The organism is Bacillus sp. IT-79MI2, assembly GCF_949768135.1.
GTDB classification, from domain to species: Bacteria; Bacillota; Bacilli; order Bacillales; family Bacillaceae_G; genus Bacillus_A; species Bacillus_A pseudomycoides.
This window is the reverse complement of sequence record NZ_CATKPV010000084.1, coordinates 115,344-173,014: the sequence shown is the minus strand read 5'-3', so window position 1 is coordinate 173,014 and position 57,671 is coordinate 115,344. Positions and strand designations below refer to the sequence as shown.

Genomic DNA, 57,671 nt, shown 5'->3' with positions numbered 1-57,671 from the left:
AATGTTTTAGAAACGAACGGTAAAGCCATTAAATTGTATGAAAGACTTGGTTTTGAAATAGAAGGAATATTAAAAAATGATAAAAGACTTGCGGATGATAAATACTATAACACTATTATTATGGGAAGATTTAATGGATAATGCTTTATAAAATTATATATAAAGATTTCTATGCGTTCAAAAACTTAATAATAAAGTAGGAGGGAGAGAAGCTTGCAATTAAGAACGAAATTATTTATTAGTATGCTATCATCTGTATTTTTGATTATTGGAAGTATCATATTCTTTTTGAATCATCATCCGATGAAATGGTTATGGGTTTTTATTGCAGTGAGTTCTATTGCGCAAAATTTAGTGATATATAGAAAATATAAAAGTGTTCATTAAAATATTCGAATTGTTAACATGTTTGTATCATCTTCCTGATTTTATTGGAAACGCTTTTATGGAGTTTTATAATAAAATTATATTTCCTCGCACGAGCTCTTAAAAATGAATCTCCAACAATGAAGAAACGGGAGATGATTTATTGCAGTACGGATTTAGAGGTCAGATGGAGGTACCTGCATATAATAATGATAGGATGATAGGGAAATGTATCACTTGTGGCAAAGTTATTTAATGTCCCAAGCAGTACGTTTTATAAACGAATGCAACGGTTCCAGTTGTAAAGAAGTAGATTTCGGAAAATCTACTTCTTTTGTATGTAGATACATGTTCTGTCGGAATATGCGCTTACCGGGGAAATAGTAGAATGAAATAATTTCTATAGAGAAGGGAAATTAGTTTAAAATGATTAACATGATAAAGTGAAACTTTAATCAGTGTGGTTTTTTTCATCCCCCCACTGATTATTAGCCCGACCATTCGGGCTTTTACGGGCAGTAATACTCCTCCTATACAATTTAAAGGTAATTTTGTTTAAGGAATTGGGAAATCATATGATATTCATTCAACACCCTTTTTTTACCGGTATCCGTTAAGTACCATGTATCTTTCGTAAGATTTCTATGATCTTGTAATGGAAGAACATCGATAGTCATGTCATTCGTAGCAAACGCAGTCGCTATAAGCAAGAATCTTTTCATAAAAAAGGTCTTACCTGCTAATAAAATATTTTTGTTTTCTGTTGTTTTTGATAGAAGAAGCATTGCGTTTTTTATAACATCATTAGCGGTATTAGCTTCTCCTGTTATTGGAATAACGAGTTCTTCAGGAATTCCTGATTGAACTAGGAGTTCTTTATGAAAGGTAAACTCATTTGCATTTAAAAATGTATTATGTACACTGGGAATCATAATGGTTTTAAAGCTTTCCTCGTGAAATAATGTGATAATTTGTTCATTTAATTCAGTGTAATGTCCAGGATGATAGAGAACAGCATCTGGATTCCGAAATTTAAATTGTCTTTCTAAAAAAGTCATTTCACTCAATAAAGTAGTAAATTGATTATTCATAACATATATACCTCTCTAAAGAAAATATTTACTTATTTTTGAGTTATTCGGCATTATAAAACTTTTTCCCTTCTCTAACTTTAGTAAGGGAGAAATAAAGGGGAATCTGTCAAATCATGCGCTTACCAGGGAAATAGTAGAATGCTTAGAACAACATTTCCTAAGGGAGATGCAAGTATTTCATATAAGGGGAGTTGTAAGTGAAGTACATAGAAGCCGGAATCGGAAATAAATGGTTGGTTCGAACAGAAATAGAACGAGAAGATGGAACAGAGTTTGAGCAAAAAGGAGTTGTGAAACCTATTTATTTTGAATCATGCTATTTACGAGTTTGGTTTAGAAAAACTTGTTTGATTTTTGATTCTAAAGAAGGATTTAAGAGAGTAAAAAAGAGGCGAAATGAGTATAAGTTTATTTTGGGGATTGTGAGTAGATTGCAATAATATAACCACACAGGAAATATAATATATAAGGAGAATGAACATGTCTATTTCTACATACTACAAAAAAATCCGTGAAAAAGTAGGTTCTGGTCTCATTTTCATGCCAAGTGTCGCCGCAATCATTAAAAATGAGTTAGGAGAGATCTTGTTCCAATATCCTGGTGGGGAGTATTGGAGTCTTCCTGCCGGGGCAATTGAACCTGGTGAAACGCCAGAAGATGCTATTGTTCGCGAAGTGTGGGAAGAAACAGGTTTACGAGTACAAGTGAAAGAAATAAAAGGGATTTTTGGAGGGAAAGACTTCCGTCATACATATTCAAATGGAGATCAAGTGGAATATATCGTTGTTGTGTTTGAATGTGAGGGAGTTGGAGGAGAGTTGAGAGCGATAGATGGAGAATCGTTAAAACTTCAATACTTTTCATCACAGGAAAGACCAAAGCTAGCATTACCATATCCAGAAGAAATATTTCTATAAACGATTAAATAGCACACTTTCTTCATAGAGACGAGAGTGTGCTATTCATTTTTATATAAGCCTGCCGTATACAGCTCTGTTAATGTACAAACAACCTCCTCTAGATTTACATCGATCTCATTTCGGACAATCTCCCACAGAAACATCTCATTCATATAAAACCAACCACGTGCCACAATTGCTTTGTTTAACTCATTTCGTGCTAATCCATTTTCTTGAGAATAGGTGATATCTTGCATAATTCGATTCATAAAACGTTCTCGAATGTCATTCCACTTTTGTCGAACTTCTTTTGACGCACCGATAGCCTCTTCAACGACTTGTAATATATTTCTTTCTTCTTCAGTTAGTTGTAAAAAAGCTCGCACTTGATTCTCAATCATACTGTGGGCTTCTTTTTTTGTTTTAGGAAAAAAGGAACGTTCAGCGATTTTGTAAAAACGATTCATAACATCTTCCATAAGGACAATGAGGAGATCGTCTTTATTTTTAAAATAAACATATGCCGTACCATAACCAGTTTCAGCGTGTTTAATAATTTGAGAGATTGTTGTTTTGTGAAATCCGTTTTCTAAAAAAACATTGTGGGCGGATTTTAATAATTTATTTCTCGTTTCTACTGATCGTTGTTGTCTTGATGAAAGAAAATCTTTTTCCAAAAATAACACCTCTTTATACTGAAATATCTGAAAATATAACTTTATTCTAGTAGAAGCGAATGCAAAAAGTCAACTGACATAATATCATTGACGTCATGTCAGTTATAGTGTTATATTTCAACTAGTTAGAATAAAAAGAAAATTAAGAGAAGGTGAAAGAATGTATCAAGATCCATTTGAACCATCTTATGAGTATGCGATTAAGTGTGATAAGCGTGATGAACTTGCCGAATTTCAAAAAGAATTTTATAAGAAAGCAGATACAATATATTTAGATGGTAATTCACTGGGATTACTTTCGAAAAGAGCAGAAAAGTCTTTACTTACTATGCTAAATTCATGGAAAGAGTATGGTATTGATGGATGGACAGAAGGGGAACATCCTTGGTTTTTTCTTTCAGAACGATTAGGTGAGTTAACAGCTCCACTTGTTGGTGCTTTATCTGAAGAAGTAATTGTAACCGGTTCTACGACAACCAACATTCATCAAGTTATTGCAACATTTTATGAACCGAAAGGAATTCGTACAAAGATTCTTGCGGATGAATTAACGTTTCCATCGGATATTTATGCCCTGCAAAGTCAAATTCGTTTAAAAGGACTAGATCCAGATGAACATCTTGTACGAGTGAAGAGTCGGGATGGTAGAACGCTGCAAGAGGAAGATATTATTGATGCGATGACTGATGATATTGCGTTAATTTTATTGCCGGCAGTGCTATATCGAAGTGGACAAATTCTTGATATGAAGCGATTAACAGCTGAAGCGCACAAGCGTGGTATCTATATTGGTTTTGATTTATGCCATTCTATCGGTTCAATTCCGCATGATTTTAAAGGGTGGGGTGTTGATTTCGCAGTATGGTGTAATTATAAATATTTAAATGCAGGACCTGGTGGTGTTGCTGGATTATATGTAAACAAAAAACATTTCAATCGTCTTCCAGGGCTTTCTGGTTGGTTTAGTTCAAGAAAAGATAAGCAATTTGATATGGAACATACATTAACAGCAGCTGAGCATGCCGGGGCATATCAAATTGGGACACCTCACGTGTTAAGTACAGCGCCATTAATTGGCTCCCTTGAGATTTTCAAAGAGGCTGGCATTGAAAGATTGCGAGAAAAATCATTACATATTACTCGCTATATGCTAAATTTAATCAACCATGAATTGAAGGGGATGGGATTTACAATTGGGAATCCATTAGAAGATGAAAAACGCGGAGGGCATATATATTTAGAGCATCCAGAAGCTGCACGTATCTGTAAAGCTTTAAAAGCAAATGAAGTTATTCCTGATTTCCGTGCACCAAATGGAGTTCGTCTTGCGCCAGTTGCTTTATATAACACGTACGCAGAAGTGTGGAAATCTGTGCAAATCTTGAAGAAAATCATGAAAGATGAAGAATATAAAAAGTTTGAAAATAAGCGAGAGGTTGTGGCATAAGCGATGAAGGAATCTGATTGGATTGATATTTCACAACCATTAAATAATGATATTGCGACATGGCCAGGAGATACGCCATTTTCATACGAAGTATCATGGGCAAAAGAACAAAGCGGATCTGTTAATGTTGGAAAATTAACGATGAGTATTCATACGGGTACGCATATTGATGCGCCATTTCATTTTGATAATAACGGAAAAAAGGTACTAGATTTAGATGTTAACGTCTATGTTGGTAAAGCTCGAATTATAGATGTATCAGGTATCGAAAGTATTGGCGCAAAAGAATTAGAAAAATTCCCTTTAGATGGGGTAGGGAGGTTATTACTTCGGACTTCTTCGCATGGGAATGCACAGGAATTCCCGCAAGTAATTCCGTATTTACGTGCTGATATTGCACCATTTCTTTCGGAAAAAGGCATTCGATTAATTGGGGTAGATGTACCTTCTGTAGATCCGCTAGATGATAAAGAATTAGCGGCGCATCACCAATTATTTAAATATGGTATTCATATTTTAGAAAATGTTGTATTAGACCATGTACAAGACGGAGATTATGAACTGATTGCCCTGCCACTTGCATTGACAGATGCGGATGGGAGTCCAGTTCGAGCTGTAATAAGACCACTATAAGAGCAAGCAGATGATGCATAGAAGGGGTGTTCATTTTTATGAAAGAAAATGAAAAAGTAATTATGGAAAAGGGAATTCATACGGATTTTAAAGAAAATATGACATACGGAGAGTACTTACAATTAGATAGTTTGCTAGGAAGTCAAAAAAGGTTATCTGATCATCATGATGAAATGTTGTTTATTATTATTCACCAAGCAAGTGAACTGTGGATGAAACTCATTTTACATGAACTTAACGCAGCGATTGAATCTATTCAAAATGATAGGCTGGCTCCAGCTTTTAAAATGCTTGCGCGCGTTTCAAAAATTCAATCGCAAATTATTCAATCTTGGGATATTCTTGCAACGCTTACACCATCTGAATATATTGAATTTCGTGATTCTCTCGGTCAAGCATCGGGATTTCAGTCCTATCAATACCGTATGATTGAGTATGCGCTTGGTTATAAAACACCCCATGCATTAAAAATTTATGAAAAAGATCCAGAGTTACATGCTCGCTTGCATAAAGCGCTTCATTCGCCAAGTCTTTATGATGTTGCAATTCAGGCACTTGTAAAAGAAGGGTTCCCAATCAATCCAAATGTTTTAAATCGTGATATTACACAGCCTTATGAAGAAGATGCGACAGTTGAAGCAGCATGGTTAGAGGTATATGGTGATGTGAAGAAATATTGGGATTTATATCAACTTGCAGAAAAGTTAATCGATATTGAAGATTGGCTTCAGCAGTGGCGATTCCGCCATATGAAAACAGTAGAACGTATTATTGGACATAAAATGGGAACAGGTGGATCATCTGGTGTTTCTTATTTAAAACGTGTTCTTGATCAACGCTTTTTCCCAGAACTTTGGAATGTGCGGACGAAGTTATAAAGTAAAGATTATATAATTGCTAGTACATCACTTATTGAAGTGTGGTGTACTTTTTTTCTTTGTAATTATGTGTAAAAAAGATATCTAATAACACGGTAATTCACATTATAAATCAACGCCCAGACATATATCATTCTGAGCGTTGATTTATTATTTCGCTTATTCAGTTAAAGCACCCGTTAGTTTAGTAAACTATTTTCATTTCAGGCAATATTGTTTTTAACTCCATTAAGTCATTTATTACCAAATCAGCCTGAGCAAGTTCATCTTCTTGTGCAAAATCAAAATTACATCCAATTGCAAGTAAACCATTATCTTTAGCTGCATTTATATCAGATAGACGGTCTCCAACTACCGCTGCCTTTTTTATGTCATATTTTTTTATAATTGTTTTAACTAAATCTCCTTTATCGAGCGTTTGTATTTGTTGAATACTAAATGTTTCAGTAACCCAATTATCCAAATTATAATAACTCACAATTGCTTGTAAATATTCCGTTAAACCATTACTCGCTATGTAAATTGAACAATTATTTTCTTTTAAATAACGGAAAACTTCCTTTACATTAGGATATAAAGCACCTTTCCCACTTTTTATGTTTTCAACTAATCTTTCCAGAAAATAAGCATCCGTTTGTTCTCTTACTTCATGGGAATGATTAGGTAACAAAGCTTCCCAAACTTTTGGTAAAGGTACCCCCATAATTTCACGGTATTTATCAATGGGGGTTACTGTATCCCATAAATTTAGTGACCGTAAATGGTTAAAAGTATCATCAAGTGATAATTCTAGAATTTTTTCTGTTTGAAATAGAGTTCCATCCATATCAAAAATCAGTGATTGTAACATTACTTTCTCTCCCTTTTTACCGTTGCTGAATAACTTCTAAAGTTTAACATAAAGACAGAATAACTTAACCAATCCCTATTCAACTAATCTGACTCATCAGTTTAAGTACAAATTCTCACAATCTTTATATATATTTTAACATAAATTTACAATAACCTTTCTCTTTTTTTTCAAAAGAGTTTAGAAATAACATAGCATGTAACAATAAAATTAACACCATAATTCAAACAATGACAATGACTATTGTCACGCTGTTATTTGGTATGCTATTTTTTATGTTATTTTTTACTTGTTTTCCTTGAAAATATTGTTACATCAACGAAAAAAGCATACCAATTCGTATGTTAATTGATATGCTAATTCGTATGTTATTAAGTGTTTTTCCACGAAAACGGAACTACTTAGTATGAGTGACCATGTCTTATATCTATAGTATATGTTTGCCACACGTGAAATTGGATATTTTCTTAGAAAGTACATAGAAATAGAAATATTTATTTGATTTGAGTAGAATAGTAAAAACAGACAAGAACAGTATACATTTGGAGGAATACATATTGGATTTTTACAAGTTGGAAAATCAATTTATGAAAAAGAAAGTGAATGCATTTCTCGTATATCAACAAGGTGAGTTAACAACAAAATATTATAAAACAAAAGAATGCGCACACAATTTATATAAAATTAATTCTATCACGAAAAGTATCGTATCAATTTTAATCGGTATAGCAATAGATAAAGGCTACATAAATGATATACATACGCCTATAGCAAAATGGTTTCCCAATGTACCGAAAGAAAAGAAGGAATTAACCATTTATCACTTGTTAACAATGACAACTGGTGAAGAGTGGAAGGAGTTTGGAAATGGAGTTGTATTTCCAAATGATTTCGTGAAATCAGATAATTGGATAAATTATATTTTGCAGAAGCCGTTAATGGAAGAGATAGGGGCAAAAATGAATTATAATTCAGGCTCTTCACATCTGTTAAGTTATATACTACAAGTTGCTACTGGAAAAACAACGGAGCAGTTTGCAAAGGAATATTTATTTAATCCTTTACAAATTACCGAATATGAGTGGCAACAAGATCCACAAGGAATTCATGTCGGTGGGTTTGGTATGAAAATGAAGGCCGATGATTTATTAAAACTAGGACTATTATATTTGCAAAATGGATTCTGGAGTGGAGAAAAGATTGTATCCTCAAGTTGGATTGAACAATCGAGTAAGGCTGTTTTTTTAACATATGAGCATGTTGGAGCATATGGTTATCACTGGTGGGTATTAGACAATGAAAGATTTCACATACCGTATTGTATGTACTTTGCAATGGGATATGGTGGGCAATATATTATCATTGTTCCACAGTTAGAACTTGTGGCAGTAGTGAGTAGTCAAATGCCAAAGCGTGGGTTAGTACCATTAAAATTATTTATAAATCATTTACAAGAGAACGTTAATCATACATAAATAGAAGGAGCGTATAGTTAAGCAAGAAGTGAAAGTTAAATAGTAATAAAAAAGAGGGAATCGAGATGATTTCCTCTTTTTTAATCCCGCTATTCGCTGACAATAAGATTCTAATGTCAAGAATCAAAGAAACAACAGAAGATAGGTGGGGAAATAAAATCCTGTAAAAGCTTGTAAAATCTTGGTTAATTGAACATTATCTACTGCTTTTTTGAAATGTAATTTTCAAAAACTTCTCCGTTCTTGTATCAAACTCTACATCAACAAAAACACCATACTCCTTTCCATCTTCACGCAGCCATAATTTAAATTTTTCAGTTGTTATATTTACTGTCTTCGGTTTTCTTCCAATATGAAGGTAATCAATAATTTGCGCTTTTGGATAGTTTTCTTTCGTTTTTTCTACCGCAAAGTTACCCCATTTTGCATATGGTGGTTGTGCGTGAACAACTGATGAATGAGTATATGTATTGCAATATGTTGTAACAAATACAATTCCTAATACGAAACATGCAAAAATACGCTTCATAATAAACTCCTTTTATTCGTTTTCCTTATTGTGTACATGCAGTCTAAATCATATAAGTTTGGATTTTTTTGTCTTCCTTACATAAAAGCGTTTTATTTACAAAACATAACCATGAAATCATCACTGCAAATAAGGAGGGAACATATGCGTCATACAGTTATTTTTAAAATACTGATTTTGTTTGTCTTAATCGGTATATCTGTATTTGTTAATAGTGGGCAAACGAGAAATGTCCAAGCCTTTTCTAATCAAGTAATTCAAAGAGGTGCCTCTGGAGAGGATGTTATTGAATTACAGTCCCGATTGAAATATAACGGATTTTATACGGGAAAAGTAGATGGTGTATTTGGCTGGGGTACATATTGGGCACTAAGGAATTTTCAACAAAAGTTCGGTTTACCTGTAGATGGCTTAGCGGGGGCTAAGGCGAAGCAGATGCTTGTAAAAGCGACAAAGTATGAGAAATCAACTGCTAATAAAGGGAACACGGGTGGACAAAGTAATAAGCCAGCCCAAAATAAAGGTACAAATGTGCCAAATGGTTATTCACAAAATGATATTCAATTAATGGCGAACGCAGTTTATGGTGAATCCCGTGGTGAACCATATTTAGGGCAAGTTGCAGTTGCGGCAGTTATTTTGAATCGTGTGACAAGTGCATCATTCCCGAATACAGTATCTGGAGTGATTTTTGAACCACGTGCATTTACAGCAGTTGCTGATGGACAAATTTATTTAACGCCAAATGAAACGGCGAAAAAAGCTGTATTAGATGCTATTAATGGTTGGGATCCTACTGGAAATGCACTGTATTATTTCAATCCAGATACTGCAACGAGTAAATGGATTTGGAGTCGACCACAAATTAAAAAAATCGGCAAACATATTTTCTGTAAATAGAGCGGAGGTGAAGAAATGTTAAGAGGTATCGTAATTGTATTGTTAACAATCGGCGTAGTTGGAACAGGGTATTGGGGTTATAAAGAACACCAAGAAAAAAATGCGGTGTTAATTCGAGCAGAAAACAGCTATCAGCGTGCGTTTCATGATTTAGCGTATGAGGTTGATTTATTACACGATAAAATCGGAACAACACTGGCAATGAATTCACGTACATCTTTATCACCGGCATTAGCGGATGTGTGGCGTTTAACATCGGAAGCTCGTTCTGATGTAGGACAACTACCTTTAACATTAATGCCGTTTAATAAAACCGAGGAATTTTTAGCGAATATTGGTGATTTTAGTTATCGCACTGCCATTCGTGATTTAGAGAAAGAACCTTTAAACGATCAAGAATATAAAGCGCTTCAAACTCTATATTCAAATGCTGGCAACATTCAAGATGAGCTTCGAAAAGTACAGCATCTCGTTTTGAAAAATAATTTACGTTGGATGGATGTAGAACTTGCGCTTGCGTCAAATAAAGATCCAGCGGATAACACGATTATTGACGGGCTTAAGACGGTTGAGAAAAATGTAACATCTTATTCTTCAAATAATTTCGGTCCAACTTTCACAAGCATGCAAAAGGCGAAAAAAGGCGGCTTTGAAGCAAAAGGTAAAGCGATTTCAAAAGAGGAAGCGGCAAAAATAGCAAAATCATTTTTAAATTTAAAAGGCAATGAAAAAGTAGAAGTTGAGAAAAGCGGAAAAGGTGCTAAAGAATCATTTTATAGTGTGAAAATTCAAGATCCTGAAACAAAGAATGAATTTTATATGGATATTACCGAAAAAGGTGGATATCCAATATGGGTAATGAATAACCGTGAAATTAAGGAACAAAAAATTAGCTTAAATGACGCAGGAAGTAAAGGATTAACTTTCTTAAAGGACCATAAGTTTACCAATATGGAGCTCTTTGATAGTTCACAGTACGATAATATTGGTGTGTTTACGTACGTTGTGAATGAGAATAATGTGCGTATTTATCCAGAAGCAATTCAAATAAAAATTGCTTTAGATGATGGATCAATTGTTGGTTTTTCAGCAAAAGAATATTTAGCATCACATCAAAAACGCACCATTCCAACTGCAAAATTAACGGCTGCTGATGCAAGAAAGAAAATCAATCCAGATGTAAAAGTAATGGAAGAACGCAAGGCGGTTGTTGTAAATGATGTGCATAAAGAAGTATTGTGCTATGAATTTGTCGGGACATTAGGAAAAGATACGTACCAAATTTTTATTAATGCAAATGACGGAACTGAAGAAAAAGTGAAAAAGATGCAGGCTGTCGAAAAGATTTATGATTAAACATCAATGATAAAGTGGTGAAAATGATGAAAATCCTTATATATATGCTTATGATTTGTTTTGCTATCACAGGGTGTAGTGTAGGAAAAAAAGAGAATGCTCATGAAAAACCAGAACAAAAAAATGTATCTATGCGAAATGTTAGCTATACAAAAGATAAAACAAAACCGAATGAACAAGTGGCAGATCATTTAGCTTCTTTAGCTTCTAGTATACCAGGTGTAAAAGATGCGACCGCAGTCGTTATTGGAAAATATGCTGTTGTTGGCATTGATGTAAAGGCAAAACTGGATCGAACTCGTGTAGAATCAATCAAGTATTCTGTCGCTGAAAGCTTAAAACATGATCCAAATGGTGCAAATGCAGTTGTTGTAGCGGATGTTGATACGTATGAACGATTAAAGCGAATGGGGAATCAAATTAAGCACGGAAAAGCTGGCGAAGGAATTCTTGATGAACTTGCTGCAATTGTTGGACGTGTTATGCCACAAGTACCAAATGATATGATTGAAAATAAAGAAACGAATCCGATTAAAGAAAACGACAAACAGTTACCAAAAGATGAAGAGAATGAATTAAGAAAAGAACAAGAAGATCAATCAAATAATCATCTTAAAAGATAACAAAAACATCTCGTGCTATATGGCGCGAGATGTTTTTGTTAATTATTAATATTCAGTTTATCAAAAAGGGAATATATGGTTTAATAATAATTAGGAAGTTACGACAGATCCACCGTGTATAAAACTATATAAAACTATCTGAAAATGATGAATAAAAAACATAACAAAGAAGGAGGTTTATCCTGGTTTCTCTGCGATATATTACATTTAGATATGCTTGGGTATCGTTTTTAAACCAGAGATAGTTGTAATGATGAAAAATAAATGCGCACTCATAGTTTGTGGTCTTAGTCTGTGTGTGATTTTTGGTATGACAGCGTGTGATAAAAAGAAAGAAATAAAGAAACAAACAACAACTTCTTCAACTGTCACAGAAAAAAAGAAGAGAGAAACAATTGATATGAATATTTTCTCACAAATAAATGAAGGAATGACATATAACGAAGTAAAAGAATTAATAGGATTTGAAGGGGATTTACTTATAAATCAAGGTAATGAAAATTCATCAAACTATAAACAAACTTTTGCCTGGAAAGGAAATCCACCACAATCCTTTGCTGAGATTACCTTTTTAGATGGAAAAGTACGTTCTAAGTCACAGCAAGGTTTAAGTTAGTAATTAGAAGAAAAGGGGAAATAAAAATGAATTTGCAAACAGAAGATATTCAGCTTATTCCATATGATGAAAAATATAAAGAAATTATAGACGCATTTATTTTACCTAGTGAACAAATTCAATTTACAGCAAAACCAAGTGACTTGCTTGAAAAAGCTAAAAAAGACACAACTCGAAATGTTATTGTTATTTTAGCGAATCATACACCAGTAGGAATTTTTGCATTACAATCAGGAACGAGGGTAGCAGAATACACAGATAATCCCAATGCTTTACTTTTAGTTGCCTTTTCTATCAATTACGAGAAACAAGGAAAAGGGTATGCCAAAAAAGGATTAGCCTTATTACATGACTTTGTAGCATCCTATTTTCCGAATAAAAATGAAATTGTACTAGCTGTAAATGAAAAAAATATTCCTGCTCAAAAGCTGTATTTAAAAGTAGGATTTGAAGATAGAGGTCAAAGAAGAATGGGCCCAATTGGAAGGCAGCTTGTTTTATATTTATCATTAGAAAAGTAAATAATTATAGCAAAAAAGCTTACTGTAAAAAATATGAAGAAGAAAGAGAAGGCATTCCTATGTAAGGGAATGCCTTCTCCTATTATGTATACTTTTATTGATATCGCTTCGAAACAACGAATTCTACAAGTGGAATAACAATGAATGAAGAACAAAGTGCTATAAATAAAGGGAGATTATGAATATTATCAAGCGAATATAAGGTAGAAAATCCTTCTGACCAAATCAATAAAATAAACATAATAACGACTAATACAAAATATCCAATTTTAAAACTTTTATATGTAATTTGTTGTCCCATTTCATCTTGACTTTCTTCTGACACGCCGTTTGGATCTCCCCATGTCATATGATTTATTAAATAACTAATTATTAAGGAGCACACAAAAATAGTCCCTCCGAGAATAGTTCCTTCGGTCATATATTTATATGCACTATAGGCCAGTATTCCAAGTAATGATAGTACAATAACTACGAAAATAAACTTATTCTGATTCATCGTATTCACCTCTTTATAAGTGTAAAAAACTCTTTACACGTAATAGTATAAAAATGACAGGGAGTAATGTCAAATACATTTTACACAAATAGATAAATTTATGAAAGTTAATTATTTATTTCTCAGTTTAGAAATAAATATTAAAAAACAGAAAGGAAAAAGATTTCTATTTGGTTTGAATGTTAAAGTTATTATTTGCATATATTTGGAAGGGATGTCAGATTAAATTGGGGGGTAAATATGTCCATACTTTTAAAAGCGGGTGCAGACGCTGGAAATAACGGTTTAAAATTAATGGTGAAAGGCCAAAATCCGATTTATATTCCAAGTATATATTCACTATATATTGGGGAACCGACAGGTTTATTGGATGAAGAAGATGTACCGATATCTGAAGTGGAAAATCATATTGATGTAACTATAAATTCACCATCTCTCATGTTAAATAATGTACGTTACATTGTTGGGCAAAAGGTTATCAATGATCAGCTAAAAGGGACAGAAGTAGAGAAGAAGTCTAATAAATCTACAGATGAATTAATGGTTCTAACGATTTTATCAGGTTTAGCAATTAGTGCTATGCGTCATAGTCCGAAATTAGATCATATGAATATTCGCTACGATTTATCAGTTGCTCTTCCAATGCAAACCATTACGCAAGAAATAGCGGCGGAAAATGCTAAACGTTATATGGGAAATCATAAAGTTATTTTTCATTATCCAAATGGAAGAGATGTAACGATAAATGTATCCATTGAGTTCTGTAAATGTTTACCTGAAGGAGCATCTGGTACTTGGGGGATCGTATACGATGAAGAAGGTAATATCTTAAAACATAAAGTTGAAAGTGAAAAAGACGCCATTACTGAGATTGATTTTGTGGATAAAACATTATTATCTTTTGATATTGGTGCGGGTACAACTGAGGAAGTTGTTTCGTTTGGAGTGAATTTTAGACCGCAATTAAGTAAAGGATTGTCCTATGGAGTTAAAGAAACTTTATTGCAGATTATTACAAGATGGAATCGGAAGCATCCGACAAAAACAATAGATAGTATTACAGAGTTTAATCAAATATATTTAAATGAGAAACACCCAAGGCATGCAATGCTAGTAGAAGAGTCACAACAAGCATTTCTAGGATTAGCTGCACGAGTTGCAACGGATATTATTAATAAAATTGATGATATGAAAGATGATCCGTATGTATTTATATATGGCGGGGGCGCTGTCATCATTAAAAACAGTTTGCAACTTATTTTAAAACAAAAAGGTCGTTTAAAAAATGTAATATTTGTAGATAACCCTCTATTTACAAATGCACGTGGATTATTAGTTTACACATGTTCCCCACGGTATAGAGAACATAAACAAAAAGAATTGGGATTTACAAATTTAACAATTAGTTAGTTGGTGTGAGTATGGGGCGTAAGCGGTATAAGCGTGGTGATCGGGTAAAAATCTATTTAAATAAATCTGTATCTTCTGAAATGATCGCATGGATTAATAAGCAATCTGATGAAACAAAATTTTTTTTATACGGTGCCCAGCAATTGTTTAAACAAGTAGGCGATATTGATGTATCTAAAACTTTACCTAGCAGCCATGTTTTTTCCATGTATATTGAACCTACTTCTATGTTTAAAATTGAAGTAAATCCTCTTAGAAAAGTGTCGATGGAACAGAAAGGACCCGCCGAATGTGTAGAAAATAAACCTTGGGAATTTATTGATCAAATAGATTGTCCCTTCTTTTAAAACATATAAAAGTATATCTAAAGCCTACCACTGTAAATATGATTAAGTGGTAGGCTTTTTTTTGCCCATTAATAATGCGAAATCCAAACCGAAAGTACGGAATATTTTGAAGGTAAATGGATGTTTATTAAAATAAAAAAATAAGGAGGGAGAATTTTGAAAGCGATTCTTCATAACAAAAGTCATGATACTTTTTTTCCTTATCTAATGTACTCTATTCGATTCATTTTTTTGCCTGCGATTTCTTATGAGTGAATGCCCCCTCCTTATCACCTGGGCTATGCCCTACACGTGCTTGAGGAAGGGGACTTCTGTTGAAGTACTGTTAAACTGATAAGTTGGACACCCTTTAACCTGTGTTTTTATTCGGAATACGCCACCAGCATATGGATAAACTTCCAATTGATCTTGGTTCGTTCGTGTTCTGGCAGTAGTAATATATAATTCTGTTAAGTCAGGTCCTCCAAATGTACAGGAAGTTACATTGAGTGCCGGAACAGGAACTGTTAGAATTTTTTCGCCAGTCATTGGATTCCATCTTGTGATTTTAGCACCGCCCCAATGTGCAATCCACAAACAGCCTTCCTCATCAATTGTCATTCCATCAGGTAATCCTTCACTATTAGGAATAATAATGATATCTATTGGGTTACTAATTGTTCCAGTGTGTATATCATAATCAAAACGAGTGACTTTTTTAGTAGGTGTGTCAATGAAATAAAGATACTTCTGGTCGGGTGACCAGGCTAAACCATTGGACGTATTTACATGTTCTAATTGTTTTTTTACACTAAAATCAGTATCCAAGAAATATAAAGAACCAGCTGCACTGACTCCATATAAATCGGTAGTGCCAGCCCAAAAGCGATCAGCGGGATCGCACTTTCCGTCGTTAAAGCGATTTTCTGGCAGGTGAGACTCCGGATTATGAATAAGTTTTAATTCCTCTGTTTCAAGATCAAGAGAATAGAAATCACACTCCATTGCTAATATAACTCTGCCGGATGCATCTGGAACGACAGATCCAATTTGTTGGTCTAATGAAATTTCACGATTTATATTTGTAATAGGATTATATATAAATAGCTTTTTTTCTAGAATATCAACCCAGTATAGTAGGTATTTCTGTTCATCCCAGCAAGGGCCTTCTCCTAAGTTTGCTTTAGCATCGATAACTAATTCTAATTTTCCTAACAATGTATTTTTCTCCTTTCTATAAAGCTAACCTATATATTCGATGGAAGTAGTAGCAAACCTTTTAGTTCGGAAAAATTTGACAACAATAACATTATAAATTATTATATGGAAAATAACTTATAACAAAAATGGCAATGAAGAGAAGAGTAGTTAAGAATGATTGCATACAGAGAACTCCGGTAGCTGAGAAGGAGGGGTAAAAACCTTAATGAAAAAAGACTTGGAGCTGTGCATGGAACTAACTTGTTTAGGGATAATGCGACGGGTTCTCCCGTTATAGAGATAGGGTATAAGCAAATGATTGCCGTACCTGAAGAGATTAATATGGTGACATATTAATAAACTGAGGTGGTACCACGAAGTGAACAACTCTCGTCCTCAAGATGAATAATCTTGAGGACGAGAGTTTTTTTGTTTTGAAAAGGAAGTGGATGAGTAAATAAAAAATTAATAAGAGGTGAATTATATGCACTGGGCATATCAAATCGCGCATGAACTTATTCAAAAACATCCAAATAAAGAGACGTTTGTATGTGCATCCGGAATTAGTCCTTCGGGGTCTGTTCATATAGGTAATTTTCGAGAAATAATAACGACCTATTTTGTTGTAAGAGCACTTCAAGATTTAGGGAAAAAGACACGATTTATATTTTCATGGGATGACTACGACCGATTTAGAAAGGTTCCAAAAAACGTTGATTCATCATTTGAGAAATATATTGGTATGCCATATTGTGATATTCCAGATCCATATGGTTGCCATAAATCGTATGCAGAGCATTTTGAAAAAGAATTTGAAAAATCATTAGAAACTCTTGGTATTGATGTGGAGTTTATTTATCAACATGAAGAATATAAAACTGGGAGATATAATCAACATATACTTCAAGCATTAAAAAGAAGAAAAGAAATCTACGACGTATTAATGAAATTCAAAACGAGTGAACCGTTTGAAGAAGAGCTGGAGGCTTTTTATCCAATTACGCTATATTGTGAGCAATGCGGGAAAGATTCAACAAAAATAACAAATTTTGATGAAACATCGGAAACAATCCGATATGAGTGTGAATGTGGGAGTCACAATGTATTATCAGTAATACAAACGAGTCACATGAAATTAAATTGGAAAATTGATTGGCCGATGAGATGGATGATAGAAGATGTGATTTTTGAACCGGGTGGGAGAGATCATTCAGCCGAAACAGGTAGTTATAATGTTTCAAAGGAGATAGCTAGTAAAATTTTTCATTATGAGGCACCGAATTATGTTGCCTATGATTTCATTGGCATAAAAGGTAATAATCAAAAAATGTCAAGTTCTGCTGGGAATATCATTACTCCAAGTGAATTATTAAATGTGTATTTGCCAGAAGTCATTCTATTTATGTTTTCAAAATATAAACCAAATGCAGCATTTCATATTGGTATGGATGAGGATGTGATTCGGAATTATACTGAGTATGAAAGATATAAAGAAGGTTATCAAAATAATAAGTTAAATAATGAAGAGTTGCGTGATGTAATTAGGCTTTCCGGCGTTAGTGTTAGTGATGAAAATGTCAGCTTACCAAAATTTAATCAAGTAGCAGGCGTCTTGCCATTAGTGAACTTTGATACTCATATTTTACAAGAGATATTAGCGAAAGTGGATGCAGATTATAGCTTGATTGACATTATGAAAATAAGTAATCGTGTGGAATACTGGATTCGAAATTTACAACCGCAAAAAATGATTGAAGTAAATAAAGAAAAGAATTGGGAGTTTTACGAAACATTGGAAGAGGTACAGAAAAAGTGGATTTTAGAAGTTTGTGAAATAGTTCCTACAAATGCGGATAGTCCAAAGATAATGGAACGGATATATGAAATTTGTCATAATGAAAGTAAAAAGATAATGAAAGAGAATCAAAAATTACTTTTTAGAATCATTTATAGACTTGTTATCAATCAGCCAAGTGGTCCGCGGATACCGTTACTTATATCTGTAATAGGTGCCGAGAAAATAGTGTCCTTATTGGATTTTTGTAACTAAGTAGAATAGAATACTACCTCAAACACAAATTATATTATCAAGCTGTGTTTGAGGTGATTAATAGTATAACTAAGAATTCAAGGACTTGTATATGCGCGTCCTTGAATTCTTAAGGATGTAACTAATAGAATGTGGTGAATTTTATAAAGTTATTATCGCGTATACATTTTCGGGCATTCATCCCCGATTGGTTCATAAAAACAATGGCTTTTAAATTGCCCTGCAAATGGTTGATTATACCATTCCGGTGGACAAGCACCAGTCGGCCGGAAATACCAAAGGGACCATCTTGCTGGCCAGCGCCATTCACCTTGTAACACACGTCTTGCAATTTCTTTTTCTGAGTCACGAGCACGTTGATAAAAATATCCGTATTGTACAGCTTCAAATCCACCTGGAGTTTGATATACCGCATCACTTACGGTACGTATTTGTTTAAAGTCTAAGCAGTCACAAAAAACACGGTTTACTACAACGCAGCCGACAAGCTGTTCGCCTTGTCTACCTTCACCTTCAGCCTCAGCACGAATTAAACGTGCTAATAAATCAACATCGCTTTCATTATAAGGAATGAGACCCATATTAGTTCCTCCTTTGTAGAGGTGTTATAGTAAAGGTTATGTCAGAAAATGAGTGTGGTGCTTTTACAAGTATGCTTTGAGGAAGGCGGAGATAAAGTGAAACTTTACGAAAGGGAGTTGTAAATTGTTTTTCATGTGCAACCTCGTTCCAATATTGCTTTTGCTGTTTCATTAGTTAACTCATTTCTTTCATATAATTTTCATTTGATTATAGTACTTGCTCTATGGGAAAAACAGACTTCAAAAATACTGAATTTTTTGATATGGGAAATTCAAGTTTTATATCCATCCTTTTTCATCAGCGATACGAATGGCTTGAAATCTTGATTCAGCTTCAAGTTTTTGAATGGCAGATGATAAATAATTTCTAACAGTTCCGTTTGTTAAATACAATGTTTTACCGATTTCTCTCGTTGTCATCCCGTTTTTAACCATACAGAGTATTTCTGCTTCACGGTCAGTTAGTGGGTTATTTTCTTTTAAAAACAGCGTAGCAGCTAAGTCTGTACTAACCACACGTCCTCCGTTCATTACTTTACGAATGGCCTCAATAAGAAAGTCAATCGGTTCGTCTTTTAGTAAATATGCTTCTACTTTTGCATCCATTGCTTTTTGTAAGTATCCAGGACGAGCAAAAGTTGTAACAATCATTATTTTGCCGGGATGTCCCATAGCTCTTAATTTTTTTGTAATTTCCAGTCCAGTGATGTCGGGGATCTCAATATCGAGAAGACACACATCGGGTTGTTGTTTTGTAATAATGTTCCAGGCATCTAGCCCATTTGAAACTTCTGCAATTACTTCAATGTCATCTTCTAATTTTAATAGAGAAACGGGGGCTCCGCGAAGCATTTTTTGATCCTCAGCAATTACAATACGAATCATTTTACTGCCGCCTTTCTTGTATCGTTTTACAAGGCTAATATTTTCATAGATCGATTAATCCATTTGTCACCACGTTTAATAATAAAAGCGACAATAATTGCGGTTATCCCATAGCTCATTAAAATATCATATTCCATAACAAGGGTGAAATGAATGAAACCTTCCAATAAAAGTATAAAAGAAGTCCATAGGTAGACGCCAGGCCACGTATTTCCTTTTCGTAAAGATTGTTTATATTTCAATTCAAGTCCCACACCAAACATGATTGTTAATAAACCGAGAAGCTTTCCGTTTACTAAAAATAAAACGACCAGCCGGATAAAATCATTAAGTGACGTCCACCAAATTGCATGATCGAATGTAAAAATATAAGAAATATCCCCTAGATATGCAAAAATCCAAATATTTTTTCCAAGTGTTCCTAATACAGCAAAGCCCCTTAATATATCAAGCAAACGAATTCTTTTGTTGTTGTTTCTCATTATTTTCCTCTTTTCTTATAATTTTGTCATTATTGTATCTTTAAAAAGGAATTTTTTGTATGCATAAGTGTCAGTTAAAGGAGATGACAGCTGTCATATAGGCGAAGAAATGAAGTATTTAAATAGTCATGCAATGAATTCTTAAAAATAAGTAAGAAAAAATATGGTAGTATATGCTTACGTAGAGATTATAAGAAAGGAATGAAAACATGGTTAAAATTATGATTGTGGAAGATGATCCTAAAATTGCAGAATTATTATATTCCTATATCGGGAAATACGGATATCAAGCGATTGTTATTGTTGATTTTCAACGTGTATTAGATATTTTTTCACAAGAACCAGACTTAGTGCTACTAGATATTAATTTACCAAGTTTCGATGGATATTATTGGTGCAGGCAAATCCGCGCTATTTCAACGTGTCCAATTTTATTTATTTCAGCGCGTGAAGGAACAATGGATCAAGTGATGGCATTAGAAAATGGTGGGGATGATTATATTCCAAAACCGTTTCATTATGAAGTTGTAATGGCGAAAATTCGTAGTCAACTAAGGCGTGCATATGGAGACTATGCACCCAAAATAGAAGAACGAATGATTGAACAACAAGGGCTTACTTTGTTTCCAGAGCGCTTAGTATTACAATTACGTAATCAAGAAATTGATGTAACAAGAAATGAAGCGATTTTGTTAGAAATGTTAATGAAAAATTATCCGCGCGTTGTAAGTAGAGAAGTGTTGTTGAACAAACTTTGGGATAGTGAATCATATGTTGATGATAATACACTAAGTGTTAATACAACACGTGTTAGGAAAAAGTTGCAAGCATTAGGTATTCAAGGTGCAATTGAAACCATTCGTAGTGTCGGTTATCGATTACATATAACATGGGAAATCGGTGGAGAATAATGATAAAACTATTTATACGTGAGCATATTCCACTTCTATGCTTTACAATTTTTCAATTCATCGCTATTTTTCTTGTTTATTGGTTTGATGGCTATCACCATATGACAACTGCGCTTTACGCAATGTTTTTAGGGTTATGTTTTTTGCTTGCGTATTTACTATATCGCTATTTTACCCATAAGTCTTTTTATGAAAGATTGGCAAATCCGATGCAATCCTTAGATGAATCTGTACAAAAATCAGATTTTGCAGTCCTATCTACCGCGCTACATGAGTTATTAGAAGTCCAATATCGTCACTATCAGAATCAGTTACAAGTGCAGGAACGTAAAAATGAAGAGCATTTAACCTTTATGAATCAATGGATTCATCAAATGAAAACACCTCTATCTGTTATTGAATTGATTACACAAGATGAAGTTGATCCTAGATTAGAGAGTATCGGTGAAGAAGCAGATAAATTAAAAAAGGGATTAGAAATGGCTCTATATGTGGCACGTCTAGAAACTTTCACACAAGATTTCTACGTAGAAAGAGTGCAATTATACAAGTTAGTAAATGAAGTAATACATGAACATAAGCGCTTTTTTATCCGGAATTTTGTATATCCAGAAGTTAAGATTGAAAAAGACATTATGGTAGAAAGTGATGTGAAATGGCTCCAATTTTTAGTTGGTCAAATTCTATCTAACGCAATTAAGTATTCAGCCGGTAGTAGAGAAAAAATTATAATGAAAGCATATAATGTAGACAAGACCGCCATCTTAGAAGTGAGGGATTTTGGAGTAGGTATACCAAAACAAGATATGCCACGTGTGTTTCAACCTTTCTTTACAGGAGAAAATGGTAGAGATTTTAAAGAGTCTACTGGGATGGGATTATATCTCGTATATGAAATTGTGAAACATTTAGGACATAAAGTAGAAATACATTCTGAAGTTGGAAAAGGTACAACTGTACGAATTATTTTCTATATCTCATAAAAAGCTGATGAAATAGACTTTTTCATCAGCTTTTTTTAGAAATCTTACAAAGTTGTAAGGTAAATGAAAGACGAATCAATATGAGATGTAAGATAACTCCTTTACACTTTAAACTAAGCAGAATAAATGAAAGGAGAATGTGGTATGGAAATATTGCAGGCGAAAGGGATTAGTAAAGTATATAAGGGGAAAGTTCCTTATAAAGCTCTTACTGATATTGATTTATCTATTCAAGAGGGTGAGTTCGTTGGTATTATGGGTCCGTCTGGTAGTGGAAAAACAACATTGTTAAATATGGTATCGACGATTGATTCACCAACATCAGGTGAAATTTTAATAAATGGAACGAATCCTTTTCAGTTATCATCTGAAAAATTAGCATTATTTCGTCGTCAACAATTAGGATTTGTTTTTCAGTCATTTAATCTTCTCAGTACGCTTACCGTAAAAGAAAATATTGTGTTGCCAATGACGTTAGATGGAGTGGCTGTAAAGGAAATGAATAAGCGGGTGGAAGAAGTTACAGAAAAGTTAGGCATTCTGGATATTTTGCATAAAAGAACATATGAAATTTCAGGTGGTCAAGCACAACGAACCGCGATTGCTCGTGCAATCATTCATAAGCCACAATTGTTATTAGCGGATGAACCTACGGGAAACTTAGATTCTAAGTCTTCGAATGATGTGATGGGTATGTTAGAAGAACTGAATAAGAAAGAACGTGCAACTATGATGCTTGTTACTCATGATCCATATGCCGCAAGTTATTGTAGTCGCGTTATTTTCATTAAAGACGGTGAATTGTATAATGAAATTTACTGTGGTGAAAGTAGACAAGCTTTTTACCAAAAGATTATGGATGTTCTCTCGTTGTTAGGAGGGAAAAGGCATGACTTTTCGTCAATTCGCGTTTAATAATGTTTTTCGTAATAAACGGACATATGCCGCTCATTTTTTAAGCAGTACATTTTCTATCATGATTTTCTTTACGTATGCACTTTTGTTATTTCATCCTAATTTAACGGGGGAGTTAAAATCTACAAGTGAAACAATAAGTGAACTTGGTACAATCGGGTTTAGAATTTCACAAGGTTTGATTTTTATTTTTTCATTTTTCTTTATCTTATATTCAGTAAGCTCGTTTTTAAAAACACGTAAAAAAGAATTTGGTATTTTAATGATGCAAGGAATGTCGATGAGGCAGTTAAAGAAGTTAGTGCTCATTGAAAATATGTTAATTGGATTTTGTTCAATCTTTATAGGCATTATGATCGGCCTTATATTTTCAAAATTAGTACTACTCATTAGTGCAAGTCTTTTAATGATTAACAATGGATTACCTTTCTATATTCCAACTCAAGCAGTACTATTAACTGTTATTACATTTCTTTTCTTATTTTTAATTGTATCACTGTTTACTTTTAAAATGATAAAAGTAACAGAGCTTGTGGAACTCATTCAAGCAGAGGAAAAACCAAAACCTGAACCGAAATCTTCTATTATTTTATCGCTTCTATCATTTGTTAGTATCAGTTCTGGATATGGAATCGTACTTTATATTAACTTTAGAAGAATTATCTCTTTTCCGTTATTAGGATTAGGTGTGTTATTGGTTATAATCGGTACTTATTTTCTGTATACGCAATGCAGTGTTTTTCTGTTGCAAGCTGCCAAAAAACGAGAATCTTTATTTTTAAAGAAAACAAATATATTGACGCTTTCAGAGCTAATATATCGAATGAAAGATAATGCAACGATGTTTTTTATAGTGTCTATTATTTCGGCAGTCGCGTTCACCGCAATTGGAACTACCGCTGCACTTGGAAATAAAGAACTGTCAAGAATGACCAATCCGTATACGTTTACGTATATGAGTTTTGAAGAAAATAAGATGGAAAATGAGCATCTTTCTGTAATTAAGAAATCTCTTAATGAGGCAAATATTCCTTATCGAATGGGCTCTGCCTCTACTAAATATACGGAAAGCAATGTTACTGTTATGAAATTAAGTGAATACAATGATCTTGCGAAAGCTCTTGGCTACCAAACGGAAAAGCTTGGTAGAGAAGATGAGATTTTGTTAGTCCCAGGATGGATAGCACAAAAACAAGAGTTTAAAGATGGAGAATTTAAAAAAGAAATTGAAGTGATTCATGGGGATTGGATGAAAACATTTCATGTGAAAAAAGCTGTACAGAATTTGGTTTTACCACATGAAGTAGGAAATACTTTAATTGCAGTGCAAGACCAAGTATATGATAAAGTTCCATTCATTGCTCGTGAGGATATCACGATGTCTAAAGAGCGTATTTACGGATTTGTTGTAGATGATTGGATGAGAACAAAGGAAATTTCACATCAATTAAATAACATACTGGGTAGAGAGAGTGGAGAGCGTAGTTTTTATTTCGAAGCTTTAACATTGCAGTGGTTACAAGCGAAACAAACAAACGGATTGTTACTTATGGCAAGTGTTTTAGTGGGAATTGTCTTTTTTACATTTGCAGCGAGCTTTATTTATTTCCGTTTATATACAGATTTAGACCGGGATCAACAACAATATAAAATGATTTCAAAGATGGGATTAAGTAAACGAGAACTAAAAGGTGTTGTAACAAGACAGTTGTTAATCATGTTCTTTTTACCAATTGTTGTTGCGGTAATTCATACTGCAGTCGCATATATCGCACTGCAACAATTAGTGGATTTTTCTATTTTAAATAGTTCAATTATCATCTTAATTTCATTTGTATGTATACAAATCTTGTATTTCTTTATGACTCGTTGGCGTTACCTACAAAAACTTTATAGGACTATGGATCAGTAAAATAAGATTATTAAGGTTTGATTGTATCAAAGGTAAATAGAAGATAACCATAATGAGTATACCTGAAAATTAATTTAGACAATGAAAGGAGTCATAATGAGAAAAATAATATCTTTTTTTATATTAATTGTCCTGATTGTCACAAGCCTAAGTGCCTGTTCTTCCTCTGAAGAAAATAAACGGCCTGCGAACGGGATGATAATGATTGGGGACGAACAATTTACTTTACCTATTTTTGAACGTTACAAAGAAAATATAGAAGAAAAAGAAGTATTTGAAGTGAAAACGGGGATTTTTGGTGAAAATAAAGTGCTTATTATAGATGAATCTACAGCGCGAGCTATGATAAAAGATCGAATTTTGCGGAAGAATGATATGAATAATCGCTACGGTTATACTTCTATAAAAAAATTACCGGAAATCCCAAAAGGGGCTTCGCTATTATTTGCGCATGAAGAGGAAAAACATATTACAAGTATCGATTTAAACAGTAAAGAAATTCCTGTTTCATATGACAGCGATGCTTGGATTGGAAATTCCCGTGATTATAAGTCTCAAAGGTATCTTATTGTTGCGAAAAAGGATGTATATAGAAAGATAAAAGCGGATGAAACAAAGTTACAGATTATTCACTTCAAAAAATTATTGGGTTACGAAAGGCCTAAAATGTCGACAGACAATACATTAATAACTGAATATTTAAAGATAAAAAGGCAAGTCAAAGATTTTCATAAATTAATATCGGTCAAATTTGTTACTTTTGAGGATGAAGGTTAAAAGGAAAAGGGAGTTGTCAACAAAACTTTATCAACTATGTAATACTTCATAATTGATAGACAATTCAGATAAGATAGTTTACAGTATCTTTAAGTTAATAATTGTGATAGAGAATTGGAGATCCACACTATATAGCCATTGCTAATTGCGTTGGTATATCTTTGTGGATCTTTTTTCTATTACATAAAAAGGAGGTGAAATTGAAAACGTTTTTATCAGGGAGAGAAAAAGAAAAGGGGACGGAAAATGAAAAGGTTATTGTGTGGATTATTGATTTTATGTTTTATCGCTTCGAGTGTAATACTTCCGGTGCCAACGCACGCAGAGGAAGGAAAGAAAAATAACAATCCTATTATTTTGGTACATGGCTTTACAGGGTGGGGAAGAGATGAATTATTGGGCGTAAAGTATTGGGGGGGTGTACATGATATTCAAGAGAATTTAAAGAGAGATGGATACAGTGTACATACCGCTGCTGTTGGACCGTTATCAAGTAACTGGGATCGTGCTTGTGAGTTATATGCTGAAATTAATGGGGGAACAGTAGATTATGGAGCGGCTCATGCTGAGAAACATGGGCATGATCGATATGGGAGAACATATACAGGGTTTGTCCAAAATTGGAGTGAGACAAATAAGGTTCATTTAGTAGGACATAGTATGGGTGGTCAAACGATACGTACACTTGTTCAAATATTAAAAGAAGGAAATCAAGAAGAGAGGGAGTATGCAAAACAGCATGTAGATGTAAAAATGTCTCCATTGTTCCAAGGCGGAAAGTCATATGTTCATAGTGTAACGACATTGGCAACACCTCACAACGGGACAACCCTTGCAGATGGAAGTTTACTCTTGCCTGCTGTAAAGCAATTACTCGTTGCAACTGCTGGAATTGGAGAAAATAGCAATCTATCACTATACGACTTTAAATTGGATCAATGGGGAATTAAAAAGAAAGCTGGGGAGTCATTTTATCAATATTCAAACCGTGTCTTAAATAGTTCCATTTTGAAGGATACGAAAGATATAAGTCAATGGGATTTAAGTACAGATGGAGCGAAGGAATTAAATGACTGGGTAAAAGCGCAACCAGATGTATATTATTTCTCTTACAGCGGACATGCAACACAGGCAACCTCTATAACAGGGCTTCATTTCCCGCACATTACAATGAATAAAACATTAATGGGGAATGCGATTTTCTTAGGATCATACGCAAGGTATGAACAAAGTCGACCATTTATTGATTCATCTTGGTGGCAAAATGACGGTGTAGTAAATACGAATTCTATGGTAGGACCGTCTACTGATGTGGTTATAAATAATAGCGGTACACCAGAGCGTGGAAAATGGAATCATATTGAGACAAAACAAAATTGGGATCACCTTGATATGGTAGGACTAAGCGTTTCGGACTCATTAGGTTTTTCTGATATTAATGCTTTTTACCGAAATATCGCTAAAAATTTATCTAATTTACCAGAATAACTGGATCATATTTATATTGAAATGGAAAAACTCCCTCAAATTCTTCTGAGGGAGTTTTTACTTCGTGAATCGAATCGTGCCTTCGGAGTATAATGGAGTTAATATTAAAATAGCATGATAGCCCGAGGTGATGGTATGAGAGTTAACGTGGTGATATCTGGATATGGAACTGTTGGAAAAGAGTTTGTAAGATTGGTATTTGAGAAAGCTTCATATATAAAAGAGATGTACGGCATCGAACTTGCTTTTACTGGAATTATTGGGAGTACAGTCAATCTTTATAATGACAAAGGTTTACATATTAAAGAATTATTAACTTATGGTACTGGTTCCTATGTATTAGAGAAGTATACCAAACACTATCCACTTGATAAAAGTGAAAAGTTTCCTTTTGGTACTGTATTAATTGAATCGACACCAACTAATCTTCAAACTGGTGAACCAGGAAGAACATACATTGAAACAGCGATTGAAAACAATATGGATGTAGTAGCTATTTCGAAAGGAGCACTTGTTAACGCATGGAAAGAAATAAAAGAAAAAGCAAAACTCGCAAACGTACGTATTTGTTATAGCGGCGCAACTGCTGCGGCACTCCCTACATTAGATATTGGACAATTCAGTTTAGCAGGATGTCAAATTGAAAGTATAGAAGGTATTTTAAATGGAACAACAAATTATATTCTTACAAAAATGTATGAAGAAGATGTAACATTCCAGGAAGCATTGCATCAAGCGCAGCACAAAGGGATAGCTGAAACAAATCCCTCATTAGATGTAAGTGGAATGGACAGTGCCTGTAAACTATTATTGTTAGCGAATAGTTTATTTCAGTCAGAATACTCCCTTGATTACATAAACGTAAATGGGATAGAGAGTGTTACAAAACAAGATATAGAGAAAGCGAAAGAACAAGGTAAATCTCTAAAACTAATTGGAGCGGCATATAAAGATCATTCAGGAAATCTTAAACTTGAAGTATGCCCGCGTGAAATAGAGAAAGGGCATCCATTGGCTCATGTAAATGGAACAGAAAAAGGAATCACTTTTCATACTGATACGATGGGGAAAGTTACTTCAGCCGGAGGAGCTTCAAGCCCAAGAGGAGCAGCAGCAGCGGCTTTGAAAGATTTAATTAATTTGTATCGAAAAGATGTATGATGAAAAAATATAGTCTTCAATTAAAATGAAAAAGATAATAATTAACTTGACAAATAAATATTTTTGTGTTATAATTTAAATTTTAACATTTGACGAGAATCCCTTAGGGTGATACATTTTAGTAAGAGAAATAACTTCACTAATTTATGTATCGAGGGGGACGTGTAATATGAAAATAGAAAACGGTCTAGCGGTTTTGAAATTGAAAATTCAAGGATTTGAATTAAATCCAACATTACTTTGGGATAAAAAAGAAGCTCTATTAGTCGATACTGGTATGCCAGGTCAATTAGAAGGGATTTGCGATGCAATGATTGGTATTGGTGTGCCTTTTGAACAATTACAAGCAGTTATTTTAACTCATCAAGATATAGACCATATTGGAAGTCTTCCTGAAATACAGCAGAAGGCAAATCATTCTATTGAAGTGTACGCCCATGAATTAGACAAACCTTATATTGAAGGACAGTTACCCCTTATTAAAGGAGATCCAAATAAAATGAGTGAAGAAAAATGGGCGGCACTTCCAGATGTTGTGCAAGCCCTATATAAAAATCCTCCAACAGCAAAAGTAAATCAAACATTAGAAGATGGACAAAGACTTCCATTTCTCGGAGGCATTGAAGTGATTCATACACCAGGACATACTCCGGGGCATATTAGTTTATATAGTGAAAAATATAAGACATTAATTGCAGGTGACGCGATGGTATGTGTTGAAGGAAAACTAAAAGGGCCAGTTCCACATACGACACCAGATATGGAAACAGCTACAGAATCACTTAGAAGATTTTTAGAGTTTGATATTGAGAGGATAATTTGTTATCACGGTGGTGTTTGTGATTCAAATGTTAAAGAGCAAATTGAACAGTTAGTAGGAATGGATAAATAGTATTTTGTAAAAATTATATTTTATGAAGTTTGAACTATCAAATAATATTTTACAGCTATATGAATTATGTTATGATAAATATCAAACTAAATAGTTAATATCTATCCGCTAGGGGGGCCTTTTATAGGCTGAGATCAAAGGATTTTTTTTGAGACCCTTAGGACCTGATCTGAGTAATACCAGCGTAGGGAAGTGGAAGTGACATCATCAATATTTTTAAAATATTGATGATGTCCAGCCTGCTTTCTTTACGTGTGTGTAAAGAAAGCTTTTTTATTTTGCGCACCGCACCTATTTGAAGTAGATCCCAGTAGTCTAGTCGTTAATGAGCGATTCGTTAAGAAACTTGTTTCATTTTTTACTATCAAAACGTTTATTGGAGGGCCTATAATGTCATTTTCACAGTTGTTACGCAAAGAAGTTAATTCAATTTGGGAAGCAAGTTTTAACCATCCTTTTGTGAAAAAATTAGGAAATGGAACATTAGATTTAGCTAGTTTCCGCTATTACGTTATGCAAGATTCATATTATTTAAGTCATTTTGCAAGAGTCCAATCGTTAGGAGCAGCAAAAGCTATTGAGTTAGAAACGACAGCTCGTATGGCACACCATGCACAGAATACATATCAAGCTGAATTATCGTTACATGAGAATTTTGCAAAAAAATTAGGAATTACTAAGGAAGAAAAAGAATCATTTGTTCCTGCTCCAACCGCTTATGCGTATACATCACATATGTATCGTGCTGCATATGAAGGACATATCGGGGATATTATTGCAGCAATTTTACCTTGTTACTGGCTTTATTATGAAATTGGTGAACGTTTGAAAGAATGTAAACCTGAAGAACCAATTTACCAAGAATGGATTTCCGCATACGGCTCTGACTGGTTCCGTACTTTAGTAGAGGAGCAAATTGCTAGATTAGATGCCATTGCGGAAACAGTAACAGAAGCTGATCGTAAGCGAATGAAACAGCATTTTATCATTAGCAGTCAATATGAATATTCATTTTGGGAGATGGCTTACACATTAGAAAAATGGCCAGCAGAAAAACAAGTAGAAGATGTAAGTTTATCCCGCATTAACAGGCAGTAAGTAAGCCACCCACCTCCTCAAGATTCAGAGAGAAACGAGGAAGCTAGGTGGGGGATCAACTGCCCGTAAAAGCCCGATTGGTGAGGGTTGATTAAAGTTCCACTTTATAAGGGAAAGATATGGCTCTCATCATACATGAAAATGAAGAGTATAGAAAATGACTAACTTAGTTTAGTCATTTTTTTGTACAAAAATAATATCTCTACATTTTAGAAAAATTAACTTCAGTCATTAGTTACTTAACTATTATAAAAAATTTACACAATAAAAAAAGGGAGAAGGTAATTTTTATTGAAGTTTGTTTATAATTCCCTTTTTAACTTGTTAAGGGGAAATGTAATTGTAAAGAAGGTTATTAATCTCTTTTGCACTTTTTATTTATCTTACCATACTTGGAATGTTGTACTGAAATTATAAAAATTTAAATTTGAAAGGGGCCAAAAAGATATGAGAACGAGAAAACGAATAGGGAATAAGTTACTACTCGTTAGCGCAATTTGTGCGATAAGTATTCCTTCTGTTTCATACGCGGAGGAAGTAATTTCACCTAAAATTTTTGCGAGTTCTTCAAGTTTGTACGAGGGGAGGAATACGGATGTATTGAAAACAAGTTTTTATCCCAATACATATAATAATCCGTTCAACTACCAATTTATTTCGACATTAAAGGAAACAAACACAAATATAAAAGAAATAGACAATGTTGATGATGAAAATCCTGTTATATCTACTACTCTTACATTTATCCGTGATATGCATGCTGAAAATTATAAATCTGCATTTGATTTAACTTCTCGATCTTTACAGAAGATAGTATCTGAAAAATGGCTGGAGAGTTATTGGAAGGGACTCCCAGTACAATTACAAGCAGGTTCCTTTATTGGAATTGGAGAGGTAAAACAAAAAGAGACAAATTCCGTTCATACAAATGTAGAGATTGGATTAGTTTTTGAACAATTTACTGTGCCTTTACTAATTAAATTAGATCCATCTGGAAAAATAGATGATTTTCAATTTAGTATGTCGTTTAGTCCTGTTGCAGAACGTCCATCATATAGTAAGCCTGAATCATTTATTGAAAAAGAAGTAGTAGTCGGAAGTGGCGCGTTTCCATTACCAGGAACATTGTCTGTTCCAAAGGGAAAGGGTCCTTTCCCAGCGATCATTCTTGTTCAAGGATCTGGAGCAAGCGATCGGGATGAAACTGCGTTTGCTTTAAAACCATTTCGTGATCTAGCTGAAGGTCTTGCTTCGAAAGGAATTGCTGTTCTTCGTTATAATAAACGAACGTATGAACATGGCTTGAAAACACAATTAAGCCCTTTTTATACAGTCGATAAAGAGACAACGGACGATGCACTTCTTGCGACTCGTTTTCTTCAAAATGAATCTATGATAGACAAGAGTCAAATTTATATCCTTGGTCATAGCCAAGGTGGAATGATGGTTCCGGAAATGATTGAAAAAGACCAAAATCAAAATATCGCTGGAGCAATTGTGATGGGAGGACCAGCTCGTACAATCCAAGATGTTGTTTTAGATCAATTTGATTACTTGTATTCTATCGGTAGAATGAAACCTGAAGAATATAAATTTTACAAAGCACAATTTGAATTATTAAATGACCCTAACTTCTCTAGTCAGAATCCTCCAAAAGATTTTTATTTAGGATCACCTGTATTTTGGGATTCTATTCGTAAAATTAAGGCAGCAGAAATATCTAAAGAACAAAAGACACCGCTTCTTATTATTCAAGGAGAAAGAGACTATCAAGTTCAATCAAAAATCGAAATTCCTCTTTGGAAAGAACAATTAAAAGGGCGAGATAACGTAGATTATCGACTTTATCCAAAGTTAAATCACTTCTTTACAGAAGGAGATGGGGAATTAAGTAAACCGGATGAATATTATAGTCCTGCCAATATCCCTGAGTATGTTATAAATGATATTGCTACTTGGGTACAAGGAAGATCGAAATAAAAATAGGAACAGTATCATTTAACTAGGTTTCCGAAAAGAATTCTCTCGCTTCAATCGTGTGAAGGGCGTAGCTCAACGATAAGTGGGAGATAAATTTTCGATTGGCGTAAGCCAAAGTGCTTATAATTATCTGATAATTCGTTAAAATTAGTCTATACACATAGATAGGTTGATAACACAATGAAATTAGATAGTAATAAACATTCAGTTTTTCTTCTGCATTATCATCTTGTACTGGTAGTAAAATACCGCAGACAAGTATTTGATGATGACATATCTAATTATGCAAAAGACATTTTTGTGAGAATAGGACAGTCATATAACATTACACTTGAAGACTGGGATCATGACAAAGACCATGTACATGTAATGTTCAAAGCACATCCTAATAGTGAATTGTCAAAATTTCCAAATGCGTATAAAAGTGCCAGTTCTCGCTTGATAAAACGTAATTTCCCTATTGTTCGTCAGAAACTTTGGAAAGAACTGTTTTGGTCAAGAAGCTTTTGTTTGATTACAACTGGTGGTGCTTCAATTGAAACAGTCAAACAGTATATTGAAAAACAAGGCAGAAAGTAGGTGTGGACAATGTTGAAAGCATACAAATATCGTATCTATCCCAACGAAGAGCAACGGTTGTTTTTCGCAAAAACATTTGGATGTGTACGTTTTGTATATAACAAGATGCTTGCTGACAGAATCCATTCTTATCAAGAATCCCAAAAGACCATTGATAAGTCCATCAAGTATCCTACCCCTGCACAGTATAAAGCTGAATTCCTATTTCTAAAAGAAGTGGATAGCCTTGCATTGGCTAATGCACAAATGAATCTAAATAAAGCATACGCTAATTTTTTTCGTGATAAATCTGTTGGATTTCCTAAGTTCAAAAGTAAAAAGGACAATTACCGTAGTTATACAATGAATAATCAAAAGGGAACAGTCTACATGGAGAACGGCTATATCAAACTACCCAAATTAAAGACACTCGTACGCATGAAGCAACATAGACAATTTTCTGGCTTGATTAAGTCTGTGACAATTTCCCAAACACCAACCAACAAATATTTTGCTTCTGTTTTAGTAGAGGAAAACGAACACTCATTTCCAAAACTTGATACAAGAGTAGGTATTGATGTGGGCTTGAAGGACTTTGCCATATTATCTAATGGTACGAAATATGAAAATCCGAAATGGTTAAGAAAAGCTGAAAAAAGACCATTCAAAAGGTCTTTTCGTTTTATTTGTTATAGTATATTCCGTTTACTCTAACCATAGGCAATCAGCCTGTGGTTTTTGTGCTTATATGAAGAAATTCAAAGGAGTGTTTATCAATGACAAATGCAAATAAACAGAAATGTATAGAAGAAATTTTAAAAAGCGCTGAAAAGAATGGTTTACAATTGAATAAAGAAAGCGCTGAATTAAATGAGTCAGGAATGGACTTTCAAGTTGTATTTGCTACTGATGAGAAGGGCGTTTCATGGGTTCTTCGGAAACCAAGAAGACCAGACGTCATTGAAAGAGGGGTATTAGAAGGGAAAATACTTGAGCTTGTTCAAAAATATTTACCTGTTGCAGTACCAAATTGGAAAATCAACACACCAGAATTAATTGCTTATCCGTTAGTAAAAGGTAACCCTGCAGCAGTGATTGATTTAGAAATACAAAATTACGTGTGGCACATTCAAAATAATCCACCATCTATAACATTTGTTCGATCTTTAGCAGAGTCACTTGTCGCCTTGCATTCGATTGATCATAATGAGGCTACTAAACATGGACTTGAAGTTCTTCAACCTACTGAAGCAAAGCAATTGTTAATAGATAGAATGCATCAAATAAAATCACAACTTGGTGTTTCAGATGAACTATGGGAGCGTTGGCAAACATGGCTTGCGGATGAATCGTATTGGCCGAAGCACTCTGCATTTGTTCATGGCGACTTACATCCGCCGCATATTTTAGTTGATGAAAATACCAAAGTAACGGGTCTTCTAGATTGGACAGAAGCGAAAGTGACGGATCCAGCTACTGACTTCACTCTGTATCTCACAATTGTTGGAGAGGATAATTTAAAAGTATTGTTAAACGAATATGAAAAAGCAGGAGGGAAAGTGTGGCCGAGAATGCTTGAACACATTATCGAACTTGGCGCCGCTTATCCGGTCATGATTGGATTGTTTGCACTACAGACAAAGGAAGAGGCACATATGGAGATGGCGCGTGGGGCTTTGGGAGTGAATGAGAAATAATACATTCTATATGTGTAAAATAACTGCGTGATGAGTGAAAGGACAATCATATTAAAATGGTATTTTCAAGCCGCGGATCTCTTGTCCATCACATTCTTGAAGATATGAAAACAATGACAAGAACCCCTGTTAGGTTAGGGCAAGGATTCAAGGGGAATGAAGGCTATTTATAATTATGAGAAATGCAGCATGATGGATGTGAATGAATTATAAAAAAATATAAATATTTTTAACAAACGCATTATTTGGTGGAAGGAGAGTGAAAAATAGATAAAACAAATGAAAAAGAGTGGTGATACTGATGTTAGTTATTAATTAATCTTATAAATCCAATTAATAATTAAGAAGAATACTTTATTTTATAATATAATGTTTTATAGAGTGTTTTTAATATAAAGAAAAGGAAAGAAATTAATGTCTAGACAAAAAATTTTGCTACAAATAATACCGTTTCTCATTGCAACATACATAGTAGTTGTTGGAAGTGGGATATATCTTAAAGAATGGTGGAAGGCAATAAACAGTTTTGGCGATATATTTTTTATGGTGGGCCTGGCTGTAATTGTTGTAAAAGGGAAACTAAATAAGTGGACAATGACTTTATTTATAGTTCCTGTGATTATAAATGGGATAGGGGTTATAAGATATTTTTGGTTGCATAATTATACTGAGTCCTTGTGGAATATAATAACAATCATGTTGTGCTTTTATTTAATGAATGGATACTATGTAAAGAACGAACAGAAGTAATAATAAGATAATTTAAAAATCCCGTTAATTTACAAATAGCGGGATTTGTCATTTCTTTATATAAATTTAGATCCCTATTGTCAATTATACCTTTTCTTTTTTGTTTACTTTTTGGCACTAGTAGGATTAAGATATTTTTTAGGAATGTTATTATTTGCATGCATGTACGCTATAATTTGGTGGAAGTGAATAATATACTGAAAAATAAAAATATTCACTTTGTTATATAGAAGAAAGATAGAAAACTGAAAGGGATGAGAGTTTTGAAGAAACTTGATGTGCTTTTAATGGTACTCAGCTTCCTGTTCCCAATTGCAGGTATTATGAAACAAATTCCTCTTGAATTGTCATTTTATGTAGGAGGGCTGTTGTTTTTCACGAGTTTTGGAAGCTATTATGCAAAACGAATGTATTCACGAATATGTAGTTGGCTCGCTTACACTATATTTATTACGTTTTTGCTGGCGATTTGGAATCAATACGTAACAACTGGTTCTTTACTCGCAAACGCAAAAATCGCTGCATGTGTTGCCGTGATTCCACTTATACTCCGATTTCGTACCTATGCAATTACTTTAGGACTATTGGCATTATGGGGTGGTTTATTATGGGATATGAAACAATCCCAATCATTAGCTGTTCTTGGACGTATTATAAACTTATTGACTTCAGAACGATTGTATCTACTCTTACTAGTAGTCGGATTTATATTTGGTGGGTTGCTTGCCAACATGCTAAAGCGTGGTAGCAACAATGAAAAACAAGAAAAAACCAATCTATTCAAACAAAAAAAGAAACGAATCAAACCGAATTTTAAAATTCGTATTCCGAGTTTACCAAGATTGAAAGTGAAGATGCCAAAGTTCAGTAAAAGATCTTCTAACTCAAAAGAAACACGTAAGTATGAACCAAATCGTGAAGAAAGAGTACCAATGTACCATACAACGCAAACAGAGCATCAACATCATGAAATAGAAACAACGCAAGGTCAAACAAGAATGGAACGAAGAAAAAATCGTTATAATGCATAGAGGATATTCCTAGATAAATATTTAAAAAAGCAATACCCTTTTGTACGACGAAAGGGTATTGCTTTTTTTGCTGTTGTTGAATAAATATATTAATTATTTAAAACCGCTATGATAGGGTTAAATAAATTGATTAACTTATTCAGAAAGAATGAATTTTCTATCAATTATTATTGACAAAACAAAGATACTTCTATAATATCATAGTTAAATTTCAATAATCAAAAATCGTTGACTAAGAAGAGTATGTTTAATTGATGCGTTACAGAGAGCTGGGGTTGGTGCGATCCAGTACGATAGGTTATGCCGAATGGGCTTAGGAGAGGTCTGCTGAAACGCTAGGAGTATGCGACCCGGGTTCCGCCGTTACAAGGATGAGGATATCGAATTTATTATTCCGTATCCAAAAACGAGAGGGTTCTGAGTCTATGTGACAAAGAATCAAAAGAGGTGGCACCACGGTATAATCGTATATATCGCCCTCTACATGCTTCATGCATGTAGAGGGCTTTTTGCGCTCACACGCTTTTTATTATTCAACAATAAAAAACAAAGGGAGGAATTAATATGAATTTATTACAAGCGGAAAATGGATATTTTGGAGAATTTGGGGGTAGTTTTGTGCCAGAACAACTCCAAGAGGCTTTACTTCACTTGGAGAATGCATTTAATCAATACAAAGATGACCTAGAGTTTATAAAAGAATATGAATACTATCTCAAGGAATATGTAGGGCGGCCAAATCCACTGTATTATGCGGAGCGTTTGAGTGAAGAAATTGGTGGTGCAAAAATCTATTTAAAAAGAGAAGATCTTAATCATACAGGAGCCCATAAAATTAACAATGTATTAGGACAAATTTTACTCGCAAAGAGAATGGGAGTAAAACGCATCGTTGCAGAAACTGGAGCGGGACAGCATGGAGTTGCTACAGCTACTGCATGTGCTATGTTCGGAATAGATTGTACGATTTATATGGGAGGGATGGATACAGAACGTCAACAATTAAATGTATTTCGTATGGAACTATTAGGAGCGAAGGTAATTGCTGTTCAAGAAGGGGGACGTACTCTTAAAGAAGCAGTAGATGCGGCACTTGAAGATTACGCTCAAAACTATGAAAGTACATTTTATTTATTAGGTTCTGCACTGGGACCACATCCGTACCCGACGATTGTTCGTCATTTCCAAGCTGTAATTGGAAGAGAAGCAAGAGCGCAACATATTGAAAAGGAACAACGTCTACCTGACTATTTGGTTGCTTGTGTAGGCGGAGGGAGTAATGCAATTGGATTATTTGCGCCATTTTATAATGATAAAGAAGTAAAAATGGTAGGTGTTGAACCAGGTGGCAAAGGGATTGAAACTGGTATGCATGCAGCACCTCTTACAGCAGGAGAGCCTGGTATCATCCACGGATTTAAGTGTTATATGATGAAAGGCGAAAATGGAGAAATTGCAGAGGCACACTCCATTGCAGCAGGACTGGACTACCAAGGTGTTGGACCAGAGCATAGTTATTATAAAGAAACTGAACGCGCAGAATATGTAGCAATTAATGATAATGAAGCATTAGAAGCTTTTCATAAGTTATCTCGTGTTGAAGGGATTATTCCTGCATTGGAAAGTTCTCATGCAGTGGCGTATGCTATAAAATTAGCAGCAACTTTACGAAACGACCAAAGTATTATTGTGAATTTATCTGGGCGTGGTGATAAAGATGTACAACAAGTGTTTGAAATGAATAATCGAAAATAAACATATACTACAAAAAGAATGTTAATGAGAAATATTTCAAAGGAAAGAATAATGAGTCTATCTTATTAGGAAAAACACTAAAAACATACGTTTTCACATTCATAAACGTATGTCGAAGAATTTTAAAAGCGATTTTCCGTTCAGTTTTGGGCAGAAAATCGCTTTTCCCTATGTTTTTTTCACTTTGTTTCTTTCACGTGAATTTAGCATAATTACAATTATCCAGTAAAAGCCCGATTGGTTCAACTAATAATCAGAGGGTGCTTCATCCCCCTCTGATTAAAGTTTCACTTTATTGTACGGCTTCAAAATAGGTTGCTAAGTATTATTTTATTTAATATTCTTAAGTGGTGAAGAGAATACATTGATGGAGGTGTTAATATTGCTTATTATCATCGCTATATCAGCATGTTTTTTAATGTGTATTAGTATATTGCATGTTTACTGGGCATTTGGCGGAAAGTGGGGAATAAATGCAGCGATTCCAACTGAGGCAGGAGAAAAAACTTTTACTCCTGGAACGGGTATGACATTATTAGTTGCGCTATTACTATGTATAGCGGCGTTACTTTTGTTGTTACAGGCAAACTTTATCTCCTCTTTTATCCCACGTGTCATCGTTCATTTTGGCTCTTGGATTTGTATGTTTGTATTTGGATTAAGGGTGGTTGGAGAATTCAATTATTTGGGGATATTTAAAAGAAAAAAAGATACATATTTTGCTAAAATGGATACACTACTATTTATTCCACTATGTGTTTTTTTATCTTTTTCATTTTTCTTAGCAATTATTAGATGAAATCTTATTATATGCTACACTATAAAGTACATTATTTTGTGAATAGAGGGAATTAGATGATAGAAAAAATAGAGAAAATAAAAAAAGTCGTTAATGATATGCAAGAAGACGAAGCAAAACATTTACTTCAAAGTATACTTATACAACTAGACTTGTTGAAAAAAGATTATAACGAGGATTTGATAACATATTTAACGAGTATCCCTAAACAATTGATAAATCCTACGCCGTATAAAAAAGAAATAACAGAAAGCACACATGTTCATATTACTTTTGACGAATCCAGTGCGGGTTCTTTAAAGCACATGTTAAGTAAAGAACGATTAAGACAAGAGTATGTCGTTTCATTCTCAGAATTCTTTTCGATTGGTCCAATCAATCAGTTGGATACAAATGAAGGACAACAATTGAGGCAGCAATGGTTATCTAAAAACTTAAATTTAGAAGATTTATATTTTGAAGAAGAGTATTTATCACAGTTTATTCAATCATTAGAAGAACTACAGTCTATTCCAAACGATATGCCAATTACGATTTGGAGCGCGAATAACGCCCATGAACATGTTGGACTCTGTTTTGCACTTGTTTACTTAAAAGATAAGAAAAATATTCGAATCATTAATACATCAGAAGCTCATAGAAGATTGTTTCAAAAAGAGAATGAAATTTATGAGATTCGAGGGACAGGTGAGTTAACATCAGAGAAACTAGCAGTTATTTATGAGAAGTACGAAAAAGGAGCAGTACTAACTGAAGAAGAACGGACAGGTTTTGAACAAGAATGGGAATTACTATCTGAAACTACGGATTTATTACGAATTTGGAATGATAACCAAGTTCAATCTGTACATGATGATTATTTCGATACTTTCATTATTGAATGTGCAAAGAATCTGGAGAAAGAAAGAGCAGAAGAACAATTTTATAAATCAGCGAGACTCATTGGAGAGGTTCTTGGTCAGATAGAACAGTCAGTTGGCGATGTTTTTCTTGAATATCGTTTGCGTACGTTAATTGGGCAAGGGGTATTCGAAATGAAAGGGAGTTTGAAAGCGATGCGCTATTATAGTGTTCGGTTAAAAAAGTGACAAACATTAGATGTTGTTTCGAATGTAGAATAAGTAATTTATACTAGTTAATTAATAGCAAAAAAGTGCTTATGTCATGTCACATAGGCACTTTTTTTGCATACAGAAGTTTTTATATTAGATATCGTATTGACGTTTAAATTTAAAAATCTCATCAACAGCTTGCTGATACCCGCCTGATTTTTGAAAGGACCCTTTAATATCAGCAACAGCTTTATGGAAAGATGAATCTCTTAACACATGATCTACAGTTTCACTTAGTTGATTTGCAGTCAACTCTTGCATTTGTAATGTAATGCCGCTTCCAAGATTCGCAACTTGTTGAGCAATTACCGGCTGATCCGCGCTTTGTGGGATTACAATTAGTGGAATCCCGTAATAGAGACCTTCATTGGTACTGTTCATTCCGCCATGTGTGATAAATAATTTAGTGTATTTAAGTACCTCAGTTTGTGGGACATAATTTTTCACAATGAAGTTTTTAGGAATCTCTCCTAAATCAGATATTTGAGTTTTTTCCCCAATAGACATAACAACAGTGTGGTCAGTATTCTCAAATGCCTTAAAACAAAGCTTATAGAAATCAATTGCCTGATTAAAAACCGTACCTAGTGAAATGTAAATGGGGCTTTTTCCTTTGATTGTAGTAAAGTCAAAGTTTTCTTTTGTTGATTGTGTAGAGATGGATGGCCCTACAAATTTGTATGTTTGGTCAAATACTTCTCCAAAAGGTTGAAACTCCCTAGTTGTATAAACAATTGTAAGTAGTGCAGGATTACAAAAAACTTCATAAGGAGAAGTGATTTCAACACCATATTTTTCTTTAATTTTTGTTGTTAGGATTTGAAAATCATTATTTATCCTTTTTGCAATTTCTGTTGGGATATTTTGCGAAAGTTGTTCTAACATTCTTTCAAATGATCTTTCAGTCTGCGCAAAAGATGTGCACGAATTAATTGCAGGGAGCTTTAGAATTTGGGAAAGTAAACGTCCACAACCAAACATAGAATCGTGAATGATGTAATCAAAATGTTCTCCCTGAATCTGTTCAAGAACGCTAGGTATAATGATATCCGCCGTATGTAAAAGACCATTGATTCTTTCGGATAAATAATTTCTTCCACCTGAGATAAAGGCTCTTAAAAATTTTTGATCGTCAAATGTTCGTACATTGGCTCCCGTCTTTTCAATACGCTCTCGAAAAGCTTCTATCGAAAAGTATACTACCTCTTCTCCACGCGAAATAAGCTCTTGTACAACTCCAATTGTTGGATTGATATGTCCTTCTGATCCACCATTAATAAATAAAACACGTGCCATTATAACAACTCCTTAAGTCAGATGTTCTCTAGAATGTATAGTAGAGTAAGGGACAATGCCCCATACTCTTGCTTAACTTAAATAATGAAATTAAATATATCATAGTACAATACTTGAAAAACTTAAACTATTAATCACCTTTGTAAACTAGAATTTATATTTTTAAATGGGATTTTCTTTCTAATGTATATTGGCTTTCCTCCAGTTTTTTGTATCATAGACCTTTGGATATAGTTTAGTTAAAATAAATCCTTTTTTAAATAATCTCTGCGTTTTATAAAAAGTTTAATCAAAACTCATTTCGACTTCTTTGATTTAAGAGATAGAGTTTGACATCTTTTTTCCTTCAAGATGAGAAGATTGGTTGATTGAACACTTAAATATCTCCGCTTTATTTTGGGCTACATAAATAAGCTACATCTAAAAGCGATACAACATATGATTGGATAAAGTAATAAATTATAAGAGGTGAGTTTTTTATGTATAATCAACCAACGTATTTTCCATATGTAGATTATAATCAAACAGCATACTATAACCCACAAATTTCTGGTTATGAAACATCTGATGAAATGAGGGATGTGGAACTTGAGGAATATCGACCCGATGATGCAGAAGATGCCCCCACATCACCACCACCATCACAAGCTCCTTCTGTACCATCAACATTCGCTGCTCCTGCGCAAAGCAGTAATATAAAATCATGGATGTGTAATTGTTTAGGAAGATGGGGCTACTTACGTTTACATCGCCCAGGTCCATTTGGGAGGGATTTATGGTTTTTTCCAACGGAAGTCAGACGAAATGGCGTGTCAGGCTACACATGGCAAGCTGGGCGGCGCCGAAAAGTGAGTTATCGATACCAACAAATTAGTAATTTCATGTGTTTTGCTTAGTGATAAAACAAGCGATAAGAGGAAGATCTCTTCTTATTGCTTGTTTTTTTATTAAATTGTTTTTCAATATACAAAGTAAGATTATAACGAAATATTTACAATCTTCCCTCTCTTTATAAGTTATAATTCATATGTTAAATTGCTTTTCACAAATAGATGAGAGTGAGGGAATGCAATGTCTTTTAAAAACAAAGTTGGCTTCAAAATAGAAGATGGTATTCAGTTAGCCTCTGCAGGTTTTAAAGAAGGTGCTTATGAAATTTATAAGGAATCACGTAAATTACAACCTATTTTGTTCGTAAATAAAAGTGAACTGGGTACAGAATGGCTTATTACAAGATATGAAGATGCTTTGCCACTTTTAAAAGATTCTCGTTTGAAGAAAAATCTAGAGAATGTATTTTCTCAAGAAGACTTGAAACCATTCTTTTCTCTTGAAAACGGTGATCATTTAACAAAACATATGTTGAATTCAGATCCTCCTGATCATAGTCGTTTAAGGGCACTAGTTCAAAAGGCTTTTACTCCTAAAATGATTTTACAATTAGATGAACGTATTCAGAATATCGCAGATACTTTATTAGACCATGTAGAATATAAGCATTCCCTAAATCTTGTTAATGACTACGCCTTTCCATTATCAATCAATGTAATTAGTGAAATGCTTGGCGTTCCAAAAGATGATCAAGAAAAATTTAGAATATGGTCTCATGCGGTAATTGCTTCCCCTGAAACACCAGAGGAAATAAAGGAAAATGAAGAAAAATTATCCGAGTTTATTACATATCTTCAATATTTAGTGGATGTAAAAAGGAAAGAGCCGAAAGAAGACTTAGTTAGTGGATTAATTCAGGCGGAAAGCGAAGGAAGTAAATTAAGTGCACCAGAGCTTTATTCAATGATTATGTTGCTTATTGTAGCTGGACATGAAACAACTGTGAATCTCATTACGAATACAGTTCTAGCATTGTTAGAGCATCCAGATCAACTGCAATTATTAAAAGAAAAGCCAGAGCTTATTGATTCAGCGATTGAAGAAGGATTACGCTTTTATTCACCTGTTGAAGTTACGACAGCGCGCTGGGCAGCTGAACCTTTTATGATTCATGATCAAGAAATTAAAAAAGGAGATATGGTTATCATTTCATTAGCCTCAGCAAATCGTGATGGGAATGTCTTTGTGAATCCAGATGTTTTTGATATTACGAGAAAAAATAACCATCACATTGCATTTGGACAGGGAAGTCATTTTTGTTTAGGAGCACCGCTTGCTCGTTTAGAGGCCAAAATTGCAATTTCTACATTGCTAAACCGTATGCCAAACATCCAAATAAAAAGGGAGCGAGAAAAAGTGAAATGGCAAGGTAATTATTTAATGCGTTCTTTAGAGGAATTACCATTGTCTTTCTAGAATAGGTATTTGAGACATGCATACATTTTAAATTGTTCACATAGAGTATGTATGTGCAATTTTAAATCGAAACGAAAGGGTGAAGACATCCCAATGATCTACTAATTCTATTTTTCAAGAAATCTTCGTTATAAAACGAAATATTCTTCTGAATAGGATTAGTGTGTACATTTTTATATGTAAAAGGGATGTATTTTCGCGCTGCGAATAGACTGTCTTTTATAATATGATTGTGCTGCCTCCTGTTCAGAATGTAGAATAGGGGGATTTTTTATGTCAATGAACGCAGAAATAAAGCAAACGAGTAGTGTATCTACAGTATTAAAAAATCGATTTGTGCAAGCAATTCTTGCTTCAGCATTATTTCTCCAGATAGGAATTTGGGTCCGAAATTTTGCGGTACTGCTGTATGTAATGGAAATGACGAATGGTGATGCGTTTGCCATTTCAATGATTTCAGTTGCGGAATTCGCGCCAATTTTTATCTTTTCCTTCATAGGAGGAACATTTGCGGATAGGTGGAAACCAAAAAGGACGATGATTTGGTGTGAAGCCTTAAGTTCGTTATCAGTATTTGCAGTATTGTTTACACTTATGTTTGGTACTTGGAAGGTAGTATTTTTCGTTACACTTATCTCTGCAATTCTTTCACAATTTTCACAGCCATCAGGTATGAAATTGTTTAAGCAACATCTTTCCACGGAAGAAGTACAATTGGCCATGTCTTTGTATCAAACAATTTTTGCGATTTTTATGGTATTAGGCCCTATACTTGGAACGTTTATATTTCAAGCCTTCGGAATTTACACTTCCATTATTGTAACAGGTATTGCTTTCTTGCTTGCGGCTTTAGTCTTGCTATTTCTACCAAAAGATATTGAAGAACAAGAAGAAAAGAAAAAAGTTAGCTTATTACAAGAAATGGTAGATGGAATTAAATATGTAAGGGCAAAGAAAACACTAACATTACTCGGAATTTGTTTTATGGCAGCAGGATTAGGAATTGGTCTGATTCAACCACTAGGAATTTTTATCGTAACGGAACAATTAGGTTTATCAAAAGAAAGCTTACAATGGCTACTCACTGTAAATGGGGCTGGAATGATTATTGGAGGCGCTTTAGCAATGGTATTTGCCAAAAATGTTGCTCCGCAAAAGATGTTAATTTTAGGCATGTTTGCACAGGCTGTTGGTATTGGTATCATCGGATTTTCTACAAATTTATGGATTACACTCATTGCTCAGTTTTTCAGTGGGCTAGCTCTTCCTTGTATCCAAATTGGAATTAACACGCTTATTATTCAAAATTCGGATACAGATTTTATTGGGCGTGTAAATGGGATTTTGAGCCCATTATTTACAGGTTCCATGGTATTAACGATGAGTATTGCCGGCTCATTAAAAGAAGTATTTTCCCTTAGTACGATGTATGAAGGAACAGCACTACTATTTATTATTGGTTTACTATTTATTTTACCAATATATAATTTAAAACCAGTAGTAGGAACTTCAAATGAAGGTGGTGCTGTCCAACATGAATCCTAATCCAAATGTGCAATATCCGATTGAAGGAAATAAGAGTGTTCATTTCATTAAAAATACAATAACAAAGCCAAATATTATTGTTGGGGATTATTCTTATTATGATTCGAAAAATGGGGAGACATTTGAAGAGCAAGTTCTATACCAATATGAAATTTTGGGAGATCGATTGATTATAGGGGAATTTTGTTGCGTAGCACCTGGTGTTACATTTATTATGAATGGAGCAAACCACAGAATGGATGGATTCTCAGTCTACCCATTTAATATTTTCGGTCATGGCTGGGAAAGATTCACACCAGAACTTTCTGATTTACCATTTAAAGGAGATACGGTTATTGGAAATGACGTATGGATTGGTATGGATGCGACGATTATGCCTGGAGTGAAGATAGGAGACGGAGCAATTATTGCTGCTAAATCTGTTGTCACCAAAGACATTCTGCCGTATACAATTGTCGGTGGCAATCCTGCCGTTGAAATTAAAAAGAGATTTTCAGACGAAATCATATATGGACTATTAGAAATAAAGTGGTGGAACTTGGATATAAAAATTATTTCTGAAAATATTAATACGATTGTAAGTGGGGATATGGAAGCGTTGAAAAAATTATCAGGCGCTTAAGTGTGAAAAATATACAAAAAAGAGGGCTCCATGATTAAAGATGAGTCCTTCTTTTTTCATTCATTTTATCAATTTTATAAACAAAACCACCATCACACCATAAGTCATAACAAAATGTATCATACCTCTCAAATTTGTTAATGATAAAAGAATAAGGAGGTGTGATACTTATGGCACAAGATGTTTTATGTGAAGTAAACAACTGTAAATATTGGGATAACGGAAACAAATGTAACGCAGATGCAATTTATGTAGTGAGCCATAAAGGTAACAAAGCATCTACAACGGAAGAAACGGATTGCAAAACCTTCATTCCTGAAGCCTAAATGATAAAGGGTAACCGCAGCTGGTTGCCCTTTTATTAATTATAGTATTGATAATAAATTTCATTTTCATTCACTGTGTTTTATTTTTTGTCATTTTTTATATTTTTTTCATGAGAGAGGTAATCCAAGCTAGCTCATGTTCAATACGTGATTTACCATACTGTATGACCTCAGAAATAAAAAGTGATGTCTCAGCTAAAGATTGAATGGAGGCTAATTGTTTGTATAGCACATTTTGACGAGTCGTTAAAACTTCTTTTCGAGCTTCGTAATCCAGTTTCTCAAACAGTGCAACACGCACAAGAAATTCAGTATCATTAGCAGCTAGTTTCTCTGGAAACTCTCGCATCATTTCATAAAAGATTTCTTCACCTGTAGGAGTTAATGCATAAATGTTACGGTTTGGTTTACCTATTTGTTGATGGATCTTTTTTGTAATTGCTCCCATATCTTCAAAACGACGAAGAGCTGGATAGAGCATGTTATGATTCAATTCAAAATTTTCTCCAAGACGATTTTGAATATTTTTCTTTATTTCATAACCATACTTCGGTCCAGAAGTTAATTCTGCGAGTAGTAAAATATCAACATACATATGTATCCCCCTAATTTTTTTCTCAAGTTTTTATCCGTAAATATCTCCTTTATATATGTTAAAATAACATATGTTAGTCTATACATCTTTGAACTGCCTACCTATTACTTTTTATTTTAAAAGAAAAGGGAGGAAAGAACTATGAATTCGCCTGAAAATGTAATTTTGGTTCATGAAATTTCAAAGCTCAAAACAAAAGAAGAGCTGTGGAACCCTTATGAGTGGTATAAGCATATGAGGGAAAATCATCCGGTCTATTATGATGCGGAGCAGGATGTATGGAATGTTTTTTTATATGATGATGTGAACCGTGTTTTATCTGATTATCGCCTATTTTCAAGCAAAAGAGATCGTCGTCAATTTTCCGTCCCGCCTTTAGAAACAAGAGTAAATTTAAACTCTTCTGATCCTCCAGAGCATCGCAATGTTCGCTCAATTGTTTCAAAGGCATTTACTCCAAGAAGTCTTCAGCAGTGGAAGCCACAGATACAAGCAATTGCAAATGAACTTGTGAAAGATATGAATAATTATGATGAAATTGATATTGTAGAGCAGTTTGCTGCAATTCTACCTGTAACCGTTATTTCTGATTTATTAGGTGTTCCAACAACAGATAGAAAAAAAATTAAGATGTGGTCAGATATTTTATTTATGCCATATAGTAAAGAGAAATTTAGCGATTTAGATAAGCAGAAAGAAGTTGCGTTACATGAATTTAAATCTTATCTTCTCCCGATTGTTCAAGAGAAACGATACCATTTGAAAGAAGATATTATTTCAGACCTGATCAGAGCAGAGTATGAGGGAGAAAGATTGACTGATGAGGAAATTGTTACATTTTCATTAGGACTTTTAGCCGCAGGGAATGAAACCACTACAAACCTTATTATTAATAGCTTTTATTGCTTTTTAGTAGATACACCTAAGGTATACAAAGAATTAAGTGAAAGTCCAGAGCTGATTTCTAAAGCGATAGAAGAGGTACTACGTTATCGTTTCCCTGTTACATTAGCCCGTACTATAACGGAAGATACAACAATATTTGGACCGAAAATGAAAAAAGGACAAATGCTTGTTACGTGGATAAGTGCTGCCAACTTAGATGAAAATAAATTTCCACAAGCAGATTGCTTTGATTTACATCGACCTGGAAATGAAAAACATTTAACATTTGGCAAAGGGCCTCACTTTTGTTTAGGTGCACCACTTGCTCGTTTAGAAGCTGAAGTTGCATTAACTACGTTTATTAGGAATTTTAAAAAGCTAGAGCTTTCACCATCCTTTCATTTAAAGAACTGTATATTAGAGAATGAACAAACGTTAAAGCGGTTTCCTATCCTTTTAAAGAAATGAAGCATATTAAAAAAATGAAAGCTCCTATTCTAAGTAGGAGTTTTCATTTTTTTAATAAGTTTTTTTTAACGAACTAAAAAATATTTCTTGACCTGAAACGCTTTTCATAAATTATAACTAAGTTATGTTTGACAAAGTGAATATGGAAACGATACCTCATTTGTGTATTTATCTCGCTATTTGTGAACAGGAAGACATCCGCCTTAAATCTCAGTGGAAGGAAATGGAGGAATCAAATACCTGTAAAATCTCGATTAGTGAAGACAAATAATTAGTGGGCTCCACTGATTATTTGTCTTCACTTTATACGAGCATGTTTATTTATAGAAAGTGGTGACGGACCAATGAAACTAATTGCAATTGATTTAGATGGAACTCTTCTTTCAGGAAATAAAATGATTAGTAAAGAAAATGCAGAAGCTATTCGGAAATGTCAGGAGCAGGGGCATGTGGTGGCGATTTGTACAGGACGTTCTATCGTAGATATTGAACGTCTACTACTGGAATCTGATTTACAATGTCCTATTATCGCGGAAAACGGCGCTCTTATTTATACGGATCAAAAAATGATGAAGCGATACCCAATTCAAAATACACAAGCATTTGAAATTGTTGAGTATCTTGAACAAAATCGCATGTATTATCAACTGTATACAGATCGAGGTGTATACGTTCCGGCGTATGGTGAAGAAAGTGTAAATCATGAAATAGAATGGATAAAAAGATCAAATAAAGAGATTGATCAGCAAGAGCTTGAAGTCATCGCAGCATTGTATCTTGAACATACAGCGTTTCATATAATAGAAAGTTGTAAATCGATATTAGAAGAAGAGATTCATGTGCATAAACTTTTACCATTTTCCTATAATATAGAGAAATTACAAAAGTTAAAAAAACATTTTCAACATAATACAGAGCTAGCAATTACTGCTTCGTATTGGCATAATTTAGAGATTAATCATTGTGATGCCCAAAAGGGGAATGGTTTGTATACTTTAGCGAAACATCTTAACATTTCGGTGGAAAATACTGTTGCAATAGGTGATGGGCTAAATGACATTTCTATGATGGAAAAGGCACATATATCTATCGCAATGGGAAATGCAGTGGACGAAATTAAACGGATTTGTCACTATGAAACATTATCGAATGAAGAACATGGAGTTGCACATGCTCTTTATCAATATGTCATGGTAAAAAAATAAAAAAGAATCCATCAAGGATTCTTTTTTATTTTTTTATTAGGGGTAAGGTATTCTATGAGATTTATAGAAGCCTTATTGCACTTTATTATATAGAATATATTAGAAGAATTGTATATGATTTTCAAATATTTTGTGAATATTTTGTGAATATTTAGATCATTACATATTTATATAAGATTATATATCATTTTAAATAATTTTTAATTGAAAAATAAAATTTTTTCGAATAATTATGCTCTTGCTATATACCTATGAGAACATTATTCGTATAATGGAGAGGCGTGAGTAAAAATTGGTATTAAATTTACATATAGAGGTGGAAAGAGAATGAATGCGCGGCTATTGGAACTCATTGATGTGAACACAATAGAAACCATGGCAGAACAATTTTATAAATTAACAAACATTTCACATCAACTTCTTGATCAAAATATGGAATGTGTTTTTTCATTTGGTATGAATCAAGAAGAAAATATACAACTTACAAAAATTGAAATCCCTATCTTTTTACATGAGCAACACCTTGGATCATTTATTGTTTGTGCAATTAAAAATGACATCCGTACTTGTTATAAATACTTCGAAATGCTTTCAAATCTCATTGTAGATGGTGCAATGAGTAAACTTCAAAACCAAACAAAAAATATACATTTACTTTCTCAAAAAGAAGAACAGCTACATACAATTTTACAAAATATGCCCATTTTGGTCGATGCTCTTGATAAAGATGGGAATTTTATATTATGGAATCGTGAATGTGAGCTCGTAACAGGCTATGCTGCAGAAGAAATCGTTGGAAATCCCAAAGCACTTGAACTGCTATATCCTGATGGAAGTTATCGCAGACAACTTCAAAAGAAATTTTCGATTTGCGGAAAAAGTTTTCGAGATTGGGAAATGAATTTAACATGCAAAAATGGAGAAATAAAAACAATAATGTGGTCAAATATTTCGGAACAGTTCCCAGTACCTGGTTATAGTTATTGGGCAGTTGGAGTTGATATTACTCATCGAAAAGGAATTGAAGAACAATTAAAGCAGCAAACCTCTGAGCTAGAGCTTATTTTCAAAGCATTACCTGATTTGTGTTTTTTAACTGAAGCTGATGGAACAATTATAGATTATAAAGCCGGTTCACCAGCTAAGTTTTACGTACCTGCAGAATCTTTTATGGGGAAAAAGTTTTATGAGGTCTTGCCTTCACCCGTATCACAGCAATTTCAAGAAACAATTCATCAAGTACAACAAAAGGAATCGACAGTTATTGTTGAATATCCGTTAACACTTAAAGGAAGTGTTAGTTTCTTTGAAGCTAGATGTTTACCACTCTTACAAGATAAGATTATGATAATCGTTCGAGATATTACCGAGCGGAAAAAGACTGAGGAGTTATTGAATAAATCAGATACACTTGCAGCAATTGGACAGTTAGCTGCCGGGGTAGCACATGAAGTTAGAAATCCATTAACCGTAATCAAAGGGTTTATTCAATTATTTCAAATTAACCAAGAAGATCAAGATAAATATTTTGGTCTTATGTTATCAGAAATTGAAAGAATTGAATCTATACTTCATGAGTTTTTATCGATCGCAAAGACTGATGTTATTCCAACTGAAAAGAAAAATATTTGTTCGATATTAAGAAATGTTGTTTCGTTAATCAACACAAGGGCGATCATGACAAATATTCAAATTGATCTGCATATAGAATCAAAAGAATTAATGATTGATTGCTGCGAAAATCAATTAAAACAAGTTTTTATTAATATTTTACAAAACTCCATTGAAGCAATGCCAGATGGTGGGACAATCTTTATTTCTGTGAAAAAATCAGAGCGTGAGGAAGTTATTATTAATATGGTAGATGAGGGCATAGGAATTCCTGAAGAAAGAATAAAAAGGCTTGGCGAACCTTTTTATAGTACGAAAGAAAAAGGAACGGGTATTGGGTTAATGCTCAGTTATAAAATCATTGAAAGTCATCAAGGAAGAATTAGTATTATGAGTGAGGTAGGAGTAGGAACATCGGTTACAATTTATTTACCAATGTTTCAAAGTGAGCAAGTTGCTTCTCATGCAGCAACGCCACCTATGACAGGGACTTTACAATAGAGATTAGCGAGGATATTACTTTCATGTCCAATTCCTCCCGTTAACATGTTTTGTTACATCAATTATTCCGTAATTCCGATAAGAATACGATGATTTATTCGGTTATTTCATATGAAAATAAAAATAGTAAGAAAAATGTTGAAATTCATTTGTGTTAATGCAATAATACAAATTACAAACGAATACTTATCCAGAGAGGTGGAGGGAACGGCCCTATGAAATCTCAGCAACCCCTATTTATACAAAATAGGAAGGTGCTAATTCCGAAAAAGGCATATTGTCTTTTGAAAGATAAGAGGATCATATCTCCATACGCCAATGACCTCTTATAGAAGAGGTCATTTTTTATTGGGAAGAAAGGAAGTGAAGACGCATAATTTAATTTTCTTTTACATATAGGACTAATATACCGAATATACAAGCGGAATACAAATTGATTAAGCACGCTCAAGAAGCAAGAGGTGTACCATTTGAAAGAGGAGAGGCGAGTTTTTGGGCACGTATTAAAAATCGGATACTCATCTTTTGGCCACTTGTTATTCATTCTTTAGAGCGAATCGATACTGTTTCAAATGCAATGGATTTACGAGGATTCGGAAGAAAAGAGAAGCGAACATGGTATTTTACAACAAAAGCAAAACAAGAGGATTATCTAGGGCTCGTTATCGGCATTATAATTTTAGTACTGGCCATTTACCTAAAGTTCAATATTTTCAAAGGGTTTTGGTATCCATTGTAAGTTTTCTCGATGTTATTGGGATAAAATTTAGGCACTCAGAGGAGTGTCTTTTTAAATTTATCCAAGACATGCTCAAAAATGACATAGAAACATACTGTATAATACGAACCTGTTAATAAACGATCAATTTCATTACCCATTAGTTTTATACTAAAAGGAGGAGAAAATATGAGTTTCGGTGGTTCTTGTGGTTTTGGTGGAGGTTTTGCGTTATTAGTTGTGTTATTTATTTTATTAATTATTGTTGGATGCAGCTGCTGGGGCTGAGGGTATTAAAAAATATCCATTTTTTTAATCATTCGTCACAGAATTATGTAATCAGAAAAACTATTAAAGATACTTTTTTAGTATCAATACGAGATTCAATATAAAAAAAGGAGCTGCTATGCTCCTTTTTTTATATTATAAATACTTGTGGCTAAAAGGTGAGTTTTTATTATTCACGATAGTTATTGGTTTTGATTACCTTGTTTCTTTTGACTGTTAGGCGTAATTTCATCAGAAAACTCTATATTTGCCAAATTTACTTTGGATGGAATAAATGTTTTTGTCGTATTTTGAACACCTTGGAACAAACGTTGAATAGGTTTCATCATATTTAAATTACGTGTTGCTACTACACTAAAAAATGTTCCTAATCCTAGTAAAGAAAACCAAATCCAGCTTCTATTGTTATTCCGTCTATTTCTAAATAATTTAAACATTTGCTGAGTTCTTCTTCCAGAATTGAATAGTGACATCAAGAAGTTAAGAGTATTCATTTTTCATGTAATTTATGGAACAAAATCTATCGAATTTTATTATAAATAGTTGCCAGAATAGAAAAAAAGAAGTGCCACATAATAACAGAAATGAGTGAAAAGACACATCTTCAAGTGTACTGAATGAGGTTATGTATAGCATAACATTCAAAATAAAAAACCATCTTTTTTCTATCTAAATAAATGAAAAGATTAAAAAGAAAACTTGAGGAGCGACTAAATTCATTTTTTTCAAAACGAAAATCAGCTTCAACGTTATCAGGAACGTATAGCAGAGTAATATCGACAGCTTATAGTTAACGAATTATAAAGAAATTAATAACAAAAGGAGAATACTCATGTACTAAAATCAATTTTTAGTATGCATCATTTTTTAGAGCTACTTTTTTCTTGAAAAAGAGTTGGGAATGATTTTAGATTGTTGAGGTGGTTACATACATGCCAATGTTGGATGTGGACGGTAGTAGTCTGTATTATATTGTTAAGGGAAAAGGGGTTCCTATTGTTTTTATTCATCCTCCTGTACTTACATGTGTGAATTTTGAATACCAAATAGAGGAAAATTGCCATGTAATGAATTGAAATTCATTGATAACGTAAAACATCAAATTCCTACAAAAGCAGCGAAGTGCTTAAATGAAATGATTCAGCAGTTTGCTTTTATTCATACCGAGATGAGACTTTTTCTTTACCCATAAAAAAGTATATTTATTTCGAAGTTATATACGTTTATTGTGCCAAAAATTCAATGGGAAAGGAGCTATCATGCTCCTTTTTATAATTGATATGTTAAAGAGTAGTAAGCGCTCAAGTTACCCCTACTAAATATTTCGAATTATTTTTGTGTACCGGTGATTGATGCGGATTGAGTCTTTCGAATGTAAAATCTAAAGCGTAAATATGCGAGTAGTGGTACAACTATGTTAGGTAATAAAAAATGGAGTAAAGAAGGAATACCTTCAAGCTGGGTATAGTCAGAACCTTTTACAGGGATGAAAAGCGAATCTCCTAATGGACCTTTTGAAAAAATTGATTTTTTTATCCTTTAATAAAGACGAGAGCAACACCAACTTTATGTTAAGTTAAGTCAATATTAAGGTTTTACATTACCAATGTATCCTTTATATAGTGAAAAATAAAAAGGAACGTGGGGGGCTCCTTTTAAATCAAAATGTTAGTGTTTATTAAGTAATCTCATTATTTTGTGGAAATGTAATCGTTAAAGTGGTTCCTTTATTAACAATACTATTTATATTTAAAGTGCCATTCATCGTTTCAATGATTTTTACTGCGACCATCGTACCTAAACCTGTTCCTTTTGCTTTTGTGCTAAAATACGGTTCACCAAATCGATTTATTTGCTCTTGTGTCATACCAATTCCGCTATCCTTAATAACAATAATAATTTTGTTTTCAAAAACAGATGACTTGACACTTAGTTTCCCACCATTTGGCATCGCTTCAATACTATTCTTTATTAAGTTTAAAAAGCATTGCTGGAAATGTTGTGTATTCCCAGTAATGGAACCTGTTACTAATTTTTCGGAAATATTTATAGAATTCATATTACATAGGGGCATCATCATACTTATTACTCTTTTTAATTCTTGGTCTATTACAATGTTATCAACTTTTTGTGATGCGGGTTTAGCAAATGTTAAGTAATCATCGATGATTACTTGAGCACGGTTTAGCTCTCCAAGAATATGTTCAATATATTGCTCTCGCGACTCTTGTGATAAATCTGGAGTTTTCAGGAGCTGCGTAAATCCTTTTACGACGGTAAGAGGATTTCTAACTTCATGTGAAATACTCGCAGCAAGTTGACTCACAACCTCCATCTTTTCCATTTTTACTAATTTGGATCTCATCATAACGGCATCTCTTAAAACTTCATTCGTATATACAACAAATAGCATGATAACAGGAGGGAGTAGAATAAAATAAGTAATATATGATTTTGTAATTGGAAAATCCGATAAAATCACAACGATAAAAGTTGTTAGTATAGCAAGGAAAAAAGGTAAAACCATTGACATAATAAGTTTTTTTCTTCGGTTTAGTTGCTTAAATTTAGAAGAAGAAAAGGCTGTGAAAACTAGCATTGTAATATAAACAATAACTGTTAAAAAGTTCACACCATAAAAAACAAACCGAATCAATAACATTATGGTTAATAAGGCGATCCCAACGGGCAAACCGCCATAAAGTGTACCTATGAAAAATGGAATCTGTCTCAAATCATGAACACAATTTCCGTCGATATATATAGGGTATTTCATACATAAAATTAACGGTACACTCGTGCATATCACAATAAGGGATTTTTTGTGTTTTTTGAAAAACATTCCGTTATCATATATAAAATAAAAAACAAAGACGCTACTTAAAATGTAAAGTAAATTATTTAATACGTTTTGGTTGATGTATATAAAATTCATCTAACAGGCCTCATTATTGTAGTTTTCAGTACTATAAGTATTATACAGAAAAAATGTAACTTCTTCATGTTTTAATTATTATAATAAAGACCGTTATTACTTTTGGATCATTATTTGTTTCGAGCATATTCCCATGCTAAGTAAAATTCCTCAACTGATGCATAACGTTGACTTCTACTCTTTTCTTTCCGTTTTTTTCGATACCAAAGCAAATATTTCCTGAATCTTGTTGATCGAATACTGCAAATACTTTACCTAGATTTAGAAGCCAATCGAAATCTTGATATTCTTTTAATCTAAAAATCACATCATCTAAATGAATTGTAATCGGAATTTCGTTCATTTTACACCTCTTATTTTATATAATCAGATTAAACATTGATATATTCGAGAGAAATATTGAAAGTCCTGTTTTGGTTAATAAAAAAGATGGCTTATAAAGCTAGATTATGAATATGAAAGGAGAAAGAGATGGATAAAGAAATAATCATTGAACCGTATAATTTAAATTGGCATACGGAATTTGTGAAGGAGAAAGAGAAATTTATCACATTACTAAAAAAGGACATCTTAGCGATTGAACATATCGGAAGTACGTCAGTAGAAGGGTTAGATGCTAAACCTCTCATTGATATGATGATAGGTGTTAAAGATTTAAAATTAGTTGATCATTGGATAGAACCATTGCAAACAATAGAATACGAATATATTTTTCACGAGAATTTTCCACAGAGGCGTTTTTTTAGAAAAGGTCAGTGGAGAGCAGGTACACATCATTTACACGTCTATACATATGGGGGCAAGAGTGGGAAGACAATTTATTATTTCGTGATTTTATAAGAAATCATGAATGGGCACGTGTGGAATACAAGCAATTAAAACAAGAGCTTGCTATGAAGTATCCATTTGATCGAGTGGCGTATACTAATGCAAAAGAACCTTTTATTCAAAGGATAATTGTACTGGCGAAAGAGAATCTATACATATAAAAATTAGAGTGGGAAATTTATTTTTTAGTTCACATACAGTATTTCTCATCTTATTCTAATCTTTCTTTCATTCTTTTTTCTTTTTTAATTGCTACAATCTGGAATGTATCAATATTTTGAAATTGAAAGAGGGATGCAAAATGAAGAAAACGTTCGGGAGTCAAATTTTTCATTTGTTTATAAAGATCGCAGGAGCTTGTGTGATTGCATTTAGTGTTACAATGTTTATCGTAAACTTTATGCTAGGAGATCAAATAGGATTAAAAAGCGTAAATAAAAATCTGGGTTCTCTTGGTGAATATGGTGCGATTGCAGCTGCATCGCTTTGGTTTTTACGTCATATTTGGCTGTTTTTACACAAAAATAAAATACCCGGATTCAAGTATATGAAAGAATTATATATGTTAGCAAAGAAATATCATATGTTTATCGGTTATGCTGTATTAGCTGTTGCAACAACACATGGAGTTTATTTTTTCATAAAGGGAAGTCACCATATGATACAGATTTACAGCGGCATATTTGCTTTTGGTAGCTTGGTATTGCTAGGAGTTGTTGGAATTTTTTTGAATAAGGTTAAAGACAGAAAAAAATCGGTATTATATCGAAGCATACATCAAATGATTGCGATTCTATTTGGATTAGGATTGATCATTCATTTGATAATATAGGAGGAATTAGGGTTGCATCATATATTAATAATTGAAGATGAAGAAAGTTTAGCTGAATTTTTAGAGTTAGAATTAAAATATGAAGGATATGCAGTAGAGGTACAATACGATGGGCGAAAAGGATTGGAAGCAGCCCTAGAGAAGAACTATGATATTATACTTCTTGATTTGATGTTACCAGGACTCAATGGGATTGAAGTATGTCGTAGACTGCGTGCGACGAAGAATACTCCCATCATTATGTTAACAGCGCGTGATAGTATTATGGATCGTGTTACAGGATTAGATAGCGGCGCTGATGATTACTTACCGAAGCCATTTGCAATTGAAGAACTCCTTGCACGAATACGTGTTATATTTAGACGCGAACAAAAAGAAGAAAGTAAGTCAACACTTTTGCTTGCTTTTAAAGATTTACAGTTACATGTAGAATCAAGAACGCTAAGAAAAAATGATGAAATCATTGAATTAACGAACAAAGAATTTGAGTTATTACTCATGTTTATGAAGAATATTAACCGCGTACTTACACGAGATATACTTTTAGAGCAAGTGTGGGGTTACGATGCGATTGTAGAAACAAATATTGTTG

Annotated in this window: 58 protein-coding genes, 3 pseudogenes, 2 riboswitches and 2 other annotated features (2 of these 65 cut by a window edge); of the genes and pseudogenes, 47 read left to right on the top strand and 14 right to left on the bottom strand. The window is 33.6% G+C overall.

The annotated features are described in order from the left end of the window. Both ACM6HU_RS22010 and ACM6HU_RS22005 read left to right on the top strand, forming a co-directional pair. Positions 1–141 carry the 3' portion of a GNAT family N-acetyltransferase gene (locus ACM6HU_RS22010; RefSeq protein ID WP_016115069.1) on the top strand. It extends 405 nt beyond the left edge of the window, so 141 of the gene's 546 nt are visible here — the last part of the coding sequence; its start codon lies beyond the left edge, outside the window; it ends in the stop codon at positions 139–141. Positions 142–213: 72 nt separating this feature from the next. Then, a complete protein-coding gene (locus tag ACM6HU_RS22005) occupies positions 214–387 on the top strand; it encodes a hypothetical protein (protein WP_016115068.1) in 174 nt (57 codons plus the stop codon). Positions 388–905: 518 nt separating this feature from the next. Here the strand turns inward: ACM6HU_RS22005 and ACM6HU_RS22000 are convergent. Beyond that, complete coding sequence (locus ACM6HU_RS22000) at positions 906–1,457, bottom strand: hypothetical protein (protein WP_016115067.1); 552 nt, start codon at positions 1,455–1,457, stop codon at positions 906–908. Positions 1,458–1,657: 200 nt separating this feature from the next. Here ACM6HU_RS22000 and ACM6HU_RS21995 point away from each other — a divergent pair, with 200 nt between their 5' ends. Then, on the top strand, positions 1,658–1,900 hold the full coding sequence (locus ACM6HU_RS21995) for a DUF3977 family protein (RefSeq protein ID WP_016115066.1): 243 nt from the start codon (positions 1,658–1,660) through the stop codon (positions 1,898–1,900). Positions 1,901–1,940: 40 nt separating this feature from the next. Continuing rightward, a complete protein-coding gene (locus ACM6HU_RS21990) occupies positions 1,941–2,378 on the top strand; it encodes an NUDIX domain-containing protein (protein ID WP_016115065.1) in 438 nt (145 codons plus the stop codon). Between the two features lie 41 nt (positions 2,379–2,419). Here the strand turns inward: ACM6HU_RS21990 and ACM6HU_RS21985 are convergent, their stop codons facing one another. Beyond that, a complete protein-coding gene (locus tag ACM6HU_RS21985) occupies positions 2,420–3,037 on the bottom strand; it encodes a TetR/AcrR family transcriptional regulator (protein ID WP_016115064.1) in 618 nt (205 codons plus the stop codon). Positions 3,038–3,197: 160 nt separating this feature from the next. On the opposite strand from ACM6HU_RS21985, the gene kynU reads away from it, so the two are divergent. The 3 genes from kynU to kynA are packed head-to-tail and all read left to right on the top strand — an operon-like array spanning position 3,198 to position 5,995. Then, the gene (gene kynU, locus ACM6HU_RS21980; protein WP_016115063.1) at positions 3,198–4,484 is read left to right on the top strand and encodes a kynureninase; all 1,287 of its coding nucleotides are present in this window, start codon (positions 3,198–3,200) and stop codon (positions 4,482–4,484) included. A 3-nt stretch (positions 4,485–4,487) separates the two neighbouring features. Then, the gene (gene kynB / locus ACM6HU_RS21975) at positions 4,488–5,117 is read left to right on the top strand and encodes an arylformamidase (protein WP_016132861.1); all 630 of its coding nucleotides are present in this window, start codon (positions 4,488–4,490) and stop codon (positions 5,115–5,117) included. Between the two features lie 38 nt (positions 5,118–5,155). Continuing rightward, positions 5,156–5,995 (top strand): tryptophan 2,3-dioxygenase, encoded by an 840-nt coding sequence (gene kynA / locus ACM6HU_RS21970; protein ID WP_016132860.1) that lies wholly within the window; start codon positions 5,156–5,158, stop codon positions 5,993–5,995. Positions 5,996–6,179: 184 nt separating this feature from the next. Here kynA and ACM6HU_RS21965 read toward each other — a convergent pair whose 3' ends face one another. Next, positions 6,180–6,845 (bottom strand): HAD family hydrolase, encoded by a 666-nt coding sequence (locus ACM6HU_RS21965; protein WP_016115060.1) that lies wholly within the window; start codon positions 6,843–6,845, stop codon positions 6,180–6,182. Positions 6,846–7,402: 557 nt separating this feature from the next. Between ACM6HU_RS21965 and ACM6HU_RS21960 the strand changes: the two genes are divergently transcribed. Further along, the gene (locus ACM6HU_RS21960; RefSeq protein ID WP_077294730.1) at positions 7,403–8,320 is read left to right on the top strand and encodes a serine hydrolase domain-containing protein; all 918 of its coding nucleotides are present in this window, start codon (positions 7,403–7,405) and stop codon (positions 8,318–8,320) included. A gap of 196 nt (positions 8,321–8,516) precedes the next feature. Here ACM6HU_RS21960 and ACM6HU_RS21955 read toward each other — a convergent pair whose 3' ends face one another. Then, positions 8,517–8,849, bottom strand: coding sequence for a DUF3889 domain-containing protein (locus ACM6HU_RS21955; protein WP_414848438.1), 333 nt, complete (start codon positions 8,847–8,849; stop codon positions 8,517–8,519). A 144-nt stretch (positions 8,850–8,993) separates the two neighbouring features. On the opposite strand from ACM6HU_RS21955, the gene sleB reads away from it, so the two are divergent. The 5 genes from sleB to ACM6HU_RS21930 all read left to right on the top strand — a co-directional run bounded on the left by sleB (position 8,994) and on the right by ACM6HU_RS21930 (position 12,865). Beyond that, the gene (sleB, locus tag ACM6HU_RS21950; protein WP_077294733.1) at positions 8,994–9,749 is read left to right on the top strand and encodes a spore cortex-lytic enzyme; all 756 of its coding nucleotides are present in this window, start codon (positions 8,994–8,996) and stop codon (positions 9,747–9,749) included. Between the two features lie 15 nt (positions 9,750–9,764). Further along, positions 9,765–11,105 carry a germination protein YpeB gene (gene ypeB, locus ACM6HU_RS21945; protein WP_006095009.1) on the top strand — a complete coding sequence of 447 codons (1,341 nt, stop codon included), beginning with the start codon at positions 9,765–9,767 and terminating at the stop codon, positions 11,103–11,105. Positions 11,106–11,131: 26 nt separating this feature from the next. Then, the gene (locus ACM6HU_RS21940) at positions 11,132–11,728 is read left to right on the top strand and encodes a YhcN/YlaJ family sporulation lipoprotein (RefSeq protein ID WP_033798907.1); all 597 of its coding nucleotides are present in this window, start codon (positions 11,132–11,134) and stop codon (positions 11,726–11,728) included. 253 nt (positions 11,729–11,981) lie between these two features. Beyond that, a complete protein-coding gene (locus ACM6HU_RS21935; RefSeq protein WP_033799655.1) occupies positions 11,982–12,344 on the top strand; it encodes a hypothetical protein in 363 nt (120 codons plus the stop codon). 26 nt (positions 12,345–12,370) lie between these two features. Further along, positions 12,371–12,865, top strand: a complete 495-nt coding sequence (locus ACM6HU_RS21930; protein WP_077294739.1) for a GNAT family N-acetyltransferase — start codon at positions 12,371–12,373, stop codon at positions 12,863–12,865. A 94-nt stretch (positions 12,866–12,959) separates the two neighbouring features. Here the strand turns inward: ACM6HU_RS21930 and ACM6HU_RS21925 are convergent, their stop codons facing one another. Further along, positions 12,960–13,364, bottom strand: a complete 405-nt coding sequence (locus ACM6HU_RS21925) for a hypothetical protein (protein WP_016132853.1) — start codon at positions 13,362–13,364, stop codon at positions 12,960–12,962. 240 nt (positions 13,365–13,604) lie between these two features. Between ACM6HU_RS21925 and ACM6HU_RS21920 the strand changes: the two genes are divergently transcribed. Both ACM6HU_RS21920 and ACM6HU_RS21915 read left to right on the top strand, forming a co-directional pair. Then, on the top strand, positions 13,605–14,774 hold the full coding sequence (locus ACM6HU_RS21920) for a ParM/StbA family protein (RefSeq protein WP_016115050.1): 1,170 nt from the start codon (positions 13,605–13,607) through the stop codon (positions 14,772–14,774). 11 nt (positions 14,775–14,785) lie between these two features. Further along, positions 14,786–15,121 carry a hypothetical protein gene (locus tag ACM6HU_RS21915; RefSeq protein WP_016132852.1) on the top strand — a complete coding sequence of 112 codons (336 nt, stop codon included), beginning with the start codon at positions 14,786–14,788 and terminating at the stop codon, positions 15,119–15,121. A 285-nt stretch (positions 15,122–15,406) separates the two neighbouring features. Here ACM6HU_RS21915 and ACM6HU_RS21910 read toward each other — a convergent pair whose 3' ends face one another. Further along, positions 15,407–16,318 carry an SMP-30/gluconolactonase/LRE family protein gene (locus ACM6HU_RS21910; protein WP_077294742.1) on the bottom strand — a complete coding sequence of 304 codons (912 nt, stop codon included), beginning with the start codon at positions 16,316–16,318 and terminating at the stop codon, positions 15,407–15,409. 125 nt (positions 16,319–16,443) lie between these two features. Continuing rightward, positions 16,444–16,701, top strand: a binding site (T-box leader). 83 nt (positions 16,702–16,784) lie between these two features. Here ACM6HU_RS21910 and lysS point away from each other — a divergent pair. Further along, positions 16,785–18,350 carry a lysine--tRNA ligase gene (lysS, locus tag ACM6HU_RS21905; protein ID WP_414848437.1) on the top strand — a complete coding sequence of 522 codons (1,566 nt, stop codon included), beginning with the start codon at positions 16,785–16,787 and terminating at the stop codon, positions 18,348–18,350. A 152-nt stretch (positions 18,351–18,502) separates the two neighbouring features. On the opposite strand, the gene ACM6HU_RS21900 is transcribed toward lysS, so the two are convergent. The 3 genes and pseudogenes from ACM6HU_RS21900 to ACM6HU_RS21890 all read right to left on the bottom strand — a co-directional run. Further along, entirely contained in the window at positions 18,503–18,931 is a 429-nt protein-coding gene (locus ACM6HU_RS21900; RefSeq protein ID WP_016115046.1) for a cell wall hydrolase, read from the bottom strand. 279 nt (positions 18,932–19,210) lie between these two features. Then, entirely contained in the window at positions 19,211–19,816 is a 606-nt protein-coding gene (locus ACM6HU_RS21895; protein ID WP_016115045.1) for a response regulator transcription factor, read from the bottom strand. A 32-nt stretch (positions 19,817–19,848) separates the two neighbouring features. Beyond that, positions 19,849–20,298, bottom strand: a pseudogene (locus ACM6HU_RS21890) (DUF418 domain-containing protein); the annotation flags it as partial. A gap of 209 nt (positions 20,299–20,507) precedes the next feature. On the opposite strand from ACM6HU_RS21890, the gene ACM6HU_RS21885 reads away from it, so the two are divergent. From ACM6HU_RS21885 to ACM6HU_RS21800, 18 genes are all read left to right on the top strand, one after another. Continuing rightward, positions 20,508–21,209 carry a response regulator transcription factor gene (locus ACM6HU_RS21885; RefSeq protein WP_414848436.1) on the top strand — a complete coding sequence of 234 codons (702 nt, stop codon included), beginning with the start codon at positions 20,508–20,510 and terminating at the stop codon, positions 21,207–21,209. Beyond that, positions 21,209–22,192: a sensor histidine kinase gene (locus tag ACM6HU_RS21880; protein WP_016115042.1), complete on the top strand. Its 984-nt coding sequence runs from the start codon at positions 21,209–21,211 to the stop codon at positions 22,190–22,192. Before ACM6HU_RS21885 ends, ACM6HU_RS21880 begins: the two co-directional genes overlap by 1 nt. 144 nt (positions 22,193–22,336) lie before the next feature. Further along, a complete protein-coding gene (locus ACM6HU_RS21875) occupies positions 22,337–23,107 on the top strand; it encodes an ABC transporter ATP-binding protein (protein WP_016115041.1) in 771 nt (256 codons plus the stop codon). Next, complete coding sequence (locus tag ACM6HU_RS21870) at positions 23,082–25,019, top strand: ABC transporter permease (protein ID WP_016131455.1); 1,938 nt, start codon at positions 23,082–23,084, stop codon at positions 25,017–25,019. The genes ACM6HU_RS21875 and ACM6HU_RS21870 overlap by 26 nt, the downstream gene beginning before the upstream one ends. A gap of 96 nt (positions 25,020–25,115) precedes the next feature. Beyond that, positions 25,116–25,796 carry a lipoprotein BA_5634 family protein gene (locus tag ACM6HU_RS21865; protein WP_016115039.1) on the top strand — a complete coding sequence of 227 codons (681 nt, stop codon included), beginning with the start codon at positions 25,116–25,118 and terminating at the stop codon, positions 25,794–25,796. A gap of 246 nt (positions 25,797–26,042) precedes the next feature. Continuing rightward, entirely contained in the window at positions 26,043–27,284 is a 1,242-nt protein-coding gene (locus ACM6HU_RS21860; protein WP_414848435.1) for an esterase/lipase family protein, read from the top strand. A 135-nt stretch (positions 27,285–27,419) separates the two neighbouring features. Further along, positions 27,420–28,445 (top strand): homoserine dehydrogenase, encoded by a 1,026-nt coding sequence (locus tag ACM6HU_RS21855; protein WP_016115037.1) that lies wholly within the window; start codon positions 27,420–27,422, stop codon positions 28,443–28,445. Between the two features lie 169 nt (positions 28,446–28,614). Then, on the top strand, positions 28,615–29,337 hold the full coding sequence (locus ACM6HU_RS21850) for an MBL fold metallo-hydrolase (RefSeq protein ID WP_414848434.1): 723 nt from the start codon (positions 28,615–28,617) through the stop codon (positions 29,335–29,337). A 100-nt stretch (positions 29,338–29,437) separates the two neighbouring features. Continuing rightward, positions 29,438–29,545: riboswitch (TPP riboswitch) on the top strand. A gap of 182 nt (positions 29,546–29,727) precedes the next feature. Then, positions 29,728–30,435, top strand: a complete 708-nt coding sequence (tenA, locus tag ACM6HU_RS21845; RefSeq protein WP_016132846.1) for a thiaminase II — start codon at positions 29,728–29,730, stop codon at positions 30,433–30,435. A gap of 447 nt (positions 30,436–30,882) precedes the next feature. Beyond that, the gene (locus tag ACM6HU_RS21840; RefSeq protein WP_016115034.1) at positions 30,883–32,415 is read left to right on the top strand and encodes a prolyl oligopeptidase family serine peptidase; all 1,533 of its coding nucleotides are present in this window, start codon (positions 30,883–30,885) and stop codon (positions 32,413–32,415) included. A 180-nt stretch (positions 32,416–32,595) separates the two neighbouring features. Beyond that, complete coding sequence (gene tnpA / locus ACM6HU_RS21835; RefSeq protein ID WP_016115033.1) at positions 32,596–32,994, top strand: IS200/IS605 family transposase; 399 nt, start codon at positions 32,596–32,598, stop codon at positions 32,992–32,994. A gap of 12 nt (positions 32,995–33,006) precedes the next feature. After that, entirely contained in the window at positions 33,007–33,687 is a 681-nt protein-coding gene (locus ACM6HU_RS21830) for a transposase (RefSeq protein WP_229166011.1), read from the top strand. 62 nt (positions 33,688–33,749) lie between these two features. Beyond that, positions 33,750–34,670 (top strand): macrolide 2'-phosphotransferase, encoded by a 921-nt coding sequence (locus ACM6HU_RS21825; RefSeq protein WP_016115031.1) that lies wholly within the window; start codon positions 33,750–33,752, stop codon positions 34,668–34,670. Positions 34,671–35,084: 414 nt separating this feature from the next. Continuing rightward, positions 35,085–35,420, top strand: coding sequence for a hypothetical protein (locus tag ACM6HU_RS21820; RefSeq protein WP_016115030.1), 336 nt, complete (start codon positions 35,085–35,087; stop codon positions 35,418–35,420). Between the two features lie 263 nt (positions 35,421–35,683). Beyond that, positions 35,684–36,451, top strand: a complete 768-nt coding sequence (locus ACM6HU_RS21815) for a DUF3959 family protein (protein ID WP_016115029.1) — start codon at positions 35,684–35,686, stop codon at positions 36,449–36,451. Between the two features lie 219 nt (positions 36,452–36,670). Further along, positions 36,671–36,935 (top strand) — a binding site (T-box leader). 80 nt (positions 36,936–37,015) lie between these two features. Further along, positions 37,016–38,206, top strand: a complete 1,191-nt coding sequence (trpB, locus tag ACM6HU_RS21810; protein ID WP_414848433.1) for a tryptophan synthase subunit beta — start codon at positions 37,016–37,018, stop codon at positions 38,204–38,206. Between the two features lie 382 nt (positions 38,207–38,588). Next, positions 38,589–39,005 carry a DUF3995 domain-containing protein gene (locus tag ACM6HU_RS21805; RefSeq protein ID WP_016115027.1) on the top strand — a complete coding sequence of 139 codons (417 nt, stop codon included), beginning with the start codon at positions 38,589–38,591 and terminating at the stop codon, positions 39,003–39,005. 56 nt (positions 39,006–39,061) lie between these two features. Next, a complete protein-coding gene (locus ACM6HU_RS21800; RefSeq protein ID WP_016115026.1) occupies positions 39,062–40,093 on the top strand; it encodes a DUF1835 domain-containing protein in 1,032 nt (343 codons plus the stop codon). A gap of 117 nt (positions 40,094–40,210) precedes the next feature. On the opposite strand, the gene ACM6HU_RS21795 is transcribed toward ACM6HU_RS21800, so the two are convergent. Then, on the bottom strand, positions 40,211–41,413 hold the full coding sequence (locus ACM6HU_RS21795) for a macrolide family glycosyltransferase (protein ID WP_077294752.1): 1,203 nt from the start codon (positions 41,411–41,413) through the stop codon (positions 40,211–40,213). A 479-nt stretch (positions 41,414–41,892) separates the two neighbouring features. Here ACM6HU_RS21795 and ACM6HU_RS21790 point away from each other — a divergent pair, with 479 nt between their 5' ends. The 5 genes from ACM6HU_RS21790 to ACM6HU_RS21770 all read left to right on the top strand — a co-directional run bounded on the left by ACM6HU_RS21790 (position 41,893) and on the right by ACM6HU_RS21770 (position 46,213). Then, complete coding sequence (locus ACM6HU_RS21790; RefSeq protein ID WP_016115024.1) at positions 41,893–42,309, top strand: hypothetical protein; 417 nt, start codon at positions 41,893–41,895, stop codon at positions 42,307–42,309. A gap of 175 nt (positions 42,310–42,484) precedes the next feature. Further along, complete coding sequence (locus tag ACM6HU_RS21785; RefSeq protein ID WP_016115023.1) at positions 42,485–43,720, top strand: cytochrome P450 family protein; 1,236 nt, start codon at positions 42,485–42,487, stop codon at positions 43,718–43,720. Positions 43,721–43,993: 273 nt separating this feature from the next. Beyond that, positions 43,994–45,265: an MFS transporter gene (locus tag ACM6HU_RS21780; RefSeq protein WP_016115022.1), complete on the top strand. Its 1,272-nt coding sequence runs from the start codon at positions 43,994–43,996 to the stop codon at positions 45,263–45,265. Further along, positions 45,255–45,887 carry a Vat family streptogramin A O-acetyltransferase gene (locus tag ACM6HU_RS21775; protein ID WP_016115021.1) on the top strand — a complete coding sequence of 211 codons (633 nt, stop codon included), beginning with the start codon at positions 45,255–45,257 and terminating at the stop codon, positions 45,885–45,887. The genes ACM6HU_RS21780 and ACM6HU_RS21775 overlap by 11 nt, the downstream gene beginning before the upstream one ends. Before the next feature lie 170 nt (positions 45,888–46,057). Beyond that, positions 46,058–46,213: a DUF1540 domain-containing protein gene (locus tag ACM6HU_RS21770; RefSeq protein WP_016115020.1), complete on the top strand. Its 156-nt coding sequence runs from the start codon at positions 46,058–46,060 to the stop codon at positions 46,211–46,213. A 97-nt stretch (positions 46,214–46,310) separates the two neighbouring features. On the opposite strand, the gene ACM6HU_RS21765 is transcribed toward ACM6HU_RS21770, so the two are convergent. Beyond that, entirely contained in the window at positions 46,311–46,808 is a 498-nt protein-coding gene (locus tag ACM6HU_RS21765; protein ID WP_016115019.1) for a PadR family transcriptional regulator, read from the bottom strand. A gap of 141 nt (positions 46,809–46,949) precedes the next feature. Here ACM6HU_RS21765 and ACM6HU_RS21760 point away from each other — a divergent pair, with 141 nt between their 5' ends. The 5 genes and pseudogenes from ACM6HU_RS21760 to ACM6HU_RS21740 all read left to right on the top strand — a co-directional run bounded on the left by ACM6HU_RS21760 (position 46,950) and on the right by ACM6HU_RS21740 (position 52,484). After that, complete coding sequence (locus tag ACM6HU_RS21760) at positions 46,950–48,161, top strand: cytochrome P450 (protein ID WP_275857679.1); 1,212 nt, start codon at positions 46,950–46,952, stop codon at positions 48,159–48,161. Between the two features lie 344 nt (positions 48,162–48,505). Beyond that, on the top strand, positions 48,506–49,366 hold the full coding sequence (locus ACM6HU_RS21755) for an HAD family hydrolase (RefSeq protein ID WP_016115017.1): 861 nt from the start codon (positions 48,506–48,508) through the stop codon (positions 49,364–49,366). A 327-nt stretch (positions 49,367–49,693) separates the two neighbouring features. Further along, a complete protein-coding gene (locus tag ACM6HU_RS21750; protein WP_414848432.1) occupies positions 49,694–51,478 on the top strand; it encodes an ATP-binding protein in 1,785 nt (594 codons plus the stop codon). 183 nt (positions 51,479–51,661) lie between these two features. Next, positions 51,662–51,776, top strand: a riboswitch (SAM riboswitch). A gap of 84 nt (positions 51,777–51,860) precedes the next feature. Further along, positions 51,861–52,217: pseudogene (locus ACM6HU_RS21745) on the top strand (energy-coupling factor transporter transmembrane component T family protein); the annotation flags it as partial. Positions 52,218–52,385: 168 nt separating this feature from the next. After that, positions 52,386–52,484: a YjcZ family sporulation protein gene (locus tag ACM6HU_RS21740; protein WP_016115012.1), complete on the top strand. Its 99-nt coding sequence runs from the start codon at positions 52,386–52,388 to the stop codon at positions 52,482–52,484. 182 nt (positions 52,485–52,666) lie between these two features. Here the strand turns inward: ACM6HU_RS21740 and ACM6HU_RS21735 are convergent, their stop codons facing one another. The 3 genes from ACM6HU_RS21735 to ACM6HU_RS21725 all read right to left on the bottom strand — a co-directional run bounded on the left by ACM6HU_RS21735 (position 52,667) and on the right by ACM6HU_RS21725 (position 55,762). After that, on the bottom strand, positions 52,667–52,978 hold the full coding sequence (locus ACM6HU_RS21735) for a hypothetical protein (RefSeq protein WP_016115010.1): 312 nt from the start codon (positions 52,976–52,978) through the stop codon (positions 52,667–52,669). A 1,184-nt stretch (positions 52,979–54,162) separates the two neighbouring features. Further along, positions 54,163–55,419, bottom strand: coding sequence for a sensor histidine kinase (locus tag ACM6HU_RS21730; protein WP_016115008.1), 1,257 nt, complete (start codon positions 55,417–55,419; stop codon positions 54,163–54,165). Between the two features lie 136 nt (positions 55,420–55,555). Next, positions 55,556–55,762 (bottom strand): hypothetical protein, encoded by a 207-nt coding sequence (locus tag ACM6HU_RS21725; protein WP_016132833.1) that lies wholly within the window; start codon positions 55,760–55,762, stop codon positions 55,556–55,558. A 128-nt stretch (positions 55,763–55,890) separates the two neighbouring features. Between ACM6HU_RS21725 and ACM6HU_RS21720 the strand changes: the two are divergent. From ACM6HU_RS21720 to ACM6HU_RS21710, 3 genes and pseudogenes are all read left to right on the top strand, one after another. Further along, a pseudogene (locus ACM6HU_RS21720) lies at positions 55,891–56,408 on the top strand (GrpB family protein). A gap of 140 nt (positions 56,409–56,548) precedes the next feature. Further along, positions 56,549–57,079 (top strand): hypothetical protein, encoded by a 531-nt coding sequence (locus tag ACM6HU_RS21715; protein WP_016115005.1) that lies wholly within the window; start codon positions 56,549–56,551, stop codon positions 57,077–57,079. A gap of 12 nt (positions 57,080–57,091) precedes the next feature. After that, positions 57,092–57,671: the 5' portion of a response regulator transcription factor gene (locus tag ACM6HU_RS21710; RefSeq protein ID WP_016115004.1), read on the top strand. Its footprint extends 95 nt past the window's final position; only the first 580 of its 675 coding nucleotides appear in the window; the start codon lies at positions 57,092–57,094; the stop codon falls past the right edge of the window.

What these genes read in the sequence shown, in the direction of transcription:
- ACM6HU_RS22000 (WP_016115067.1), bottom strand. Translation starts at nt 1,457, where the DNA reads ATGAATAATCAATTTACTACTTTATTGAGTGAAATGACTTTTTTAGAA.
- ACM6HU_RS21990 (WP_016115065.1), top strand. Translation starts at nt 1,941, where the DNA reads ATGTCTATTTCTACATACTACAAAAAAATCCGTGAAAAAGTAGGTTCT.
- kynU (WP_016115063.1), top strand. Translation starts at nt 3,198, where the DNA reads ATGTATCAAGATCCATTTGAACCATCTTATGAGTATGCGATTAAGTGT.
- kynB (WP_016132861.1), top strand. Translation starts at nt 4,488, where the DNA reads ATGAAGGAATCTGATTGGATTGATATTTCACAACCATTAAATAATGAT.
- kynA (WP_016132860.1), top strand. Translation starts at nt 5,156, where the DNA reads ATGAAAGAAAATGAAAAAGTAATTATGGAAAAGGGAATTCATACGGAT.
- ACM6HU_RS21965 (WP_016115060.1), bottom strand. Translation starts at nt 6,845, where the DNA reads ATGTTACAATCACTGATTTTTGATATGGATGGAACTCTATTTCAAACA.
- ACM6HU_RS21955 (WP_414848438.1), bottom strand. Translation starts at nt 8,849, where the DNA reads ATGAAGCGTATTTTTGCATGTTTCGTATTAGGAATTGTATTTGTTACA.
- sleB (WP_077294733.1), top strand. Translation starts at nt 8,994, where the DNA reads ATGCGTCATACAGTTATTTTTAAAATACTGATTTTGTTTGTCTTAATC.
- ypeB (WP_006095009.1), top strand. Translation starts at nt 9,765, where the DNA reads ATGTTAAGAGGTATCGTAATTGTATTGTTAACAATCGGCGTAGTTGGA.
- ACM6HU_RS21940 (WP_033798907.1), top strand. Translation starts at nt 11,132, where the DNA reads ATGAAAATCCTTATATATATGCTTATGATTTGTTTTGCTATCACAGGG.
- ACM6HU_RS21935 (WP_033799655.1), top strand. Translation starts at nt 11,982, where the DNA reads ATGAAAAATAAATGCGCACTCATAGTTTGTGGTCTTAGTCTGTGTGTG.
- ACM6HU_RS21930 (WP_077294739.1), top strand. Translation starts at nt 12,371, where the DNA reads ATGAATTTGCAAACAGAAGATATTCAGCTTATTCCATATGATGAAAAA.
- ACM6HU_RS21925 (WP_016132853.1), bottom strand. Translation starts at nt 13,364, where the DNA reads ATGAATCAGAATAAGTTTATTTTCGTAGTTATTGTACTATCATTACTT.
- ACM6HU_RS21920 (WP_016115050.1), top strand. Translation starts at nt 13,605, where the DNA reads ATGTCCATACTTTTAAAAGCGGGTGCAGACGCTGGAAATAACGGTTTA.
- ACM6HU_RS21915 (WP_016132852.1), top strand. Translation starts at nt 14,786, where the DNA reads ATGGGGCGTAAGCGGTATAAGCGTGGTGATCGGGTAAAAATCTATTTA.
- lysS (WP_414848437.1), top strand. Translation starts at nt 16,785, where the DNA reads ATGCACTGGGCATATCAAATCGCGCATGAACTTATTCAAAAACATCCA.
- ACM6HU_RS21900 (WP_016115046.1), bottom strand. Translation starts at nt 18,931, where the DNA reads ATGGGTCTCATTCCTTATAATGAAAGCGATGTTGATTTATTAGCACGT.
- ACM6HU_RS21895 (WP_016115045.1), bottom strand. Translation starts at nt 19,816, where the DNA reads ATGATTCGTATTGTAATTGCTGAGGATCAAAAAATGCTTCGCGGAGCC.
- ACM6HU_RS21885 (WP_414848436.1), top strand. Translation starts at nt 20,508, where the DNA reads ATGGTTAAAATTATGATTGTGGAAGATGATCCTAAAATTGCAGAATTA.
- ACM6HU_RS21880 (WP_016115042.1), top strand. Translation starts at nt 21,209, where the DNA reads ATGATAAAACTATTTATACGTGAGCATATTCCACTTCTATGCTTTACA.
- ACM6HU_RS21875 (WP_016115041.1), top strand. Translation starts at nt 22,337, where the DNA reads ATGGAAATATTGCAGGCGAAAGGGATTAGTAAAGTATATAAGGGGAAA.
- ACM6HU_RS21870 (WP_016131455.1), top strand. Translation starts at nt 23,082, where the DNA reads ATGACTTTTCGTCAATTCGCGTTTAATAATGTTTTTCGTAATAAACGG.
- ACM6HU_RS21865 (WP_016115039.1), top strand. Translation starts at nt 25,116, where the DNA reads ATGAGAAAAATAATATCTTTTTTTATATTAATTGTCCTGATTGTCACA.
- ACM6HU_RS21860 (WP_414848435.1), top strand. Translation starts at nt 26,043, where the DNA reads ATGAAAAGGTTATTGTGTGGATTATTGATTTTATGTTTTATCGCTTCG.
- ACM6HU_RS21855 (WP_016115037.1), top strand. Translation starts at nt 27,420, where the DNA reads ATGAGAGTTAACGTGGTGATATCTGGATATGGAACTGTTGGAAAAGAG.
- ACM6HU_RS21850 (WP_414848434.1), top strand. Translation starts at nt 28,615, where the DNA reads ATGAAAATAGAAAACGGTCTAGCGGTTTTGAAATTGAAAATTCAAGGA.
- tenA (WP_016132846.1), top strand. Translation starts at nt 29,728, where the DNA reads ATGTCATTTTCACAGTTGTTACGCAAAGAAGTTAATTCAATTTGGGAA.
- ACM6HU_RS21840 (WP_016115034.1), top strand. Translation starts at nt 30,883, where the DNA reads ATGAGAACGAGAAAACGAATAGGGAATAAGTTACTACTCGTTAGCGCA.
- tnpA (WP_016115033.1), top strand. Translation starts at nt 32,596, where the DNA reads ATGAAATTAGATAGTAATAAACATTCAGTTTTTCTTCTGCATTATCAT.
- ACM6HU_RS21825 (WP_016115031.1), top strand. Translation starts at nt 33,750, where the DNA reads ATGACAAATGCAAATAAACAGAAATGTATAGAAGAAATTTTAAAAAGC.
- ACM6HU_RS21820 (WP_016115030.1), top strand. Translation starts at nt 35,085, where the DNA reads ATGTCTAGACAAAAAATTTTGCTACAAATAATACCGTTTCTCATTGCA.
- trpB (WP_414848433.1), top strand. Translation starts at nt 37,016, where the DNA reads ATGAATTTATTACAAGCGGAAAATGGATATTTTGGAGAATTTGGGGGT.
- ACM6HU_RS21800 (WP_016115026.1), top strand. Translation starts at nt 39,062, where the DNA reads ATGATAGAAAAAATAGAGAAAATAAAAAAAGTCGTTAATGATATGCAA.
- ACM6HU_RS21795 (WP_077294752.1), bottom strand. Translation starts at nt 41,413, where the DNA reads ATGGCACGTGTTTTATTTATTAATGGTGGATCAGAAGGACATATCAAT.
- ACM6HU_RS21790 (WP_016115024.1), top strand. Translation starts at nt 41,893, where the DNA reads ATGTATAATCAACCAACGTATTTTCCATATGTAGATTATAATCAAACA.
- ACM6HU_RS21785 (WP_016115023.1), top strand. Translation starts at nt 42,485, where the DNA reads ATGTCTTTTAAAAACAAAGTTGGCTTCAAAATAGAAGATGGTATTCAG.
- ACM6HU_RS21780 (WP_016115022.1), top strand. Translation starts at nt 43,994, where the DNA reads ATGTCAATGAACGCAGAAATAAAGCAAACGAGTAGTGTATCTACAGTA.
- ACM6HU_RS21775 (WP_016115021.1), top strand. Translation starts at nt 45,255, where the DNA reads ATGAATCCTAATCCAAATGTGCAATATCCGATTGAAGGAAATAAGAGT.
- ACM6HU_RS21770 (WP_016115020.1), top strand. Translation starts at nt 46,058, where the DNA reads ATGGCACAAGATGTTTTATGTGAAGTAAACAACTGTAAATATTGGGAT.
- ACM6HU_RS21765 (WP_016115019.1), bottom strand. Translation starts at nt 46,808, where the DNA reads ATGTATGTTGATATTTTACTACTCGCAGAATTAACTTCTGGACCGAAG.
- ACM6HU_RS21760 (WP_275857679.1), top strand. Translation starts at nt 46,950, where the DNA reads ATGAATTCGCCTGAAAATGTAATTTTGGTTCATGAAATTTCAAAGCTC.
- ACM6HU_RS21755 (WP_016115017.1), top strand. Translation starts at nt 48,506, where the DNA reads ATGAAACTAATTGCAATTGATTTAGATGGAACTCTTCTTTCAGGAAAT.
- ACM6HU_RS21750 (WP_414848432.1), top strand. Translation starts at nt 49,694, where the DNA reads ATGAATGCGCGGCTATTGGAACTCATTGATGTGAACACAATAGAAACC.
- ACM6HU_RS21740 (WP_016115012.1), top strand. Translation starts at nt 52,386, where the DNA reads ATGAGTTTCGGTGGTTCTTGTGGTTTTGGTGGAGGTTTTGCGTTATTA.
- ACM6HU_RS21735 (WP_016115010.1), bottom strand. Translation starts at nt 52,978, where the DNA reads ATGAATACTCTTAACTTCTTGATGTCACTATTCAATTCTGGAAGAAGA.
- ACM6HU_RS21730 (WP_016115008.1), bottom strand. Translation starts at nt 55,419, where the DNA reads ATGAATTTTATATACATCAACCAAAACGTATTAAATAATTTACTTTAC.
- ACM6HU_RS21725 (WP_016132833.1), bottom strand. Translation starts at nt 55,762, where the DNA reads ATGAACGAAATTCCGATTACAATTCATTTAGATGATGTGATTTTTAGA.
- ACM6HU_RS21715 (WP_016115005.1), top strand. Translation starts at nt 56,549, where the DNA reads ATGAAGAAAACGTTCGGGAGTCAAATTTTTCATTTGTTTATAAAGATC.